Here is a 44,767-nt window from a genome sequence, read left to right on the forward strand (position 1 = left end):
CGACGCTCGCCGCCGCCGCCGCCTCGCCGGCTCGCTCGCCGCCGCGGCGCGGACGGCGACGTGCCACGGGGCGCCGGGCCGGGCGGCCCGGCGCAGGGCTCGCCGACGGACCGGTAGGGGTGGGCCGCCCGGCCGGTAGACTGGCGGCGGCCGCGACTGGCGAGGGTGGGAACGACCACCGGGGAGCGGCCGGACAACCTGCTGGTGCGTCGACCGCCTGGGCGCCTGGGTTCTGCCATCGGCACCGCGCTCGCGTCCTGCCCGGACCGCACGGTGCACCGACCGCGACCCGGAGGAGCCCCTCGACCATGAGCGCGACCGCACCCCACGTCCCCACCTCGCCCGACGTCCAGCTCGCCGACGACGCGCAGCGACCCGTCCGCCGCGCCCTGCTGAGCGTGTACGACAAGTCCGGGCTCGTCGAGCTCGCCACCGCGCTGCACGCCGAGGGCGTCGAGCTGGTGTCCACCGGCTCGACCGCCTCGACGATCTCGGCGGCCGGCGTCCCCGTGACCCGCGTCGAGGACCTCACCGGCTTCCCCGAGTGCCTCGAGGGCCGCGTCAAGACGCTGCACCCGCGGGTGCACGCCGGCATCCTGGCCGACTCGCGCAAGGCCGACCACCTCGACCAGCTCGCGCAGCTCGACATCGCGCCGTTCGAGCTCGTCGTCGTCAACCTCTACCCGTTCGCCGCGACCGTCGCGTCCGGCGCCGGCCCGGACGAGGTCGTCGAGCAGATCGACATCGGCGGGCCGTCGATGGTCCGTGCCGCGGCGAAGAACCACCCCAGCGTCGCCGTCGTCGTCGAGCCCGCCGGCTACGACGCCGTGATCGACGCCGTCCGCGCCGGCGGCTTCACCTACGCCCAGCGCAAGGCGCTCGCGGCGGCCGCGTTCGTGCACACGGCGACCTACGACGTCGCCGTCGCGTCGTGGATGGGCAGCGTCGTCGCGCCCACGGACGAGGTGGTGGCCGACGACGGCACGCCGCGGTCCACGGGCTTCCCGGCGTGGCTCGGGGGCACGTGGGAGCGCGCCGACGTGCTCCGCTACGGCGAGAACCCGCACCAGCGCGCCGCGCTCTACACGTCCGGCGACGGCGCGAGCGGCCTGGCGCAGGCGACGCAGCTCCACGGCAAGGCGATGAGCTACAACAACTACGTCGACGCCGACGCCGCGTGGCGAGCCGCGCACGACCACGCCGAGCCGGCCGTCGCGATCATCAAGCACGCCAACCCGTGCGGCATCGCCGTGGGCACGGACGTCGCCGACGCGCACGCCAAGGCGCACGCGACCGACCCCGTCTCGGCGTACGGCGGGGTCGTCGCGGCGAACCGCGTCGTCACGCGGGCCGCGGCCGAGCAGATCGCGCCCGTGTTCACCGAGGTGGTCGTCGCGCCCGGGTTCGAGCCGGACGCGCTCGAGGTCCTGCGGGCGAAGAAGAACCTGCGCCTGCTCGTCGTCGACGGCGCGCCGTCGGCCACCGTGGAGACCCGCCCGATCAGCGGTGGGCTGCTGGTGCAGAGCGTGGACCGGGTCGACGCGGTCGTCACGGACGCGGAGGGCGCCGTGACGGGCGGCGACGACCCGCAGCAGTGGTCGCTCGTGGCGGGCGACGCCGCCGACGAGGCCACCCTCGCCGACCTCGCGTTCGCGTGGCGCGCGGTGCGTGCGGCCAAGTCCAACGCGATCCTCCTCGCCGCGGACGGCGCCGCCGTCGGCGTGGGCATGGGGCAGGTGAACCGCGTCGACTCGTGCCGCCTCGCGGTCGAGCGGGCCAACACCCTCGCCGAGGGCGTCGAGCGCGCCCGCGCGCGGTGGCCGCCTCCGACGCGTTCTTCCCGTTCGCCGACGGCCTGCAGATCCTGCTCGACGCGGGCGTGCGCGCCGTCGTCGCACCGGGCGGGTCGATCCGGGACGCCGAGGTCGTCGACGCCGCGTCCGCCGCGGGCGTGACGATGTACTTCACCGGGACGCGCCACTTCGCGCACTGACCGCCGGGCTCCGCGGCGCGGTCACACGAGCGCGTCGCGGAGTCTCCGGCCGGGGTCGCGGGCCACGTCGAGATCGACGCGCAGCGCGCCGCGGTTCGCCGCGCGGCGGACCGCCCCGACGTCGCGAGCGGAGTCGACGAGCAGCACCGCGCGCACGCGCGCCGCGCCGTCGTCGGCGGCCGTCCCGGCGGTGCCCGGGTCGAGGTAGAACGCGGCCCAGCCGCCGGGCGTCCCCGGCTCGCCGCGGAGCACCACCTCGGCGCCCTGCGGCGGGACGCCGAAGAGCGCGAGGTCGTGCCCGAGCTGCTGCGAGAAGACGTACGGCGCGTGCGCGGGGGCGTCGGCGTCGGGGGCGAGCCCGAGCACCGCCCGCGCGGTCGGCTCCGGGTCGTGCAGCGCGGCGGACCAGTGCCCGCCCGGGACCCGGCCGAGGTGCGGGTGCTCACGGGTCGCGCAGTCCCCGACCGCCCACACGCCGGGCACGCCCTCCACCGCCCCCGTCGCGTCGACGGGGACCGCGCCGCGCGCGTCGAGCGGGACGGCGCCGTCCAGCCACGACGTCGCCGGGCGCGCCCCGATCGCCGCGAGCACGACGTCCGCCGGGACGTCGGTGCCGTCGGCGAGCAGGACGCCGTCGGGTCGGACCTCGACGACCGCCGCGCCGGTGACGAGCCGGACGCCCGCGGCCGCGTACCAGGGGGCGACGTGCGCCCCGACCACCGGACCGAACTGGCGCTCGAGCGGTGTCGCTCCCGCCTCGACCACCGTGACCTGCGCGCCCGCCGCGGCCGCGACCCCGGCGAGCTCCGCGCCGATCCAGCCCGCACCGACGACGGTGAGGCGCAGCCCCGGGCGGACCAGGGCGCGCAGCGCCGCGGCGTCCGCGGCGGAGTGCAGCACCCGTGCCGCCTCCCAGCCCGCCGGCCGCACCGGCGCGGACCCCACGGCGAGGACGACGGCGTCCGCCTCGAGACGCGCACCGGACCGCGTCGTGACGACGTGGGCGAGCCGCCCGTCCTCGACGGCGGGCAGGAGCCCGACGGCCGGGTCGTCCAGGCGGACGTCGTCGGCGAGGGCGACGACGTCGACGCCCAGCTCGGCCTCGAGCCACGCGGGCTCCGTGCGGGTCAGCAGCTCCTTCGACAACGGCGGGCGGTCGTAGGGCGCGACGCCCTCGGCACCGAGGAGCGTCAGCGTGCCCGTGAAGCCCTGCCGGCGCAGCTCGGCGACGGTCCGCGCGCGGCCAGCCCCGCTCCGACCACCAGGACGGACGAGGGCATGCGCGCGGCGGGTGGGGCGGAGTCAAAGGGCGCCGGCGGGCGCGCGGGAGTCGGCATGCACGTCACGCTAGGCCACGGCGGTAGGCTTCCGGACGTGGACGGGGGAGGAGCGTGAGCGACGTCACCGCGCGCGGCGCGGCCCGGCGGGCGACGCTCGTGCCGTCCTGGCACCACGTGCACGACGACGGCACGCCCGACCGCCCCGTCGTCCCGCCCGATCCCGACGGCACGCCGTCCGCGGCCAGGCCGCCCGAGCCGCGCGCGCGTCTCGCCGCGGGACGGCAGCCGGCGATGTGGCTCGCGCTCGCCGGCGTGGGGCTCACGACGGCGGTCGCCCTGCTCGTCGGTGCCCGCGCGGCCTGCCTCGTCCTGGCGGGCGTCCTCGCCGTCGCCGGGCTGTGCCGGGCCGTCCTGCCCGGCCCCGGGCCCGTCGGGATCACCGTCCGCTCGCGCGGCCTCGACACGTTCTTCTTCCTGGCGCCCGCCGTCGCGATCGCGTTCCTCGCGCTCAGCCTGAGCAACGACGTCTGACCGCACGACGGAGGGCGCGGTCCGTCACGACGGACCGGCGCCCTCCGGGCGTGCAGGCGACTCAGGCGCGGGGAGCCCGGGGGCCGCCGTCCTCGTCGTCGGCCGGGGCGGGGCGCTCGGGAGCCGGCGTGTCGACCGTCTCGGTCTCCTCGACCACCTCGGTGACCTCCACGACCTCGGTGTCGGCCGTGCCCGGCTCCTCGACGGCGGGCTCGTCCTCGCCGACGACGACCTGGTCCTCGCCGAGGAGGTCGTCGTGCGCCGGGGCGAAGGCGAACGCACGGTAGAAGAGGCCGGCGATGGCGGCGCCGAGCAGCGGGCCCCACAGGAACAGCTGCCAGAACTGCTCGAGCGCCCACGCTGCGCCAGGATCGCCGAGGCGAGCGAGCGGGCGGGGTTGAGCGAGCCGTTGGTCACCGGGGCCGCGACGAGCAGCAGCGCGGTGTAGGTGAGGCCGATCGCGAACGGCGCGACCCCCCTGGTGCTGGCGCGCTTGTCGGTGACGCCCAGGATGACGCCGACGAAGACCGCCGTGGCGATGACCTCGAGCAGCAGCGCCGACGCGAACGAGAACTCGAGGTTGCCCGCCGTCAGGCCGGAGATGGGGGAGTGCTCACCGAACCCGTTCGCGGTGCTCGAGAACACCGCGGCGCGCGTCGCCTCGGAGATGAGCTGGTTCTGGGCGAGCCAGTCGAGCTGCGCCTGCCCCTGCGGCGTCGTGGCGAGCAGGACCAGGGCGGCGAGCGCGCCGCCGACGAACTGGGCGAGCCAGTACGGGAGCACGTCGCGCCACGCCGTGCGTCCGCCGATCGCGGCACCGAGCGTCACGGCCGGGTTGAAGTGCCCGCCGGAGACGTGCCCGACCCCGGCGATCACACCGGCGAGCGCCACGCCGCCCGCGAACGCGACGGGCAGCACGATGCCCGCGTTCGTGAAGCGCAGGTACAGCGCCACGCCCACGATCGCGAGGACGAGGACGAACGTGCCGAAGACCTCGGCACCGAGACGCGCGAGGAGGCCGGGCTGGACGACGGCGACGGGCTCGGTCCGCGCCACGGCGACGTCGTCGGCGACGGGGCCGCCCGGCGCTCCGGGAGCGGTGGTGTCCTGGGACATGATGTTCCTGTCTGGATCGGATGGGCCCGTCCCCGCAGCGCGGAACGAGCCGCGCTGACGGGCGATCGGGACGACGGCACGACGCCGGGATACGGCATCTGTGCGCATCCTGCCACTGTTGCCTGGACGTTGCGTGGGAATCAGGCATACGGACGCTGGCCGCGGCCGTCGTCCCGCGTCCCGGGACGCGGGGTCCCGGGACCCGGACGCGCAGGCGCTCGTCCGCGGCGCGTGAACCCGAGGAAAAGTATCTTGACGTCGAGAAGTCGAGTACCCTGGACGGCGGTCAGCACCGCCCCCGGGCGCGGCGACGGACCGGCGCGAGGCGCCGGTCGACGTCCCGACGGGGGCACCAGTCCCCGACAGTTGGAGCGATCTGCGCATGGGCAAGATCAAGGTCGTCAACCCGGTCGTCGAGCTCGACGGCGACGAGATGACGCGCATCATCTGGCAGTTCATCAAGACCGCCTCATCCACCCGTACCTCGACGTCGACCTCAAGTACTACGACCTGTCGATCCAGAACCGCGACGCCACCGACGACCAGGTGACGGTCGACGCGGCGAACGCGATCAAGCAGTACAACGTCGGCGTCAAGTGCGCGACGATCACGCCCGACGAGGCGCGCGTCGAGGAGTTCGGCCTGAAGAAGATGTGGGTCTCCCCGAACGGGACCATCCGCAACATCCTCGGTGGCGTCGTCTTCCGCGAGCCGATCATCATCTCCAACATCCCGCGCCTCGTGCCGGGCTGGAACAAGCCGATCATCATCGGCCGCCACGCCCACGGCGACCAGTACAAGTCGACGAACTTCAAGGTCCCGGCCCGGGGAAGATCACGATGTCCTTCGAGCCGGCCGACGGCTCCGAGCCGCAGACGTTCGAGGTCGTGACGATGCCCGAGGAGGGCGGCGTCGCGATGGGCATGTACAACTTCAACGAGTCGATCCGCGACTTCGCGCGCGCCTCGTTCGCGTACGGCCTGCAGCGGAGCTACCCCGTCTACCTCTCCACGAAGAACACGATCCTCAAGGCCTACGACGGCCAGTTCAAGGACCTGTTCCAGGAGTCTTCGACGCCGAGTTCAAGGACCAGTTCGAGGCCGCCGGCCTCACCTACGAGCACCGTCTCATCGACGACATGGTCGCCTCGGCCATGAAGTGGGAGGGCGGCTACGTCTGGGCCTGCAAGAACTACGACGGCGACGTCCAGTCCGACACCGTCGCGCAGGGCTTCGGCTCGCTCGGCCTCATGACGTCCGTCCTCATGACGCCCGACGGCAGGACCGTCGAGGCCGAGGCGGCGCACGGCACGGTCACGCGCCACTACCGCCAGCACCAGCAGGGCAAGCCGACGTCGACCAACCCCATCGCGTCGATCTTCGCGTGGACCCGCGGCCTCATGCACCGCGGCAAGCTCGACGGCACGCCCGAGGTCACGCAGTTCGCCGAGACCCTCGAGGACGTCGTCGTCAAGACGGTCGAGTCCGGCAAGATGACGAAGGACCTCGCGCTCCTCATCGGCCCGGACCAGGGCTGGCTGACCACCGAGGAGTTCCTCGCCGCGCTGGACGAGAACCTCAAGGCGCGCCTGGGCTGAGCCCTCCGCTCCGTCCCGGACGGCGGCGCCCCCTCAGCGGGGGCGTCGCCGTTCGTCGTCCTCGGGGGAGGAGCGGTCGTGGCCGTCTCCGCGGGGCTCTCCGAGAGGGGGTGGGCGCTGCCCACCCGCCACGCGACAGTGGTGAGCCGACGTCGGACGGGGCGGGACGGGTGCGAAGGGCGTAGAGCCGCGCGCGGAAAGGCGGGAAGACGGGCCGAGGTGACGGCGCGGCAGCCCGAGCGCGCGTGCCGCCCCGTCCATCCAGGGCGACCACGACCGGCGACCATGGGCCGCGGTGACGTGCGGGCGCGCGGCAACGGTGCCGAGGACGGGCTCTGTGGGAGAGTGAGCCCATGACCACACCCGTGAACGTGACGGTGACCGGCGCCGCCGGTCAGATCGGCTATGCGCTGCTGTTCCGCATCGCGTCGGGGCAGATGCTCGGCGCCGACACGCCCGTGCGGCTGCGCCTGCTGGAGATCCCCCAGGGCGTCAAGGCGGCCGAGGGCACGGCGATGGAGCTCGACGACTGCGCGTTCCCGCTGCTGTCGGGGATCGACATCTTCGACGACCCGACCGCCGCGTTCGAGGGCACGAACGTCGCGCTGCTCGTGGGGGCCCGTCCGCGCGGGCCGGGCATGGAGCGCGGCGACCTGCTGGAGGCCAACGGCGGGATCTTCGCGCCGCAGGGCCGGGCCATCAACGCGGGCGCCGCGGACGACGTGCGCGTGCTCGTGGTCGGCAACCCGGCGAACACCAACGCGCTCATCGCGGCGTCGAACGCGCCCGACGTGCCGAAGGACCGGTTCACGGCGATGACGCGCCTCGACCACAACCGGGCGCTGACGCAGGTGGCGAAGCGCGCGGGCGTGCCCGTGGCCGAGGTGCGCAAGGTGACCATCTGGGGCAACCACTCGGCGACGCAGTACCCGGACCTGTTCCACGCCGACGTCGCGGGGCGCCCCGGCGCCGAGCTCGCCGAGGACCGCGCGTGGCTCGAGCAGGAGCTCATCCCGACCGTGGCCAAGCGCGGTGCCGCGATCATCGACGCGCGCGGGGCGTCGTCCGCGGCGTCGGCCGCCAACGCCGCGATCGACCACGTGCGCGACTGGGTGCACGGCACCCCGGAGGGCGACTGGACGAGCGCGGGCGTCGTCTCGGACGGGTCTTACGACGTGCCCGAGGGCCTCATCTCGTCGTTCCCCGTCGTCTCCCGCGGGGGAGCGTGGGAGGTCGTCCAGGGGCTGGAGGTGTCGGACTTCTCGCGACAGCGCATCGACGCCTCCGTGGCGGAGCTGCAGGAGGAGCGCCAGGCGGTGGAGCAGCTCGGCCTGGTCTGACCGCCGACCGCCGCGCACCCCCGTTCAGGCGTCGCGCAGCGTCGCGAGGACGGCGTCGAGCCGCTGCTCGACGGGCGCGCGGTCGTGGGGCGGCAGGCCCGAGCCGGGCATCACGTCGCGCCACGCCCGGACCTCCGCCCGCAGCCGCGCCCGTGGTCGCGGCCTGGCGTCGGCGTGCGCGAGGCGCTCGACGAGCTGCGCCGCCGACGCCAGGGCGACGGGGGAGGCGAGCGCGTACGTGCGCACGGCGAGCAGCACCGCGCCGACGTGCTCCTCGGGGCCGGGCCACGGCACGACCGCGCGCAGCGTCCCGTCCTCATCGGTGCGGCCCGGCGCCGCGGGGTCGCGCTCGACCAGCCGGACGAGCCCGTCGGCGAGCGCGTCGAACGCGTAGGCCGCCGTGTACGGGTCGTTGGTGCCCGGGGACAGCGCGCGCACGGCCATCTCCGTGAGCTGCTGCACCGCGAACGCGAGGTCCTGGTGCGGGGTGCGCTCGGTGCCGAGCACGATCGCGCGGCGTGCGTCCTGGGCCGGGTCGGGGTCCCATGCTGACCGCCCCCGCAGCCGCAGCACCGGTTCCCCCGCCACGACGTGGTCGCCGGGCCGGACGAGCGCCTCACCTACGCCGTGCGCGCGTCGCGCGGCGTCGACGAGCTCGTCGAGGTCGACCCACTGGACGTACCCCGTCGTGGGGGCGGCGACCTCGTCGAGCGCGGGCGGCAGCGCCGCCGGGTCGGTCGCCGGGCCGCCCGCCGTCCCGGCCGGCGGGCGCGCGGGGGCGAGGAGCTCGACGACGGCGTCGAGCTCTTCCCGCAGACGACGCTGCAGCGTCGAGACCTGCACGGAGTCGGCGATGTGGTGGATGAAGTAGACGAGCACGCCCACGCACAGGACGGCGAGGACCATCGCGACGTTGACGGCCACGGTCGGTACGAACGCGCTGCCGTCGTCGTCCTCGCTGCGCACGGACCGCAGCACGATGAGCGCGTAGAGGAACGACGCGGTGAACACGCCGAGCACGAGCTGGTTGCCGCGGTCGGTCATGAAGTTGCGGACGAGGCGCGGCCCGTAGGTCGACGTCGTCGTGGCGAGCACGGAGATGGTGATCGAGAACGTCGTGCCGGCGACGGTGAGCACGGAGGTCGCGATCGCGCCGAGGAGCGCACGGCTGCCGCTCACGCCGAGCGCGGAGAGCAGCCCCACGCCCTCGACCGTCGCGGGGGACAGGCGCCGGTCCACCACCACGAGCGCCTCCGCGAGCACGACCGCGGCGACGCACAGCACCGCGGGGTAGAACCAGAACGACTCGAGCGCGCGCCGCCACAGCACGCCTGCCCCGCCCGCGCTCTCCATGACGGCCGATCGTAGGCCGGGTGCGCCGGCCAGGCCCGGTGGGCACGGGTCGCGCGGCGGGACGGCCCCGGCCGAGAGGCGACGTTCCGTTCGGGTGTCGAAATCAACGATGCGAATTGACTTCGAGACCCGAACTCATGCATCCTCTCGCCGACGCGACCGCCGGTGGTCGCGGAGCGGCCGACGTGCCGCCGCGGGCCCACCCGGTCCGCGACTCGACGACGAGAAGGAGCGCGACGATGCGACGTGTGACCAAGGCCCGCTGGGGCGCGGCCGCCACGAGCTCGCTGCTGGTGCTGGCGCTCGCCGCCTGCGGCGGCGAGGGTGCGGGCAGTGGGGACGGCGGGGAGGCCGGCGACGGCGGCGAGGACGTCAAGATCGGCGTCGCGATGCCCACGGAGACCTCGGAGCGGTGGATCGCCGACGGCGACGCCGTCAAGAGCGGGCTCGAGGAGCTCGGGTACGAGGTCGACCTGCAGTTCGCGGGCGACGACATCCCGACCCAGACGCAGCAGATCGACTCGATGATCACGGGCGGTGTCGACGTCCTGGTGATCGCCTCGATCGACGGCACGGCGCTGACGAGCCAGCTCGACGCCGCGGCCGCGGCCAACATCCCGGTCATCTCCTACGACCGCCTCATCCGCGACAGCGAGAACGTCGACTTCTACGTCACGTTCGACAACTACGCCGTCGGCGTCGCGCAGGCCACGGCGCTGCTCGCCGGCCTGGGCATCACGGACCGCGAGGGCGAGCCCACGGGCGAGGCCGCGGGGCCGTACAACGTCGAGCTGTTCGCCGGCTCGCCGGACGACAACAACGCGGGCTTCTTCTTCCAGGGCGCGATGGACACGCTCGAGCCGTACATCGCGGACGGCACGATCACGGTCCCGTCGGGCCAGACGGAGTTCGACCAGGTCGCGACCCTGCGCTGGTCGCAGGAGGCGGCGCAGAAGCGCATGGAGGACCTGCTCACCTCCACCTACTCCGGCGGGACGGAGCTGCACGGCGTGCTCTCGCCGTTCGACGGCATCTCGCGCGGCATCATCACGGCGCTCCAGGGCGTGGGCATGGGCCCCACCCTCGAGGAGGGTCTCCCGGTCGTCACCGGCCAGGACGCCGAGATCGCCTCGGTCAAGCTCATCGCCGACGGCGTGCAGTCCTCGACCATCTTCAAGGACACGCGCAAGCTCGCCGACCAGGCCGTCGTCGCGGCCCAGGCGTACGTCGAGGGCGAGGAGCCCGAGGCCAACGACACCGAGACGTACGACAACGGCGTGAAGGTCGTCCCGTCGTACCTCCTGGAGGTCGACACGGTGTTCGCGGAGGACATCGCGCCGCTCCTCGTCGAGTCCGGCTACTACACCCAGGACGAGGTCGACGCGGGCGTCACCGACTGACCCACCGTCCTCCGACGGGCCCGGCGCCGCGCGCGCCGGGCCCGTCCCCGACCTGGAGTAAGGAACGTTCATGAGCGATCACATCCTCGAGATGCGGTCCATCACGAAGGAGTTCCCAGGCGTCAAGGCCCTCTCGGGGGTCGACCTGGTGATCCGGCGCGGTGAGATCCACGCCATCTGCGGCGAGAACGGCGCGGGCAAGTCGACGCTGATGAAGGTGCTGTCGGGCGTCTACCCGCACGGCTCCTACGACGGCGAGATCCGCTACGAGGGCGAGACGGTGCGGTTCGGGTCGATCAACGACTCCGAGGCCGTGGGCGTCGTCATCATCCACCAGGAGCTCGCGCTCGTCCCGTACCTGTCCGTCGCGGAGAACATCTTCCTCGGCAACGAGGCTCGGGGGTCGTTCGGGCTCATCGACTGGAACCGGGCCAACCACGAGGCGGGCGCCCTCCTCGAGCGCATCGGCCTGCACGAGAACCCGACGACGCCGATCGGCCAGCTGGGCGTGGGCAAGCAGCAGCTCGTGGAGATCGCCAAGGCGCTCTCCAAGGAGGTGAAGCTGCTCATCCTCGACGAGCCCACCGCGGCGCTCAACGACAACGACTCCGAGCACCTGCTCGACCTGCTGCGTCAGCTCCGGGCCGAGGGCATCACGTGCATCATCATCTCGCACAAGCTCAACGAGATCGCCGAGATCGCCGACCGCACGACGATCATCCGTGACGGGCGCACCGTCGAGACGATCGACATGGCCGACCCGGACTCGACCCAGGACCGCATCATCCGCGGCATGGTCGGTCGCGACCTCAGCAGCCGCTACCCGGAGCGCGAGTCGACGATCGGCGACGAGGTCCTGCGCGTCGAGGACTGGACGGTGCTGCACCCCACCCAGCCCGGGCGGCGCGTCATCGACGGCGCGTCCTTCTCGGTGCGCGCGGGGGAGGTCGTCGGCATCGCCGGGCTCATGGGCGCGGGCCGCACCGAGCTCGCGATGAGCGTGTTCGGGCAGACCTACGGGCGCAAGGCGTCCGGGCGGCTGTACCTGCACGGCAAGGAGATCCAGGCGCGCACCGTCGCCGAGGCCATCGACCACGGCCTGGCGTACGCGACCGAGGACCGCAAGACCTACGGGCTCAACCTCATCGACGCGTCCGGCACAACATCACCGCGGCGGGGCTGGGCAAGCTCGCACGGCGCGGCTGGGTCGACGCCAACGAGGAGCTCGAGGTCGCGGACGGGTACCGCCAGGACCTCAACATCAAGACGCCGACCGTCATGTCGGTCGTCGGTCAGCTGTCGGGCGGCAACCAGCAGAAGGTCGTGCTGTCCAAGTGGCTGTACACCGATCCCGAGGTGCTCATCCTCGACGAGCCGACGCGCGGCATCGACGTCGGCGCGAAGTACGAGATCTACGTGCTCATCAACCGCATGGTCGCCGCCGGCCGTGCCGTGGTCGTCATCTCCTCCGAGCTCCCTGAGCTGCTCGGGATCTGCGACCGCATCTACACGCTCTCCGCCGGCCGCATGACGGGCCAGCTGCCCGTCGCCGAGGCGACCCAGGAGAGCCTCATGGAACTCATGACCCTCGACCGGCCGGACGTGCTCGACGACGAGACCGTCGTCGACGGCGCCCCGGCGAACCACACAGCGAAGGAAGGCGTGGCATGACCGCCCTGGCCGGACTCCGGGAGATGGCGAGCAGGAACCTGCGGCAGAGCGGCATCGTCGTCGCGTTCGTCGCGATCGTCGTCCTGTTCGCGGTGCTGAACCAGAACTTCCTCAGCCCCGGGAACCTCACCAACATCATCCTGCAGTACTCCTACATCCTGATCCTGGCGATCGGGATGCTCATGATCATCGTCGCCGGTCACATCGACCTGTCCGTCGGCTCGGTCGTCGCCCTGACCGGCGCCGTCTCCGCGGTGCTCGTCATCCGCAACGGGCTCCCGTGGTGGGTCGGCGTGCTCGCCGCGCTCGGCGTCGGCCTCCTGGTCGGCGTGTGGCAGGGCTTCTGGGTCGCCTACGTCGGCATCCCGGGGTTCATCGTGACGCTCGCGGGCATGCTCCTCTTCCGCGGCCTGACGTACGAGGTCCTCAACAACGTCTCCCTGTCGCCGTTCGGCGGCGCGTACTACGACATCGCGAACGGGTTCCAGAACGGCCTGCTCGGCGGGTACGGGTACGACGTCTTCACGCTCGTGATCTTCGGGATCGCCGTCGTCGGCTACGCCGTCAGCCAGTGGCGCGCGCGCCGCGGCAAGATCGCGTACAAGCAGTCGGTCGAGAGCATGCCGCTGTTCGTGGTGAGATCGTCGCCATCGCCGCGATCGTCATGTGGTTCGGGTACCAGCTCGCCCAGAGCCGCGGCCTGCCGCACATCCTCATCCTGCTGGCCGTGCTCATCCTCGTGTACTCGCTCGTCATGCAGAAGACGGTCTTCGGGCGTCACATCTACGCGATCGGCGGCAACCTCAACGCCGCGCAGCTGTCGGGCGTCAAGGTCCGTCGCGTGAACTTCTGGGTCTTCGTCAACATGGGCGTGCTCGCGTCGGTCGCGGGCATCGTCTACTCCTCGCGCATGAACGGCGCCCAGCCGGGTGCCGGGAACATGTTCGAGCTCGACGCGATCGCCGCGTGCTTCATCGGTGGCGCGTCGACGACGGGCGGCGTCGGCCGCATCACGGGCGCCATGGTCGGTGGCCTGATCATGGCGGTCATGTCCAACGGCATGCAGCTCATGGGCGTGCCGCAGTCGACGCAGCAGGTCGTCAAGGGCCTCGTGCTCCTCCTGGCCGTCGCGTTCGACGTCTACAACAAGCGGCGCGCGTCCGCGCTGCGCTGAGCGGGGGACGGCTCGCGGGACGACCGTCCCACGAGCGTCCTGCTCACCCTTCCCGGCCGGTCCGCGCACCGCGCGGGCCCGGCCGGTCCGTCCGGATAGACTCCCCGCGTGAGAGGACGGCGTGCCATGTCCGGGTCGCAGTCCTCCCTGCGGGAGGCCAACCGCGCGGCGGTGCTCGACGCGGTCAAGCGCCACGGCGGTCTGACGCAGGTCGAGCTCACCGGGGCCACGGGCCTGTCCGCCGCCACGGTGTCGACGATCGTCAAGGAGCTCGTCGCGACGGAGCTGGTCGCGGTCCGCAGCACGACGCGGTCGGGCCGACGAGCTCAGCTCGTCACGCTCACCCACCGGCTCGGGCTCGCGGCCGGCGTGGAGATCGGCCACCGCCGGCTGCGCGTCGCGCTCGCGGACGCGTCGCACGACGTCCTCGCCGAGCAGGTGCTGCCGCTGCCGTCGGAGCACCGCGCCGACACGACGCTGGACCGCGTGGCGCTGCTCGTCGTCGAGCTGACGGAGCGGATCGGCCGCGAGCTCGACGAGGTCGTCGGGGTGGGGGTGGCGGTGCCCGCACCCGTCGACCCCGAGTCCGGCACGGTCACCGCACCCGGCGTGCTGCACGGCTGGGACGGCGTGGCCGTCGCGCAGGTGCTGGAGAAGCGCATCGCGCGGCCCGTGTTCGCCGACAACGACGCGAACCTCGGGGCCCTCGCGGAGAGCGCGGTCGGCGCGGCGAAGGACTGCTACGACGCGCTGTACGTCCGTGTCTCGCACGGCACCGGCGCGGGCATCGTCCTCGGCGGGCGCGTCCTGCACGGCGTGGCCGGGACGGCCGGCGAGATCGGCCACGTGCTCGTCGACCCCGGCGGCGCGATCTGCCGCTGCGGCAGCCGCGGGTGCCTCGACACGGTCGTCGGCGGCCCGGCGTTCCTCGAGCCGCTGCGCACGAGCCACGGGACCCTGACCCTGCGCGACGTCGTCACGCGTGCCGTCGCGGGGGACCCGGGGTGCGCGCGCGTGGTCGCGGACGCCGGCGCCGTCGTGGGGCGCGTGGTCGCCGACCTCGCGACCTCGGTGGCGCCGCAGCGCGTCGTCGTGGGCGGCGAGCTCGCCGAGACGGGCGATGTGCTCCTCGCCCCCCTGCGCGAGGCGCTGCGTCGACGGGCGCTGCTCGACGTGCCGCACCCCCTCGACGTCGTGCCCGCCGCGCTGGGCCCCCGCGCGGAGCTCGTCGGCGCGATCGTCCTCGCGCTGCAGTCGACGGACCTGCTCCCGTCGGCCGGTATCGTTCCGGTCGACCGTCCTCGTGCGGAGCACGAGGCCTCCGCGGGTGGAAGGACCTCATGAGCCGCGACCGGACCCCGCTCCTCGCGCTGCGCCAGGTCGTCAAGCGGTTCGGCGCGGTGGAGGCGCTCGTCGGCGTCGACCTCGAGGTCCGGGCCGGTGAGGTCGTCGCGCTCGTCGGCGACAACGGCGCCGGGAAGTCGACGGTCGCCAAGATCGTCGCGGGCGTGCTGACCCCCGACGCCGGCCTCGTCGAGATCGACGGCGAACCCGTGACGATCGGGTCGCCGGCGGCGGCGAACCGGCTGGGCGTCGCGACCGTGTTCCAGGACCTCGCGCTCTCGGAGAACCTCGACGTCACCCAGAACATCTTCCTCGGGCGCGAGCTGCGCACGCGGCAGGGCTTCCTGCGCGACCTCGAGATGGAGCGCGTGACGCGTCAGATCCTGCAGACGCTCACGGTGCGCGTGCCGTCGGTCCGCACGCCGCTGCGCACGCTGTCGGGCGGCCAGCGGCAGGCGGTCGCCATCGCGCGCACGCTCGTCGGCGAGCCGCGTGTCGTCGTCCTCGACGAGCCGACGGCCGCGCTGTCGGTCGCGCAGACCGCCGAGGTGCTCACCCACGTCCAGCGACTGCGCGACATGGGGCTGGGCGTGATCCTCATCAGCCACAACATGACCGACGTGCGCGCCGTCTCCGACCGCATCGAGGTGCTGCGGCACGGGCGCAACAACGGCTCGTTCGAGGCCACGGCCTCCCACGAGGCGATCCTCGCCGCCATCACCGGAGCCGCCTGAACCGGAGCCCGGCCGCAGCCGCGCCGCGCGGCAGGTGCCGCAGCGAAAATCGGTACGGGAACCCGCCGTTCCCGGCCTAGGGTCGACCCGCCATGATCGACGCCCCCACCGGCACCCAGGACCCCGCCGCCCCGCACACCCGGACGGCGGGGGCTCCGGCGCGGCCGGACGACGACCCGGCGCGCCGGCTCGACCTGCGCCGCCTGCGCGGTCCCCTGTCCGTGGTCGCCCTGCTGGCGCTGACCGTCGGTGCGGTCGGCACGGCCCTCGGGACGGTCGTCGCCGGGTGGCTCGCGGAGGACCCCACCGTCGCGACGCTGCAGCTGCTCGCGGCGCTCGTCGTCGGGGCGGCGCTGCTCGACACGGTCGGGCAGGTCGTGTGGGCAGGCGTCGTGGACCGCGCCGAGGGCCGGCTCCGCGGGGACCTGCTCACCGCGGCGCTGCACCAGCCGCTGGACACCCTCACCGAGCAGGCGGTCGGGGAGGTCCTCGACCGCGTCGACGACGACACGCACGCCGTCGGCACGCTCGTGCGGCGGCAGCTCTGGGGCGCCGGCCGCACGCTCGTCGGCGTGGTCCCGATGTGGGTCGTGGCCGGGCTGACGTGGTGGCCCGCGTGGGCGCTGTTCCCCGTCCTCGGGCTGGTCGCGTGGTTCCTCGTGCGCCCGATGCTGGGCGAGATCGCGCGGCGCAAGGTCGTCGAGGAGGTCGCGTGGACGGACCACGCCGCGGCGTTCGAGGAGGCCGTGGCCGCGCGCGACGACCTGCGCACGAGCCTCGGGCAGGAGTTCGCCGTCAGCCGCCTGGCGCGGCGCTCCGCGAGGTGCACCGGCGGTTCGCCGCGGTCGTCACGGTCGAGTCGCGCATGCTGCGGCGTGCCGGACTGGTGCTCGCGTCGCTCCTCGCGGGCGTCGCGCTGGCCGGTGCCGCGCTCGCCGCCGACGGCGACCTCCCCGTCGACCGGCTCGTGACCCTGTTCCTCGTCACGGCGCTGTTCGTCGGCCAGACGGACAACCTCGTCCACCACCTCCCCGACATCCAGGAGGGCCTGGGCGCGATCACGCGCATCCGGCAGCTGCTCGCCGTGGCGCCCGAGCCGGCCGGTGGCCGGGCCGTGCCCGACGGCCCGGTCGGGATCGAGCTGCGCGACGTGCGCTTCGCCTACGCCGAGGGCACGTTCGCGCTCGACGGCGTGAGCCTGCGCGATGCCGGCGGGGGAGACGCTCGCCCTCGTCGGACGCACCGGCTCCGGCAAGTCCACGCTCGCCTCGCTCCTGTCCCGCGCGGTCGAGCCCGAGCCCGGGCAGGTCCTCCTCGGCGGGGTCGACGTGCGCGACCTCGACCTCCAGGCGCTGCGGGGGGCCGTCGGCGTCGTGACCCAGCGGACGGAGATCCTCGCGGGCACGCTCGCCGAGAACGTCGCGCTGTTCGCGGACGTGCCGCGCGCGGACGTCGAGGCGGCCGTGCGCGAGCTGCGGCTCGACGGCTGGGTCGCCGGCCTGCCGGACGGCCTCGACACCCTCCTCGGCCCGGGCGGCACGACACTGTCCGCGGGCGAGGAACAGCTCGTCGCCTTCGCGCGCCTGCTCGTGCGCGACGTCCAGGTCGTGGTGCTCGACGAGGCCACCGCCCGGATGGACCCGCTCACGGAGTCGCGCGTCGTCGCCGCCGCGGAGCGTCTGCTCGCCGGGCGCACCGGCGTCCTCGTCGCCCACCGCCTGACCACGATCGAGCGCGCCGGGCTCGTCGCCGTCCTCGAGCGCGGACGGGTCGCCCAGCACGGCCCGCGGGCCGCGCTGGCCGAGGAGCCGGGACCGTACCGGAGCCTCGTCGAGGCGAGCGCCGCGCACGACGGCGCCCTCGACGACGCCGCGGTGCCGACGCCGTCCCGCGACGACGCCCCGTCCGCGCCCGAGGAGGAGGCGGCCGCCACCGTCGGCGGTCGCCGGCGCCGCGGCACCCCGCCCACGCTGCCCGACCACGGGGACGGACCGAGCCTCGCCCGCGGCGTCCTGCACGCGCTCGTCGTGCGGCCCGCCTGGGGGGTCGTGGGCGCCGGCCTGTTCCTCGTGGCGAGCCTGTTCTCCGCGCAGGGCGCCGTCACCGGGTTCCTCTGGGGCCGTGCCGTCGAGGACGTCGACGGCGGCTTCCCCGCCGCGGTGCTCGTCCCGCTCGCCGCCCTCCTCGTCGTCGCGCCGCTGTGCCTCGCGCGGGCGCTGTACGTGTACCCGCGGTGGTGGGTCGAGGTCCTCCTGCGCGTGCGAATGGCCGTCATGGCGGGCCAGACGCGCCAGCAGCGCCTCCCCGCCACCCCGCCGGGCGAGGTCGTGGCCCGCGCCATGGACGCCGACCGCTTCGTCCGGTACGCCGACCGGTGGGTCGACCTCGTCAACGGCCTCGTGATCGCCGGGGTCACCGCCCTCCTCAGCGGCTCGTGGCTCGCGGGCGCCGTCCTGCTCGCCGTCATGGTCGTCTCCGCCGCCGCGTCCGCCCTGGGGCGACCGATCGCCGGGCGCTCGGCGACGCGCTCGTCCGCGGCGCGGGCCCGGTTCGGCCGCGCCCTCGTCTCCGCGCTCGACGCCGCGCGCACCGTCAAGCTCGCCGCCCGCACCCCCCAGGTGCACGCGCACCTGCACGACGTCGACGCCGGCCGCGTGCGCGCCGCCATCTTCGAGCACCGCGTGCAGGCCGCGCTCGACGGCGTGCCGCTCGTCATGATCCAGCTCGGCGTCGTCGCCGCCTGGGCCGGCCTGCTCACCGGGACCTGGGACCTCGCCACCGCGCTGCTCGTCGCCAACGCCGTCAACGGCTTCGGGTGGTTCGGCGTCGTCGCCGGCGCCGTCGTCACCGAGGCCCCCGGGACGCGCTCGTGGCAGCGCGCGACGAGCCGGTTCGCCGCCGGCACCGACCTCATGGACGTGCCCGGCGGCGTCGACCTCGTCGCCGGTGCCGCTCCCGTCCCGTCGCCCGTCGCGCGGCAGCCGCTGGAGCGGCTCGACCTCGCCGGCGTCACCGCCGTGCACGACGACGGCACGATCGGCGTCCAGGGCGTCGACCTGTCCGTACGGCGGGGCGAGCTCGTGCTGCTCCTCGGCCAGGTGGGCTCCGGCAAGTCCAGCCTGCTCGCCGCGCTCGCCGGGCTCATGGAGCACACCGGCACCATCCGGTGGAACGGCACCGACGTCGTCGACGCGCAGGCGTTCCTGCGCCCCGGGCAGGTGTCGTACGTCGCCCAGGTGCCGCGCGTGCTCTCCGGGACCTTCGCAGACAACGTGCGCCTCGGCCACGACCGCGAGCTCGACGGCCCGGTCGCCGCCGCGCGCCTCGAGCGCGACGTCGTCGAGGCCGGCGGGCACGAAGCCCTCGTCGGCCACCGCGGCGTGCGACTCTCGGGCGGGCAGGTGCAGCGGCTCGCGCTCGCCCGCGCCCTCGCGACCGACGCCGAGCTCCTCCTCGCCGACGACGTCTCCAGCGCGCTCGACGCCGCGACCGAGATCGAGCTGTGGACCTCCCTGCGCGAGCGGGGGACCACCGTCATCGGCTCGACCTCCAAGCGCGCCGCGCTCGCCCGGGCCGACCGCGTCGTCGTGCTCGACGACGGGGTGGTCGCCGAGGTCGGGCCGTGGCGGGAGCTGTCGGCGCGGTGGAGGCACCTCGCGGGCTGAGGGCCGTCTTCGGTCGCGTCGCGCTGCGGTCTTGCCTCCGCACCGGGAGTGGCCCACCGGCGGTGCGGTCGTCGCCTCCGCGGAGGGAGGGGCAGGTCGCGGCGGGTCTACCATCCGCCGCTCGTCCCTCGCGGCTCCCGCCAGACCCGCCACGACCCGCCGCAACCTGCCCCACCCTCCGCTCAGCCTGCGGCTTCCGCCGTTCCCTTGACCGCCTGAAGTCTCCACTCGTCGTCGTGGCAGGTCACCTCGCTGCGTCCGGCACGCTCTCGGCATGTGCTCCCTCGGAGGCGCACGCCTCTTGTTGCAACTTCAGCAAGCAGTACAGTCGCGAACAGCCGCTCACGGAGAAGGTCACGGTCGACGTCGCCCGATGGTGGACGCGTCGCCGCGCACGTGCCGGCGGCCTCAGTTCCCACCCCTGGACGAGGGAGTCCGCATGATCTCCACGCCGCGACGGCGTCCGCCGTCGCCGACCGCGTCACCCACCGCCTCGCCGGCCCCCGCCCCGCGCTCGCGCGCTGCGCGGGCGACCGCGTCGGTCACCGCGCTCGCGGTCGCGAGCACCACGCTCGCCGGCCTCACGGTCGCCGCACTGGCCGCGCCCGCGACGGGCGCGACCGCACCGCCGCCCTCGTGGGCGACCTCCAGTCCGAGCTCGCTGCGCCGCCGACTGGGACCCCGCCTGCGCCGCGACCGAGCTCGCCCCGACGGAGACGGCCGGCGTCTGGTCGGCGGAGTTCGACGTCCCCGCCGGCACGTGGCAGTACAAGGTCGCGATGGACGACGCCTGGGACGAGGCCTACGGCCGCGACGGCGGGGCCGAGAACGCACCCCTCGTGCTCGGCGGGGACACGCGCGTGCGCGTGACCTTCGACGACGCGACGCATCGCATCGCGCTCACGCCCCTCGGCCTCGCCGGCGAGTACGACGACGCGCAGGACGCCGCGCTCGTCGTCCCGCCCGTGCGCCAGCCGGGGTCCGACGAGCGGTTCTACTTCGTCATGACCGACCGGTTCGCGAACGGCGACCCGTCGAACGACACCGCCGGCCTCGGCGACGACCCGCTCGTGTCCGGGTTCGACCCGACGAACAAGGGCTTCTACTCCGGCGGCGACATCGCAGGCCTGCGCGAGAGGCTCGACTACGTCGAGGGTCTCGGCACGACCGCGATCTGGCTGACGCCGTCGTTCAAGAACCAGCCCGTCCAGGGCACCGGCGCCGACGTGTCCGCCGGGTACCACGGCTACTGGATCACCGACTTCACGCAGATCGACCCGCACCTGGGCACCAACGCCGAGCTCGAGGCACTCATCGACGAGGCGCACGAGCGCGGGATCAAGGTCTACTTCGACATCATCACGAACCACACGGCCGACGTCGTCGACTACGAGGAGAAGCAGTACTCCTACGTCGACCAGGCGACGTCGCCGTACCGGGACGCGGCCGGGAACGTCTTCGACCCGGCCACCTACGCGGGCACCGACGACTTCCCGGAGCTCGACCCCGCGACGTCGTTCCCGTACACGCCCGTCGTCCCGGCGGGCAAGGAGGACCTCAAGGTCCCCGGGTGGCTCAACGACCCGACGCTCTACCACAACCGGGGCAACTCGACGTGGACGGGCGAGTCGGTCACCTACGGCGACTTCGACGGCCTCGACGACCTCATGACCGAGCACCCCACGGTCGTCGACGGGTTCGTCGACGTCTACCAGGACTGGGTGGACCTGGGCATCGACGGGTTCCGCATCGACACGGTCAAGCACGTGAACTTCGAGTTCTGGGAGCGCTGGACCACCGAGGTCCTCGACTACGCGCACGCGCAGGGCAAGGACGACTTCTTCATGTTCGGCGAGGTGTACGACGCCGACGCCGCGAAGCTCTCGCCGTACGTGCGCCGCACCGACATGAGCTCGACGCTCGACTTCACGTTCCAGTCGGCCGCGACGAGCTACGCGAGCGGCAACAGCGCGAAGGGCCTCGCGGCGCTGTTCGCGAGCGACGACATGTACACGACGCCCGACACGTCGGCGAGCGCGCTCCCGACCTTCCTCGGCAACCACGACATGGGACGCGTCGGCTACATGCTCGCGAGCACCGACGACCCGCTCGCGCGCGACGAGCTCGCGCACGAGCTCATGTACCTCACGCGCGGCCAGCCCGTCGTGTACTACGGCGACGAGCAGGGCTTCGCCGGCACGGGCGGCGACAAGGACGCGCGCCAGACGCTGTTCGCGACCCAGGTCGCCGAGTACGCCGACCAGCCGCTCGTCACCGGCGAGACGGCGGGCAGCGTCGACCGCTACGACACCGACGCGCCGCTCTACGCGCACATCGCGTCGCTCGCGGCGCTGCGCGACGCGCACCCCGCGCTCGCGACCGGTGCGCAGGTGGAGCGCCACGTCGAGAACGGGGCGGGCGTGTACGCGTTCAGCCGCGTCGACCGCGAGGAGAAGGTGGAGCACCTGGTCGCGCTGAACAACGCCGGCGAGGCGCGCGAGGCGACGTTCACGACCCTCACGCCCGGCGCCTCGTACGCCGTCCTGCACGGGGACGCCGAGCCCGCCACCGCCGACGCCGAGGGCACGGTGACGCTCACCGTCCCGGCGACGTCCGCCCTCGTGCTCGTGGCCGACCGCGAGGTCGGCGCGAACTCGACCGGCGAGATCGCCGTGACCGTCCCGGCGGCGGGCGCGGGCGTGACCGGCGTCGCGCCCGTCGCGGCGACGGTCGATGCCGACGCGTGGGCGGAGACGTCGTTCGCGTGGCGCACCGTGGGTGCTGCCGGGGCGTCGGCGTGGCACCACCTCGGCACCGCCGAGGACACGACGCCGCGTGTCTTCCACGACGTGACCGGCCTGCCCGAGGGGACGCTCGTCGAGTACCGCGCCGTGACGACCGACGCCGACGGCGACCGGGCCGCCGCCTCGACGTTCGCGAGCGTCGGGGTCGACGTCACCGGCACGGTCAGCGAGGAGCCCGAGCCCGAGATCGACCTCGTCACCGTGCCCGGCAGCCACAACGCGGCGATGGGCTGCGCGGGCGACTGGGCCCCCGGCTGCGAGGCCGCGAAGCTGACCCAGCGCCCCGACGGGGTGTACGCGGGCACGTTCGACGTCCCGGCCGGCACGTACGAGTACAAGGTCGCGATCAACGGCTCGTGGACCGTCAACTACGGCGTCGGCGGCGTGCCGGACGGCGGGAACGCCACCTACACGACCGACGGCGGACCCGTCACCTTCTACTGGGACCCGGTGAGCAAGGACTTCTCGAGCACGGCGCAGGGACCCCTCGTCACGCTCCCCGGCTCGTACCAGGACCAGGTCGGCTGCCCGGGCACGTGGCGCCCGACTGCCTCGCGACGTGGCTCAAGGACCCCGACGGCGACGGCATCTTCACGTGGTCGACGGACGACCTCGCCGCGGGCGCCTACGAGACGAAGGTCGCGCACGGCCTGGGCTGGGCCGAGAACTACGGCGTCGGCGGCGCGCCCGGCGGGGCGAACTACCAGTTCTCCGTCGGCGACGGCGAGACGGTCACCTTCACGTACGACGTCGCGACCCACGTGCTCGAGATCGCCGTCGGCCCGCCGGCGGACGACGAGCTCCCCGTCACGGTCGAGGCGCAGGCTCGCTGCCTCGCGGGCAAGGCCTACGTCGCCGTGCGTGCGACGAACGAGGGCCCGCTCCCGGTCCACGTGCGCCTGGAGACGCCGTTCGGCTCGCGTGCCGCCGGGACGGTGCAGCCCGGGAAGAACGCGTACCAGTCGTTCACGACGCGGGCGCGGTCGGTCGCGGCGGGCGAGGCCACGGTGACGGCGACGGCACGGGTCGACGGCGAGGAGGTCACCTCGACGTTCACCGCGCCCTACGAGGAGCTGACCTGCTCCTGAGGTCACCGGTACCGACGCGCGCGCGACGGCCGTCCTCCTCCCGGAGGGCGGCCGTCGCCGCGTCACGGGGCCACGACGTCCGTCTCTCTCCAGGTAGCGCCTCCGGTCGTCGACGACCGGACGCCGACGCGGGTCGAGGCCCGCACCGGCCGGCCCATCGACCCGGTGCCGCCGGCCCCGCCGTCGGACCCCTGCACGGAGCCGAGCATGACCACCGAGAACGCGCCGGACGCCACGAGCCCGGCCAAGCCCCCTGTCCACGTCGTCGACCGCCCCGACCTGCCGCCGCCGCGGCTCGGCCCGGAGACGATCGACGACTTCCTCGTCTGGGCCGCGTCGGTCCCCGTCGGGGAGGTCGACGCCGTCCGGCGGGCGATCGCCTCGGCAGCGGCGTCGCAGCGTGACGAGCTCGTCGACCTCCTGCACCGGGAGCTGTGGCGGCTCCCGGTCACCGACGTCTCCCGGCACCTCGTCCTGCTGTCCACCGTCGGTGAGCTGCGGGACCCGCGCTCGGCCCAGGGCCTGGCGGACCTCGTGTGGTTCGAGCCCCTCGTCGACGAACGGCCGGGCAGCACGCCGGGCTGCTCCTTCGAGGTCGACCCGACCCGGATGATCCAGGCGCGTGCCGTCGAGATGCTGTCGTACCTCGCGACGGAGGAGGCCGACCGTCTCACGGTGCGGGTCGCGCTCGAGCACCCCAGCCCCGCGGTCCGCGCCGCGGCGATCGACGCGCACCTGTACAACCACGGTGACTCCGCCGAGGAGGCGGACCGCCTGCGCGCGGTCGTCCGCTCCGAGGACGTCGTGCTCGTCGGCGTACCGCGCTTCACCCGCGACACCGACCCCGACGAGCTCGCCCGGTCGGTGCAGGAGTTCTACGACCGCCACCCGTCGGAGCGGGCGGACGACCCCCGGCACGGCGACGAGCCGCAGCCGCGGCACCGGGGGACCGGGACACCCGCCGAAGGGAGCGCGTGATGTGCCAGGACAACCGGAACCTCGAGGAGATCGTCGTCCACGGGCTCATCGGGACGATGGGGGTGAGCTACGACGCGTTCAACGCGTGGGCGAGGTGGTACTTCCAGATCACCAACGACTCGTGGGACCCGTGGGGGGCCGGTGACCCCAACGACAAGAGCAGGCCGTACGGCAAGACGCTCAACGCGCTGTTCCTCATCGGGTACGCGCTGAGCGACAACCACAACCTCCAGTGGCACTCGCTCGAGGACTACGAGTCGGTCGTCTCGGGCCAGGACAACCGCTTCCACGGCCACAACTACAAGCGCCGTCTCGTGCGGACGCAGCCCGAGGCGAGCGCGTCCTCCAACCGCATCGACATGTTCTGCCCGCTCTTCGCCCCGGGCTCGATCTCGAACTTCGCGAGCCACCGGGCCGGGGTGATGGTGCACGAGGGGTGGCACCTGTGGCAGCGCAAGCACGGGTTCGACAGCTCGCACCCGACCGGCGGCGCGAGCACGTGGTCGCAGGGCGACAAGTTCTACTTCCACGGCGTCGGCGCCTACGAGTTCGGGCACCTCCACGGGTACTCGACCACGCCGGGCGCGGTCCGGTTCCACTCGCCGTACCAGGTGGAGGCCGAGTTCTTCGCGGACCTCGCCGAGCTCGCCCGTCCGCAGGTGCCGTCCGTGGTGACCCAGACGGCCCGCAGCCACGGCAACATCCTCCTCGCGAACGCCTTCGTCAACGCGACGCCCTACCGGATCGGTCAGCCGCGGCCCTGGTGACGGCGTCGCTCAGCGGAAGACGACGGTGCGGTGGCCGTCGAGCAGCACGCGGTGCTCGGCGTGCCACCGGACCGCGCGGGCGAGCGTCTGACGCTCGACGTCCTCGCCGATCGCGACGAGGTCCTCGACGCGGCGCGAGTGGTCGACGCGCTCGACGTCCTGCTCGATGATCGGGCCCTCGTCGAGGTCGCCGGTGACGTAGTGCGACGTCGCGCCGATGAGCTTCACGCCCCGGTCGTGCGCCTGCGCGTAGGGGCGTGCTCCCTTGAAGCTCGGCAGGAACGAGTGGTGGATGTTGATGATCCGCCCGGGCATCTCCCGGCAGAGGTCGTCGGACAGGATCTGCATGTAGCGCGCGAGGACGACGAGCTCGACGTCGAGCTCGGCGACGAGCTCGCGCAGCCGCGCCTCGGCGGCCGGCTTCGTGTCCCGCGCGACCGGGACGTGGTGGAACGGCTTGCCGTAGAACTCCGCGATGTCGGCGAGGTCGGTGTGGTTCCCGACGACGCCCACGACGTCGATCGGCATCGCCTGGGACCGCTCGCGGTACAGCAGGTCGACGAGGCAGTGCGGAGCCCTGGACACCATGAGGAGCGTGCGCACGCGCCGCCCGACGACGTCGAGGTCCCAGCTCATCGAGAAGCGGGCCGCGACCGGCGCGAGGGCGCCGACGATCTCGTCGCGGGACGCGGCCGCCTCCACCTGGACGCGCATGAAGAACAGCCCCGAGAGCGGGTCGCCGAACTGCTGCGACTCGGTGATGTTGCCGCCGAGCCCGGCGAGCGCCCCGGCCACGGCGTGCACGATGCCCGGACCGTCCGGGCACGAGAGGGTCAGGACCCAGTGCTGCTGGGGACCGGCGGAGGGCTCCGGCGCGCCGCCGAGGGGGGCGTCCGGCGAGGTGGGAGGCACTGACGTGGGCACCCTCCGAGGGTAGCCGCGCGGCGGCGGGGCACGGCCCGGCGTCCTGTCCGCGGACATCACCCCGGGCACGCACCGTGCGGTGCGCGCTTCTCTGCGACGATGGAGCCATGAACGACGCGCAGATCACCACCCGCCTCGTCACGGACGCCGAGGCCGGCGAGCTCCTGACCCTGCGGCGGGCCGCGTTCGTCACGGAGGCCCAGCTGTACGGCGACCCGAACATCCCGCCGCTGACGCAGACCCTCCACGAGCTCCGGGACGACCTCGCGCGCGCGGGCGTCGTCACGATCGGGGCGTGGCTCGGCCCGCGCCTCGTCGGGTCCGTGCGGGTGGAGATCGAGGGGACGAAGGCGACGCTCGGCCGCCTCGCCGTCGCCCCCGACATGCAGGGCCGGGGCATCGGCACCCAGATGCTCTTCGAGGTGCTGCCGTACCTGCCCGAGCAGACGTCGGAGATCTGGGTCTTCACGGGCAAGGACTCGAAGCAGAACCTCGCGCTGTACACCCGGCACGGCTACGAGGAGCAGTACGACAAGGCGGCGGGCGACCTCACGTACACGTACCTGCGGCGCATCCTCGGCGAGGCCGAGGCGCGCAACCTCGCCGACCCGGCACCCGACGCGACGCGCTCGTCGACCGCGACTGACCTCCGGGCGCCGCAGAGTTCACGTCGGCGTAACGCCCGAGGGCTTGTGCCGTGACCCGGGCGCTCCCGACGATGGAGCATGCGGACGCGACTCCTCGTCGCGCTGATCGCCACGGTGGCCCTCACCGGGGCGCTCGCGGCGGTGCTGGGCGCGAGCACCACCTCCTCGGACGACCCCCCGACGTGGGCGGACGAGTTCGACGGTCCTGCCGGCACCCCTCCCGACCCGGGCCGGTGGCGGTACGACCTCGGCGGCGACGGCTGGGGCAACGGCGAGCTGCAGTACTACACGGACAGCACGCGCAACGCGGCGCACGACGGCGAGGGCCACCTCGTCATCACGGCGCGGCGTGAGAACCCGGGTGCCCGTTCGTGCCACTACGGACCGTGCGAGTACACGTCGGCGCGCCTGCTGACGGCCGGGCTCTTCGAGCAGCGGTACGGCACGTTCGCCGCGCGCATCAAGATCCCGCGCGGGCAGGGCGTGTGGCCGGCGTTCTGGATGCTCGGCCGCGGCGTCCACACCACCGACCCGTGGCCCTCGAGCGGCGAGATCGACGTCATGGAGAACGTCGGCAAGGAGCCGGGGACGGTGTGGGGCAGCCTGCACATGCCGGGCCGCTCGGGGGCGGACTCGGTGACCGCCGCGTCCGTCCTCCCCGACGGGCGCGCGTTCGCGGACGACTTCCACGTGTACTCCGTCGACTGGCGTCCGGGGGAGATCACCTGGTCGGTCGACGGAGAGACGTACGCACGCGTGACGCCCGACGACGCCGAGCGCGGCCGGTGGGTGTTCGACGACGCCCCGTTCTTCCTCGTCCTCAACGTCGCCGTGGGCGGTACGTGGCCCGGGCCGCCGGACGCCTCGACGCAGCTCCCGCAGCGGATGCTCGTCGACTGGGTCCGCGTCCACGCGGGCGAGGGGGACGGCGGAGGCGGCGGCGAGAGCGGCGGGGAGAGCGGCGGCGAGAGCGGCGGTGACCGGACGTCCGCGCCGGAGGAGGCGGCGGTCCCCGCGGCCCGACCGATCCAGGGTCACGCGGGCAAGTGCATCGGCGTGCCCGGCGGCGTCGCCGTCGACGGCACCGCGCTCGTGCTCGAGACGTGCGACGACGGGCCCGGCCAGCGGTGGACGTTCGACGCCGACGGGACGGTCCGCACGCTCGGGATGTGCATGGACGTCGCCGGCGGGTCGCGCGAGGACGGCGCGACGGTGCAGCTCGCGCCGTGCTCGGGCGTCCCGACGCAGCAGTTCGTGCTGGCGTCCGCCGGCGACCTCGTCAGCGTCCCGGCCGACCGGTGCGTCGACGTGCGGGACCGCTCCACGGCCGACGGTGCCCCGCTCCAGACCTGGACCTGTGCGGGGACCGCCAACCAGAAGTGGTGGCTCGGCTGATCAGCCGTCCCCGCACACGTCGACGTCCTCCGCGTACCGCAGCCAGGGGGGCAGGTCCGCGAGGAACGCGTCGCGCACCTCGGGCGAGCCCGCGGCCCGCCAGTCGACGTCGTCGTCGATCTCGATCTCGAACTTCGCCCACTCGAACCAGTTGATCATCTTCAGCTGCGGGTACTCCTCGTGGGTGCGCTCGGAGAACACCTGCCGCCACCACGCCCGCTTGACGGCGAGCTCGTCGGCGCCGTCCCGCGACGGGGTGTAGATCGCCGACGTCTCGGGGATGGCGACGGGGTGCCCGTGCTCGACGCCGTAGACCTGGTAGAAGTCCGGGATCGCGGCGTCGTCCCCCGCGGTGCCGACGTACGTGCCCGTCAGCATCGCGAGGAACTTCCCGTCCTCGGTCACGTCGTTGTCGCCCCACGGGCGCTGGTTGCCCCAGTGGTAGAGCGAGATGCCCACCCAGTCCACCGCGTCGTCCCCGGGGAAGTACGGGAGGTAGGTGTCGTCGGCCATCGTCACCGCGCCGTCGCCGTCGGTGTCGAGCGCGGCGTGGTCGGGCGTCCCCGGCAGCGCGGCGAACTGCCCGCCCGTGAACGGGTACCCGCCCCCGTAGTTCGGCGCCCACATCATGGAGGTGCCCGGGGCGCGCTCGTGGACCGCGGCGGCGACGCGGCGGAACGTCTCGACGTACTTCTGGGGCTGCTGGCCCCACGCGTACCAGGAGCCGTTCATCTCGTGGGCGAAGCGCAGGACGACGGGCACGCCGTCGGCGTTGAGGGCCCGCAGGTCCTCGGCGAGCCGGTCGACCACCTCGTCGCTCATCGTGTCGAGTCCGCCGTGCGGCTCGAGCGTGAGCAGCAGGACGCCGCCGTTCTCCTCGACCTGGCCCGCGGCACCGACCGTGTGCTCCCAGGTCGCGTCGTCGTACGGGACGTCGGAGAACTGGACGGCGACGGCGGGCGCGTGCGCGAGGTCGTCCCGGTGCTCGGCCAGCGTCTCGGCCTCCCAGTCGAGGTTGACCCCGAGGAGCGCACCCTGCTCGGGCACGACCGCGTCGCGTCCGCCATGCACGCCGCGCGCGAGCGCCCGGCATCGACGGGGTGACGCGCGTGAAGCCGTACCCCACGCGCTCACCCCGAGCGCCATCACGACCAGCGGGGCCACGAGCCCGATCCGGCGGCGCTGTGTGCGCCGGGGGTGCAGGACGAAGACGGGCCCGTCGCCGGGCGGCGGCTGCGGGGGGCGCCCGGATCACGGGGTCCCCGCCGTCGCGAGGGCGGCGGCGCGCTCGCCGTAGACGCGGGTGACCACGTCGAGTCGCAGCGCGGCGTGCGCGTGCGCGACGGCGCGGGACAGCCCGTGCAGGCGCAGGTCGCCGCCCGCGGCGCGGGCGACGCGTCCGAGGTCGAGGACGCCGGCCACCCCGGAGGGCGTGACGCGGTCGACCGCGGAGACGTCGAGGAGGACGAGGACGGGGCCGTCGACGACGGCCCCGGCGACCTGAGCGCGCAGCGCGAGCACCGCGCGGGCGCGAGAGGGCCGAGGACGGAGAGGTCGACGGTGCGCGGGTGCGCGACCGACGGCGCGACGGCAGAGGACGAGGGGGTGCTGACGATCATGGCCACGGTGAGCTCCTGGGACTAGTTCTCGAGGACGCGGACGGTGGCAGCGTCGTTGCTGTCCGCCGCCGAGCCCGCCGCCGGACCCGTGGACAGGGCGGCGGCGACCTCGGGCGGCGCGGGGTGGGGGTCGACGACGGCGTCGCCGGGCCCCTGGTAGCGGGCGGCGCCGACGACGACGCCGAGGAGGGCCAGGTCGACACCGACCCAGACGAGCGAGAGCAGGGTCGCGGCGTCGGACGCGTCGCCCGCGAGGGCGCGCTGGACCCCGACGGCCGCCGCGACGAGCAGGAGCGCCCCGGTGAGGAGCTGGACCCGCACGTGGCGGAACCCGCCGCCGGTGGACTGCTTGGTCTTGGACGTGACGGAGAAGGTGAGGTGCCGGCGCAGGAACACGGCGGCGGCGCCCGAGAGCGTCGCCGCGATCCACGTCGGGAACAGGGCGAACGACATCTGCTGCCCGCGCCACAGCCCGCGCGCCCCGTGCCCGGAGACCTGGAACAGCAGCTGGCAGGCCGCGAAGAACGGGACGAAGTGGAGGAAGAACAGGGCGGGGTCGGCGTGCAGCGGGAAGACGCCGGCGGTGAGGAAGAGGATCGGCGCGGCGAGGTAGGCGAGGGCGGCGAACCCGCTGAGGTAGCTCGTCATCGTGGCCAGGTACATGAGCCGCTGGGCGAGGGTGAGGCCGCTGACGGTGAGGGGGTTGTCGCTGAAGAACACCTGCATCGAGCCGGACGCCAGCGCAGGCGCTGGGAGAGCATCGTGCCCACGTCCTCCGGCGCGAGGCCGCGCACGAGGACCTCGTGGTGGTACACGCTCGTCCACCCCATCGCGTGCAGGTGCATGGCGGTCGCCATGTCCTCGGTGATGCTCGACGTGTCGAGAGGGTGGATGGTCAGCGCCTGGTCGGTCCGGGCGACGTCGACCGCCTCGAGGACGGCGTCCAGCTCGGGCACGACGTCGTCGGGCAGGTCGGGGTGCGCCACGACGGCGCGCGAGAAGTCCGCACGGAGCGCGTAGGTGATCTCGGAGAGCACCTCCCCGTGCCGGAACCCGTCCTCCGCCCGCCGGATCGCGGCCAGCGCCTCCTCGGCGACGGGCATCGCCGCCGGCTCGCGGACGGCGAGCTCGCCGAGCAGGTCCTGCACGCGCGAGCGGCCCGCGCGCAGCGCCTTGCGCATCCGGCCGTTCGCCGTGCGCGTGAAGCGCGTGAGGCCGAGGGCCATGAGCGCCTCGCGGCGCAGCACGGCGTTGGAGCCGCAGAAGAACGCGGCCCCCCAACCGTCCTTGCCCTGCTGGATCGGGCCGTAGAACAGCTCCGCGTTGCTGCCCAGCGGGTCCTGGCGCGTCACGTTCCAGAAGTGCTGCGGCGTCTGGACGAACGCGACCTCCTCGTCCGTGAAGTAGCCGAGCACCCGGTCGAGGAACCGCGGCTCCGGGACCTGGTCGGCGTCGAGGATCGCGACGAGCTCGCCCGTCGTGCGGAAGAGCGCGTTGTTGACGTTGCCGGCCTTCGCGTGGCGCGGCCGGCCCTCCCACTCGGGCCCTCGGGTGATGTACCCGACGCCGACCCGTGCGGCCGCGCGCTCGAGCTCCGGGCGGGCGCCGTCGTCGAGGATCCACGTCTCGTGCGGATAGGTCATGTCGCGGGCCGCGACCGCGGTCCGCAGGACGAGCTCGAGAGGCTCGTTGTACGTGGTGACGAAGACGTCGACGGTGAGCCCCTCGGGCGCCGGCGGCGCCGGGGGACGACGTCTCGCGTTCCACGTCGTCAGCGCGTAGAGGACGGTCTCCCCGAGGCTGTACGTCTCCGCGAGGACCAGCGGGACGGCGATCCACCACGCCTCCCACGCGACCGTGCCCGTCCAGCGCCACGTGATGTAGACCAGACCGAACGCCACCGCGACGACCGCGAGCACCCGGACCGTCATCAACCTGCTGCTTCCCATGCCCCGAACCCTTCGCCGTCCCGACCAACGACGAGCGCGTCGTGCGGACCCGCGAGGGGGACGCCCGGCGTGCTCCGGAGCGGCGGCGTCGGTGGCGTCGCGAGATGCGTGCTCAGCACCTCCACGTGCCGGTCGCGACCTCCCCCTCCCCGTCCCTGCCCCGCTCGCGCGGGACCCGGACGGAGGGCCGTGACGTGCCTCGAATGTAGACGAGCGGGTGAGGCCCGACCAGGCCTCCTGGGCCCGTCGCGGCGGAAATCCGCACGTCGGGCCAGAACCTGCACAGACCGGCAACGTCGCGGAAACCTCGCGCCCCCGGGGGCGGCCCGGCGTTCACCCGGTCGTCACACGGCGCCGCCGCGGCGCGGCCGTGGGGTAGCATCGACGCGTCGCGACTGGCGCGTCCCGGAGCTGCTTCGGCAGGCCGCGGGAGGGTGGAGAACCACCGGGGAGCGACGAGCTGTGCAGACGACGGGTCGTTCGCCTGGGCCCCGGGTCACCACCTGGTGGGTGCGTGCCCGGACGAGCCGCACCGGAAGCCGGACCGACGACACTGCCGCAGACCGCGAGGAGACGCCATGAGCGCCCAGCCCGTTGACCGCCCCGCCCCGAACGTCCTCGACGCCCCGCTCGCCGAGCTCGACCCGGAGATCGCCGCCGTCCTCGACGGGGAGCTCGCCCGCCAGCGCGACACGCTCGAGATGATCGCGTCGGAGAACTTCGTGCCGCGCGCGGTGCTGCAGGCGCAGGGGTCGGTCCTCACCAACAAGTACGCGGAGGGCTATCCGGGACGCCGGTACTACGGCGGTTGCGAGCAGGTCGACGTCGCGGAGAACCTCGCCATCGCGCGGGCGAAGGACCTGTTCGGCGCCGAGCACGCCAACGTCCAGCCGCACTCGGGCGCCACCGCGAACGCCGCCGTGCTGCACGCCCTGATCAACAAGGGCGACAAGATCCTCGGCCTCGAGCTGGCCCACGGCGGCCACCTCACGCACGGCATGAAGATCAACTTCTCCGGCAAGCTCTACGACGTCGCCGCGTACGGCGTGGACCCGCAGTCGTACCGCATCGAGATGGACGAGGTGCGCAAGCAGGCGCTCGAGACGCGCCCCGACGTCATCATCGCCGGCTGGTCCGCGTACCCGCGCCACCTCGACTTCGCGGCGTTCCGCGAGGTCGCGGACGAGGTCGGCGCGAAGCTCTGGGTCGACATGGCGCACTTCGCCGGGCTCGTCGCGGCCGGCCTGCACCCGTCGCCGGTGCCGTACGCCGACGTCGTGTCGTCCACGGTGCACAAGACCATCGGCGGCCCCCGCTCCGGCTTCATCCTCAGCAAGGAGGAGTACGCCAAGAAGATCGACTCCGCCGTGTTCCCGGGCCAGCAGGGCGGCCCGCTCATGCACGTCGTCGCGGCGAAGGCCGTGTCGTTCAAGATCGCCGGCTCGGCGGACTTCAAGGACCGTCAGGAGCGCACGCTGCGCGGCGCGAGCATCATCGCGGACCGCCTCGCGCAGGCCGACGTCGCCGAGGCGGGCGTCTCCGTCCTCACGGGCGGCACCGACGTCCACCTCGTGCTCGTGGACCTGCGGCACAGCGCGCTCGACGGCCAGCAGGCCGAGGACCTCCTGCACGAGGTCGGCATCACCGTGAACCGCAACGCGGTGCCGTTCGACCCGCGCCCGCCGCGCGTCACGTCCGGCCTGCGGATCGGCACGCCCGCGCTCGCGACCCGCGGCTTCGGCGACGCCGAGTTCACGGAGGTCGCGGAGGTCATCGCGACCGCGCTGCGCGAGGGCGCCGCGGCGGACGTCGAGGCGCTCCGCGGACGCGTCGCGACGCTCACGGCGGACTTCCCGCTCTACCCGGACCTCCAGCAGTGACGGCCCAGGTCCTCGACGGCAAGGCCACCGCGGCCGCGATCAAGGCGGAGCTCCGCGACCGGGTGACCGCGCTGCGCGAGCGCGGCGTCGTGCCCGGGCTGGGCACCGTCCTCGTGGGGGAGGACCCGGGCTCGATGTCCTACGTCGCGGGCAAGCACCGCGACTGCGCCGAGGTCGGGATCGCCTCCCTCCGGGAGGACCTGCCCGCGGACGCGACGCAGGCCGACGTCGAGGCGGCGATCGACCGTCTCAACGCCGACCCGGCGTGCACCGGCTACATCGTGCAGCTCCCGCTGCCGGCGGGCGTCGACACGAACGCCGTGCTCGAGCGCATCGACCCGGCCAAGGACGCCGACGGCCTGCACCCGACCAACCTCGGGCGTCTCGTGCTGCGCGTCAACGAGCCGATCACCTCGCCGCTCCCGTGCACGCCGGCCGGGATCGTCGAGCTCGTGCAGCGGCACGGCATCGACCTCGCGGGCAAGGACGTCGTGGTCGTCGGGCGCGGCACGACCGTGGGCCGCTCCATCGGCCTGCTCCTCACGCGCCGCGACATCAACGCGACCGTCACGCTGACCCACACCGGCACGCGCGACGTCGCCCAGCACCTGCGCGGGGCCGACGTGATCGTCGCCGCGGCGGGCGTCGCGGGCTTCGTCCAGCCGGAGCACGTCAAGCCCGGCGCCGTCGTGCTCGACGTCGGCGTGAGCCGCGTCGTCGAGCCCGAGACCGGGAAGGCGCGTCTGCGCGGCGACGTCGACCCCGGCGTCGCCGAGGTCGCGGGCTGGCTGTCGCCCAACCCTGGCGGGGTCGGCCCGATGACGCGCGCCATGCTGCTCGCGAACGTCGTCGACACCGCGGAGCGGGCGCTCGCCTGACGGCGCGGTCGGCAACGGACGGGCGTCGTGCGTGGCACGGCGCCCGTTCCGCCGTCCGAGCGCTACTCTGCGCGCGTGAGCGACGCCGAGCCGGTGGTCCCGGCCACGCCCGTGGCCCTCGAGGCCACGACCGCCCAGCACCTGCGCCGGACCCGGTCCGCGGTCACCGCGGCGTACGCCGTGCAGGGGGCGGGCTTCGCCGTCGTCCTCACGAGCATCCCCGGGTACGAGGACCGTCTGGGCATCGGCGACGACGTCGTCACGCTCGTCGTGCTCGGCGTGTGCGTGTGCGCGGGGCTCGGCAGCGCGCTGTCCGGCGCCGTCTCGGCACGCCGGGGATCGCGCGCCGTCGTCGTCGGCGGGCTGCTGCTCGCCGCGCTGGGGATCGCCGGTGCGGGAGCCGCCCCGACGTGGCCGCCGTTCTTCGTCGCGCTCGCGGCGTACGGCGTCGCGCTCGGCAGCGTGGACGCCGCCATGAACATGCAGGGCATCGAGGTGGAACGGGCGTACGGCCGGAGCCTGCTCGCGTCGTTCTACGCCGGCAACGCCGCGGGCGGCGTCGTGGGCGCGCTCGTCGTCTCCGGCGCCGTGCTCGTGGGGCTGTCCCAGCCGCTCGCCCTGCCGGCCGTCGGGCTCCTCGTGGCCGGGGCGGCCGTCCCGCTGGCGCCGCGGCTCGTCGCGTCGCGAGGCCCGGTGCCCGACGGCGCACGGTCGGCCGCCGCCGGCGCCTCCGCGGTGCCCGGCCACGGCGTCCGGGTCGCGGCCGGCACGGTCGCGGTGCTCGGGCTCGCGATGGTCGCGTTCCCCGTCGCCGACTCCGCGATCTCCAGCTGGAGCGCGGTCTTCCTGCGCGACGTCCTGCTGACGAGCCCCGCGGTCGCCCCGCTCGGCTACGCCGCCTACCAGGCCGCGCTCATCGTCTCGCGGCTCACGGGCGACCGGCTGGTCGAGCGGCTCGGCCGGGTCCGCGTCGTGCGCGTCGGTGGCGCCCTCGGGGCGCTCGGCTTCCTCGCCGTCGCGGCGGCACCGGCGTGGCCGGTCGCCGTGCTCGGTCTCGCCGCCACCGGGCTCGGCCTCGGTGTCGTCGCACCGCTCGCGTTCTCCGCCGCAGGAGACCGCGCACGCGAGGCCGTGGCCGCCCGGACGGACGGCCGCGCCGCCGCACCAGGGATGGTCGAGGACGTGACCGACCGCGCGGTCGCCCGGCTCAACGTCTTCACCTACGCCGGGGCGGTGCTCGGCGGCGTGCTGACGGGCGTGTTCGCGACGGCGGACCAGCTGCGCGCCGGGTTCGTCGTCCTCGCGGTCCTCGCCACCGTCTCCGCCGTCCTCGCGGGCCGGTTCCGGGAGCACCGTCCGGCGGCGTGAGCGGCGCCACCACGCCGCCCCGTCCTCGGACGCCCGCGGCGCCGGCGGACCGTGATGGGATGTCCCGGTGCTGACGATCGCCACCGCCAACGTGAACGGGATCCGCGCCGCTGTCCGCCGGGGCATGGACGCGTGGATCGCCTCCCGCACCCCCGACGTGCTGCTGCTCCAGGAGGTGCGCGCCCGACTCCGTGGTGCACGACCTCCTCGGCGGGTGGCACATCGCCCACCAGGCGTGCGACATCAAGGGCCGCGCCGGCGTCGCCGTCGCGTCGCGCCTCCCGGTGCACGCGGTGCGCGTCGGGCTGGGTGCGGGTGAGCCCGAGCCGCCCGTCGACACCGGGCGCTGGGTCGAGGCCGACGTCGAGCTCGCCGACGGGACGACGCTCACCGTCGTGTCCGCCTACATCCACTCCGGCACCGTGTCCCAGCCCGAGACGATGGTGCAGAAGTACGCGTACCTGGAGAAGGTCACCGCGCGCCTGCGCGAGCTCACCGCCGACGGCCGCCTCGCCGTGCTCGCGGGCGACCTCAACATCGCGCACCGCAACGCCGACATCAAGAACTGGAAGGGCAACCTCAAGAGCGCCGGCTTCCTGCCCGAGGAGCGCGCCTACGTCGACAGGTGGCTCGACGACGTCGGCCTCGTCGACCTCGGCCGCGTGCACGGCGGCGAGGGCCCCGGCCCGTTCACGTGGTGGTCGTGGCGCGGCCGCGCGTTCGACAACGACTCCGGCTGGCGCATCGACTACCAGCTCGCGACGCCCGCCCTCGCCGAGCGCGCGGTCAAGGTCGAGGTCGACCGGGCGCCGTCGCACGCCGAGCGCTGGAGCGACCACGCGCCGCTCGTCGTCACCTACGACGTCTGACCACGAACGAGACAGCCGCCCCTCCGGTCGCGACCGGAGGGGCGGCTTTCGTCTGCCTCAGGCGACGACGGCGGCCGGCGCCGAGGGCACGGCGAGGAGGAAGCCGGGGGCGCCGAAGCCCTCGCGCTCGAAGGCCGCGCGGACGGCGTCGGCCACGGCCTCCGCGCGGTCGGCCGCGACGAGCGCGATCGCCGAGCCACCGAACCCGCCGCCCGTCATGCGGGCGCCCAGGGCACCGGCGACGCGCGCGGCCTCGACGGCGACGTCGAGCTCGACGCTCGACACCTCGTAGTCGTCGCGCAGCGACGCGTGGGAGGCGTTCATCGCGGGGCCGATCTCGTCGACGCGGCCGTCGCGCAGCAGGGCGACGAGCTCACGGACCCGGCCGATCTCGGTGACGACGTGGCGCACGCGGCGGCGCGCGACGTCGTCGGGCAGCTTGTCGAGCGCGACCTCGAGCGTGCCGGCCGGGTCGTCGGAGGACTCGACCGCGTCGGCCAGCTCGCGCAGCGACGACAGCCCGAGCGTCTGCGCCGCGGCCTCGCACGTGTCGCGACGCTGCGCGTACTGCCGTCGACGAGCTGGTGCTCGGCGCGCGTGTCCATGACGAGCACGGCCAGGCCCGCGGCCTCGAGGTCGAACGGCACCTGCTCGACGGCCTCCGTCGGGTCGAGGTCCGGGCGGCAGTCGAGCAGCAGCGCGTGACCGGCCTGCGCCCGCAGCGACGCCGACTGGTCCATGCCGCCCGTGGGCGCACCGGCGATCTCGTTCTCCGCCCGGATGCACGCCGCCGCGAGGGCGGCACGGCCCGGGTCCGAGGCGCCGAGGCCGAGGTCCGCGACGTCGTCCAGCGCGACGGCGACGGCGCACTCGAGCGCCGCGGACGACGACAGGCCCGCGCCGAACGGCACGCACGAGTCGACCGCCGCGTCGAAGCCGGTGATGCCGGCGGCCCGGTCGCCGAGCTGCTCGCGCAGCGCCCAGGCCACCCCGGCGACGTACGTGCCCCAGCCGGACACGGCACCCGGCGCGACCTCGTCGAGGCCGGCCTCCCACACCTCGCCGGGGGCCTGCGCCGAGGCGAGACGCACGCGCCCGTCCGTACGCGGGCGCAGCGCGACGTAGGTGCGGTGGGGGAGCGCGATGGGCAGGCACAGCCCCGCGTTGTAGTCGGTGTGCTCACCGATGAGGTTGACGCGGCCCGGCGCGCTCCACACGAGCACCGGGGAGTCGGTGCCCGCGCCGGCGTCGGTGGCCCCGTCACTGCCGTCCGCCTCCGCGGCCACCCCGCCGAACGCGTCGGCGAACACGGCGCGGGCGCGGGTGGCGCCGGCGTCCGTCGACCACGCGCTCACCCAGCCGCGCGCGGCGCCGGTGGGTGCGAGCTCCTGGAGGCGCGCGGCGATGCGCTCGGGAGTGGTGTCGCTGATCCACGCGCCCATGCCGGACTCGGACCCGGCGAGGTACTTGAGCTTCCCCGGCGCGCGCAGCACCGAGAAGACCTGCAGGTGCAGGCGCGCGAGCGTGACGTCGTCCGTGCCGCCGTCCGCGACCGAGCGGCCCTCGTGCGCGGGGGCCTGGTGCCACGCCGCGATGTACGGCAGGGGGATCGGTCGCCGTCCGCGTCCTCGAAGAAGTGGTCGAGGCGGCGCAACAGCTCGAGGTACGTCTCCGCGAGGTCGTCGCGCTCGGCGTCGGTCAGCGCGGGCAGGTCGGGCACGTCGCGGCGCGGCGCGAGGTGGACCTCGACGGGCCAGCGCGCCGCGTACGGCACGTAGGCCACCCAGTGCTCGGTCTCGAGCACGACGCGGCGCCCGTCCGCGAGCTCGGAGTCGAGGACGTCGCGCAGCAGGTTGCGCCCGGTGCGCTCGTGGTGCGCGCGTGCCTGCGTGAGCATCGCGCGCGTGCGCGGCGTGACGTACGGGTAGCCGTAGATCTGCCCGTGCGGGTGGTGCAGCGTGACGCCGATCTCCTGGCCGCGGTTCTCGAAGCAGAACACCTGCTCGACGCCGGGCGTCGCGCCGAGCGCGGCCGTGCGGTCCGCCCAGGCGTCGACGATCGTGCGCACGCGCTGCGGGGGGAGCGCGCCGAACGAGGAGTGGTGGTCGCTCGAGAAGACCACGACCTCGCAGCGGCCGGCCGCCGGGCCGTGGACCTGCAGCGGGGCGTCGAGCACGCGCTCGTCGGGCACGCCGGGGACGCGCTGGAGGGACGGGAAGCGGTTCTCGAAGACGACGACGTCGTAGTCGGTGTCGGGCACCTCGCCGTCGGAGTAGGCGGCGCCGGGGCGTGCGGGGCACAGCGGGCACGAGTCCGCGGCCGGCAGGAACGTGCGGTTCATGCGGTGCGCGGCCATGGGGACCCAGTCGCCCGTCAGCGGGTCGAGGCGCATCTCCGGACCGGCGTACGGGCGCTCCACGCCGTCGGGCCCGGGCACCGGGGCGAACCGGTCCGGGAGGGGACGAGGGTCGTCGAGGCGGCGCGTGCGCTCGCCCGAGACGTACTCGGGGGAGTCGTCGAAGTAGACGAGCTCGCGGCCGTCGGCGAGGTGCGTCGGGGTGCGACGCAGGTGCTGGTTCATGCGGGGGTGGGGTCCGTTCGGGAGGGGCGGGGGTCAGGCGATGACGAGCTGTTCGACGAGGTCGCGCACGCGGTCCCGCTCGTCGAGGGGCAGGGCGGCGTCGGTGACGAGCACGTCGACGTCGGCGAACGTCGCGAACACGCGCAGCCCGGTCGTGTGCCACTTCGTGTGGTCGGCGAGCACGACGGTGCGGCCCGCGGCGTCGATGAGCGCGCGGTTCGTCGCCGCCTCGTCGACGTTCGGGGTGGTGAGGCCGACCTCGGGGTCGAGGCCGTGCGCCCCGAGGAACGTCTGGTCGACGCGCAGGCCGGCGAGCGACGCCTCGGCGAGCGGGCCGACCAGCGCGTCCGAGGGCGTGCGCGAGCCGCCGGTGAGGATCGTCTCGAGGCGCGGGTCGTTCGTGCGGTGCAGGCAGTCGGCGACGGGGAGCGAGTTCGTGACGACCGTGAGCGGGCGCAGCGCCGGCGACGCGGCGATCTCGGCCGCCAGCAGGTGCGTCGTCGTGCCGGCGCTGAGGGCGACCGACGAGCTCGGGGCGATGAGGCGCGCCGCGGCCACGGCGATGGCGCGCTTCTCGCCCGCCTCGCGCGAGCTCTTGGCGGCGAACCCCGGCTCGTGCACGGTCGTGTGGGGGGCGACGGCGCCGCCGTGGACCTTGCGCACCAGGCCCTGCTCCGCGAGCTCGAGGAGGTCGCGGCGGACCGTCATGTCGGAGACGCCGAGGTCGCGCGTCAGGTCGCCGATGCGGACCGCGCCGGTCTCACGGATCTGGGCGAGGATCCGCTCCTGGCGCTGCGTTGCGAGCATGGCGACAGTATCGTGCAGGCGCCCCGGAAAATCCAACACGATCGAACACGACTGAACACATCACCCGCTGCGGCCGCGCGGTCCCGCGTCCCGCGGCTCCTCAGACCACGGTCACGCCGAGCGACCGACCGGCGAGACCGCGGGGACGGCGGGCCAGCCCGCGTGCCACGTCACGCAGCGCGACGGCGGCCGGCGACGCGGGGTCGGTGAGCACCACCGGGGTGCCGCCGTCGCCCGCCTCGCGCAGCGACACGTCGAGCGGCACCTGACCGAGCAGCGGGACGTCGGTGCCGACGGCCCGCGACAGGTTCGTCGCCACGCGCTCGCCGCCGCCGGCGCCGAACAGCTCGAGGCGCGAGCCGTCGGGCTGCTCGAGCCACGACATGTTCTCCACCACCCCGACCACGCCCTGCTGCGTCTGCGTCGCGACCGAGCCCGCGCGCTCCGCGACCTCGGCGGCGGCGACCTGCGGCGTCGTGACGACGACGATCTCGCTGCCGGGCAGGAGCTGCGCCACCGAGATGGCGATGTCGCCCGTGCCGGGCGGCAGGTCGAGCAGCAGGACGTCGAGGTCGCCCCAGTACACGTCGGCGAGGAACTGCTGGAGCGCGCGGTGCAGCATCGGGCCCCGCCAGACGACCGGCTGCCCGGGCGGCACGAACATCCCGATCGACACCACCTTCACGTCGTGGGCGACGGGCGGCAGGAGCATGTTGTCGACGCGCGTCGGCTGGCGGTCCACGCCGAGCATCCGGGGGATCGAGAAGCCGTAGATGTCGGCGTCGACGACCCCGACCGACAACCCGTCCGCGGCGAGCGCGACGGCGAGGTTCGCCGTCACCGAGGACTTGCCGACGCCGCCCTTGCCGGACGCGACCGCGTACACGCGCGTCAGCGAGTCCGGCCTGGCGAACGGGATCTCGGGCTCGCCGGCGCCGCCGCGCAGCATGGTGCGCAGCTCGGCCCGCTGCTCGGCGCTCATCACGCCGAGGTCCACCTCGACGCCGGCCACGCCCTCGACCTCGCGCACCGCGACCGTGACGTCGCGCACGAGCGTGTCGCGCAGCGGGCACGTGGCGACGGTGAGGTCGAGCCCGACGGTGACGTGCGCGTCGGCGGCGCCGTCGGCTGCCACGGCGACCGAGCGCACCATCCCCAGCTCCGTGACGGGTCGCCGGATCTCCGGGTCGAGGACGGTGGACAGCGCCGCGCGGACGGCCTGCTCGAGCGGGTCGGTGGAGGCGTCGGGCATGGCTCCATCGTAGGTGCGCGGTGCAGCCGGTCCACGGGGCAGGCGTCACGGGCGCGTACTACCGTGCACGCATGGACGCCCTGGAGTCCCTCGAGCGCGACAGCGAGCTGTTCGCCGACGCGGCCCGCAGCGCCCCGCCGGACGCGCGCGTGCCGTCGTGCCCCGAGTGGACCGGTGCCGACCTGGTCTACCACCTGGCGGAGGTCCAGGACTTCTGGGCCCGCGTCGTCGGGCCCGCGCCGGGCGAGGGGCTCGCGGGCGACGACGTCGTCTCCCTGCCGCGCCCCGCCTCCGACGCGGAGCTCCCCGCGCTGCTCCAGCGCTCGACGAGCCGCCTGGTCGGGGCGCTGCGCGGACGCGACCCGCAGGAGCCCTGCTGGTCCTGGCACGACGACGGCGGTCGCGTCGGCTGGGTGCTGCGGCGCCAGGCGCACGAGGCGCTCGTGCACCGCGCGGACGCCGAGCTGACGGCGGGCCGCGACGTCACGGCGGCGGACCCCGACGTCGCGGCCGACGGCGTGGACGAGGTCCTGTCGGTCATGGTCGACGGCGTCCCCGGCTGGGGCGTCTTCACGCCCGACGGCGCGACGATCACCGTCGCCGTCGACGGCCCGGGGGAGACGCCCCGCAGCTGGTCGCTCGCGTTCGGCCGCTTCACCGGGACCGGGCCGGAGTCGGGGACCGCCTACGACCTCGACGCCGCGCAGCTCGTCGACCTCCCCGGCTCCACGTCGGCCCAGGTGGCCGGACCGGCCTGGGCCCTGGACCTGTGGCTGTGGGGGCGCGGCGGTGCCGACGGTCTCACGGTCGAGGGGGACGCGGCGCTCGTCGAGCGGCTGCGTCGGGTCACCGCCGAGGGCACGCGGTAGGACGCGGTCCGCCGAGCGACGGCGCGCGTCCGGCGGTGGTCAGTCGCGGGCGGCGGTCTCGTCCTCGACGGCGGGACGCGCCGACTTCTCCTCGAGCTCCTCGAGCAGGTTGCGGATCTCCGACCGGACGAAGTCGCGCGTCGCGACCTCGTTCAGCGCGAGACGCAGCGCGGCCATCTCCCGCGCCAGGTACTCGGTGTCGGCGAGGTTGCGCTCGGCGCGCTGCCGGTCCTGCTCCGCGGTGACGCGGTCGCGGTCGTCCTGCCGGTTCTGCGCGAGGAGGATGAGCGGCGCCGCGTAGGACGCCTGGAGCGAGAGCATGAGCGTCAGCGCGGTGAACCCGAGCGCGGCGGAGTCGAACTGCAGGGACTCGGGCCCCCAGGTGTTCCACAGGATCCACGCGGCGCAGAAGACCGTCAGGTAGACGAGGAACCGCGGCGTGCCGAGGAAGCGCGCGATGCCCTCGGTCGCACGGCCCACCGCGTCCTGGTCGACGCGGTAGCGGGGCAGGAGCGAGCGCCGCGCCGCGCGAGGCGTGTCGAGCCGGTCAGCCACGGGTCACCTCCGTCCGCGCCGGCGCGCCCGTGCGCGGGTCCTCGGGCCGTCGTTCCACCTCGACCTCGTCGGTCTCGCGCCAGTCCTCGGGGAGCATGTGGTCGAGCACGTCGTCGACGCTGATCGCCCCGAGCAGACGCCGCTCGGCGTCGAGCACGGGGACGCACAGCAGGTCGTACGTCGCGAGGATGCGCGTCACGCGACCCAGGGGCACGTCCGGCGGCACGCCCTCCACGTCGGTGTCCAGCACGGAGCCGACGGCCGCGTGCGGGGGCTCGCGCAGCAGACGCTGGAAGTGCGCGACGCCGAGGAACCGTCCCGTCGGCGTCTCGAGCGGGGGCCGCGCGACGAACACCATGGACGCGAGCGCGGGCGCGAGGTCCTTGCGCCGGATCTGCGCCAGCGCCGCCGCGATCGGCGTCTCGGGCCCGAGCACGACCGGCTCGGTCGTCATGAGGCCACCGGCCGTGTCCTCGTCGTAGGCGAGCAGCCGGCGCACGTCGCGCGCGCCTCGGGCTCCATGAGCTCGAGGAGCTGTGCGGCCTGCGCCTCGGGCAGCTCGTGCAGGAGGTCGGCCGCGTCGTCGGGCTGCATCGCGCCGAGCACGTCGGCCGCGCGGTCCGTGTCGAGGCCCGACAGGATCGCGACCTGGTCGTCCTCCGGCAGCTCCTCCAGCACGTCGGCGAGGCGCTCGTTGTCGAGCGCGCCGGCCACCTCGAGGCGCCGGGTCTCGCCGAGGTCGTGGATCACGTCGGCGAGGTCGGCCGGCTTGAGCTCGTCGTAGGCCGCGAGCAGCATCGCGGCGCCCTGCGCCTGCGAGGCGCCCGCGAGGCCGGTGACGGCGTCGACGTCCACGACCAGGGCGTCGCCGCGACGTCGCAGCCGCAGCGTGCCCTTCTGCGCCCCGCTGCGGCGGACGTACAGCTTCGTCACGAGCCAGTCGCCCGTGCGCTGGCGCTCGATCGCGAGGTCCTCGACCGTCCCGGACCCGCTGCCGTCGACGAACTCGACCCGGCGCTCGAGGAGCTCGCTCACGGCGAGCGACTCGAGCGCGCGCTGCTCGAAGCGGCGCATGTTCACCAGGCCGGTGGAGATGACCTGGCCGGCGTCGATGGCCGTCACGCGCGTCAGGGGCAGGAACACCCGGCGGCGGCCCGGCACCTCGACCACGAGACCCACGGCTCGGGGCGCGCCCTTCGGGCGCAGGAGCACGACGACGTCCCGCACCCGCCCGACCTGGTCCCCGATCGGGTCGAACACGGCGGTGCCCGCGAGCCGAGCGACGAAGACGGTGGTGGCAGCACTCACGCGGGCCAGCCTACGCACCCCGGAGCGGCGGCGCGCTGCCGCGCCGGCGCGTGCCGGGACCGCGCGCGGGGGCCGCGGTGGCCTCCGTGGCGCCCCGGCGCGGAGTAGGACAGACTGGGCGAATGAGCCTGACGCGTCCCAACGCCGCTCCCCGTGTGCCGACGCCGCCGCGCGGCGACGCGATCGCGTCCTACGCGACGTACCTCGAGGCCCAGCGGGCCGTCGACTACCTGTCGGACAACAAGTTCGCCGTCGAGGTCGTGACGATCGTCGGCACCGACCTGCGCATGGTCGAGCGGGTCACGGGCCGGCTCACCTACGGCCGGGTCGCGCTCGCGGGCGCGGCGTCGGGCGCGTGGTTCGGCCTCTTCGTCGGCCTGCTGCTCTACATGTTCTCCGGGCAGGGCGGGTACGTGCTCACCGGCCTCGGTATCGGCGCCGGCTTCGGCCTGCTGTTCTCCGTGCTGTCGTACGCGCTCACCCAGGGGCGTCGCGACTTCACGTCGCAGAGCCAGATCGTCGCCTCCGCGTACGCCATCCTGTGCGCGCCCGAGCGCGCGGGCGAGGCGCGCCAGATGCTCTCGCGCATGCCCGAGGCCGCGGGCGGGGTCCGCGCGCCCGCGGCACCGGCGAACCCCACGTGGGGGACGCCGCAGCCGCCCCCCGCGCAGGGTGCCCCGCAGGCCGGTGCGGCGGGCCCCGGCACCGAGCGCGAGCAGGCCCCGGCGCCCGCGCGGACGCCCGACCCGCGCTGGACCACGCCCTCGGGCGAGCCGCGCTACGGGGCGATGCGCCCGACGCCGGACCCGCAGGACGGTCCCGCGGCGCCGCAGACGCCCCCGGTGCCGCAGGACGCGTCCGCTCCGCGCCCCCGGCCCCGGAGGACCCGCAGCGCCCGACGCCGCCCCCCGCCTGACCGGCGCCGGCCGCGCGACGACGGCCGCGCAGCGAGGCCATCCACGCCTCGACGCCTCCGGACGCCGGGGCAGCGCCGCGGACAGGTTGGGGCAGCGCCGCGGACAGGTTCCTCG

General features: G+C 74.3%; 25 protein-coding genes, 10 pseudogenes and 2 riboswitches. Of the genes and pseudogenes, 22 read left to right on the plus strand and 13 right to left on the minus strand.

Translation table 11 applies throughout. The annotated features are described in order from the left end of the window. Positions 1-142 precede the first annotated feature (142 nt). A riboswitch (ZMP/ZTP riboswitch) is annotated at positions 143-230 on the plus strand. A gap of 78 nt (positions 231-308) precedes the next feature. Next, positions 309-1,993, plus strand: a pseudogene (gene purH, locus BJF88_RS09375) (bifunctional phosphoribosylaminoimidazolecarboxamide formyltransferase/IMP cyclohydrolase). A gap of 21 nt (positions 1,994-2,014) precedes the next feature. Here purH and BJF88_RS09380 read toward each other — a convergent pair. Then, positions 2,015-3,214 (minus strand): FAD-dependent oxidoreductase, encoded by a 1,200-nt coding sequence (locus BJF88_RS09380; RefSeq protein ID WP_369824548.1) that lies wholly within the window; start codon positions 3,212-3,214, stop codon positions 2,015-2,017. A gap of 170 nt (positions 3,215-3,384) precedes the next feature. On the opposite strand from BJF88_RS09380, the gene BJF88_RS09385 reads away from it, so the two are divergent. Beyond that, entirely contained in the window at positions 3,385-3,804 is a 420-nt protein-coding gene (locus BJF88_RS09385) for a DUF3017 domain-containing protein (RefSeq protein ID WP_083649015.1), read from the plus strand. Between the two features lie 24 nt (positions 3,805-3,828). Here BJF88_RS09385 and BJF88_RS09390 read toward each other — a convergent pair whose 3' ends face one another. Beyond that, on the minus strand, positions 3,829-4,920 hold the full coding sequence (locus BJF88_RS09390) for an MIP/aquaporin family protein (protein WP_075828602.1): 1,092 nt from the start codon (positions 4,918-4,920) through the stop codon (positions 3,829-3,831). Between the two features lie 382 nt (positions 4,921-5,302). Between BJF88_RS09390 and BJF88_RS09395 the strand changes: the two are divergent. Further along, positions 5,303-6,517 (plus strand): annotated as a pseudogene (locus BJF88_RS09395) (NADP-dependent isocitrate dehydrogenase). Between the two features lie 353 nt (positions 6,518-6,870). After that, positions 6,871-7,857, plus strand: coding sequence for a malate dehydrogenase (locus BJF88_RS09400; RefSeq protein WP_075828603.1), 987 nt, complete (start codon positions 6,871-6,873; stop codon positions 7,855-7,857). Positions 7,858-7,881: 24 nt separating this feature from the next. Here the strand turns inward: BJF88_RS09400 and BJF88_RS09405 are convergent, their stop codons facing one another. Next, positions 7,882-9,210 carry a DUF2254 domain-containing protein gene (locus tag BJF88_RS09405; RefSeq protein ID WP_075828604.1) on the minus strand — a complete coding sequence of 443 codons (1,329 nt, stop codon included), beginning with the start codon at positions 9,208-9,210 and terminating at the stop codon, positions 7,882-7,884. Between the two features lie 239 nt (positions 9,211-9,449). On the opposite strand from BJF88_RS09405, the gene chvE reads away from it, so the two are divergent. From chvE to BJF88_RS09450, 10 genes and pseudogenes are all read left to right on the plus strand, one after another. Next, a complete protein-coding gene (gene chvE / locus BJF88_RS09410) occupies positions 9,450-10,610 on the plus strand; it encodes a multiple monosaccharide ABC transporter substrate-binding protein (protein ID WP_075828620.1) in 1,161 nt (386 codons plus the stop codon). Between the two features lie 70 nt (positions 10,611-10,680). Continuing rightward, positions 10,681-12,281, plus strand: a pseudogene (mmsA, locus tag BJF88_RS09415) (multiple monosaccharide ABC transporter ATP-binding protein). Continuing rightward, a pseudogene (gene mmsB / locus BJF88_RS09420) lies at positions 12,278-13,455 on the plus strand (multiple monosaccharide ABC transporter permease). The pseudogenes mmsA and mmsB overlap by 4 nt, the downstream one beginning before the upstream one ends. Positions 13,456-13,581: 126 nt before the next feature. Continuing rightward, positions 13,582-14,799: an ROK family transcriptional regulator gene (locus BJF88_RS09425; RefSeq protein WP_075828605.1), complete on the plus strand. Its 1,218-nt coding sequence runs from the start codon at positions 13,582-13,584 to the stop codon at positions 14,797-14,799. After that, a complete protein-coding gene (locus BJF88_RS09430) occupies positions 14,796-15,533 on the plus strand; it encodes an ATP-binding cassette domain-containing protein (RefSeq protein WP_075828606.1) in 738 nt (245 codons plus the stop codon). The genes BJF88_RS09425 and BJF88_RS09430 overlap by 4 nt, the downstream gene beginning before the upstream one ends. A 92-nt stretch (positions 15,534-15,625) precedes the next feature. Beyond that, positions 15,626-16,504 (plus strand): hypothetical protein, encoded by an 879-nt coding sequence (locus tag BJF88_RS23440; RefSeq protein ID WP_369824546.1) that lies wholly within the window; start codon positions 15,626-15,628, stop codon positions 16,502-16,504. 234 nt (positions 16,505-16,738) lie between these two features. Further along, positions 16,739-19,198: an ATP-binding cassette domain-containing protein gene (locus BJF88_RS09435; RefSeq protein ID WP_369824547.1), complete on the plus strand. Its 2,460-nt coding sequence runs from the start codon at positions 16,739-16,741 to the stop codon at positions 19,196-19,198. 439 nt (positions 19,199-19,637) lie between these two features. Further along, positions 19,638-22,790, plus strand: a pseudogene (locus BJF88_RS09440) (alpha-amylase family glycosyl hydrolase); the annotation flags it as partial. A 507-nt stretch (positions 22,791-23,297) separates the two neighbouring features. Next, on the plus strand, positions 23,298-24,068 hold the full coding sequence (locus BJF88_RS09445; protein ID WP_075828607.1) for a HEAT repeat domain-containing protein: 771 nt from the start codon (positions 23,298-23,300) through the stop codon (positions 24,066-24,068). Further along, positions 24,068-24,835, plus strand: a complete 768-nt coding sequence (locus BJF88_RS09450; RefSeq protein WP_075828608.1) for a hypothetical protein — start codon at positions 24,068-24,070, stop codon at positions 24,833-24,835. The genes BJF88_RS09445 and BJF88_RS09450 overlap by 1 nt, the downstream gene beginning before the upstream one ends. Before the next feature lie 9 nt (positions 24,836-24,844). On the opposite strand, the gene purU is transcribed toward BJF88_RS09450, so the two are convergent. Further along, positions 24,845-25,759: a formyltetrahydrofolate deformylase gene (purU, locus tag BJF88_RS09455; protein ID WP_255371916.1), complete on the minus strand. Its 915-nt coding sequence runs from the start codon at positions 25,757-25,759 to the stop codon at positions 24,845-24,847. 107 nt (positions 25,760-25,866) lie between these two features. Here purU and BJF88_RS09460 point away from each other — a divergent pair, with 107 nt between their 5' ends. Both BJF88_RS09460 and BJF88_RS09465 read left to right on the plus strand, forming a co-directional pair. Continuing rightward, positions 25,867-26,460 carry a GNAT family N-acetyltransferase gene (locus BJF88_RS09460; RefSeq protein ID WP_083649016.1) on the plus strand — a complete coding sequence of 198 codons (594 nt, stop codon included), beginning with the start codon at positions 25,867-25,869 and terminating at the stop codon, positions 26,458-26,460. 24 nt (positions 26,461-26,484) lie between these two features. Further along, the gene (locus BJF88_RS09465) at positions 26,485-27,801 is read left to right on the plus strand and encodes a family 16 glycosylhydrolase (protein ID WP_075828609.1); all 1,317 of its coding nucleotides are present in this window, start codon (positions 26,485-26,487) and stop codon (positions 27,799-27,801) included. Here the strand turns inward: BJF88_RS09465 and BJF88_RS09470 are convergent, their stop codons facing one another. From BJF88_RS09470 to BJF88_RS09480, 3 genes and pseudogenes are all read right to left on the minus strand, one after another. Then, entirely contained in the window at positions 27,802-28,848 is a 1,047-nt protein-coding gene (locus BJF88_RS09470; protein WP_255371917.1) for a glycoside hydrolase family 26 protein, read from the minus strand. A 204-nt stretch (positions 28,849-29,052) separates the two neighbouring features. Further along, positions 29,053-29,322, minus strand: coding sequence for an STAS domain-containing protein (locus tag BJF88_RS09475; protein ID WP_075828611.1), 270 nt, complete (start codon positions 29,320-29,322; stop codon positions 29,053-29,055). A 119-nt stretch (positions 29,323-29,441) separates the two neighbouring features. After that, positions 29,442-31,351, minus strand: a pseudogene (locus tag BJF88_RS09480) (glycosyltransferase). Positions 31,352-31,750: 399 nt separating this feature from the next. Further along, positions 31,751-31,866: riboswitch (ZMP/ZTP riboswitch) on the plus strand. A gap of 81 nt (positions 31,867-31,947) precedes the next feature. On the opposite strand from BJF88_RS09480, the gene glyA reads away from it, so the two are divergent. From glyA to BJF88_RS09500, 4 genes and pseudogenes are all read left to right on the plus strand, one after another. Continuing rightward, complete coding sequence (gene glyA / locus BJF88_RS09485; protein WP_075828612.1) at positions 31,948-33,249, plus strand: serine hydroxymethyltransferase; 1,302 nt, start codon at positions 31,948-31,950, stop codon at positions 33,247-33,249. After that, positions 33,246-34,127, plus strand: a complete 882-nt coding sequence (locus BJF88_RS09490) for a bifunctional methylenetetrahydrofolate dehydrogenase/methenyltetrahydrofolate cyclohydrolase (RefSeq protein ID WP_075828613.1) — start codon at positions 33,246-33,248, stop codon at positions 34,125-34,127. Before glyA ends, BJF88_RS09490 begins: the two co-directional genes overlap by 4 nt. A gap of 75 nt (positions 34,128-34,202) precedes the next feature. Then, positions 34,203-35,495: an MFS transporter gene (locus tag BJF88_RS09495; protein ID WP_158068914.1), complete on the plus strand. Its 1,293-nt coding sequence runs from the start codon at positions 34,203-34,205 to the stop codon at positions 35,493-35,495. Positions 35,496-35,562: 67 nt separating this feature from the next. Further along, a pseudogene (locus BJF88_RS09500) lies at positions 35,563-36,364 on the plus strand (exodeoxyribonuclease III). 57 nt (positions 36,365-36,421) lie between these two features. Here the strand turns inward: BJF88_RS09500 and galK are convergent. The 4 genes and pseudogenes from galK to BJF88_RS09520 form a co-directional block, all read right to left on the minus strand. Next, positions 36,422-37,770 (minus strand): annotated as a pseudogene (gene galK, locus BJF88_RS20405) (galactokinase). Then, positions 37,744-38,945 (minus strand): annotated as a pseudogene (gene galT, locus BJF88_RS20410) (galactose-1-phosphate uridylyltransferase); the annotation flags it as partial. The pseudogenes galK and galT, both read right to left, overlap by 27 nt. 33 nt (positions 38,946-38,978) lie before the next feature. Then, positions 38,979-39,752, minus strand: coding sequence for a DeoR/GlpR family DNA-binding transcription regulator (locus tag BJF88_RS09515; protein ID WP_075828614.1), 774 nt, complete (start codon positions 39,750-39,752; stop codon positions 38,979-38,981). A gap of 100 nt (positions 39,753-39,852) precedes the next feature. After that, positions 39,853-41,004 (minus strand): Mrp/NBP35 family ATP-binding protein, encoded by a 1,152-nt coding sequence (locus tag BJF88_RS09520; RefSeq protein ID WP_075828615.1) that lies wholly within the window; start codon positions 41,002-41,004, stop codon positions 39,853-39,855. Positions 41,005-41,075: 71 nt separating this feature from the next. Between BJF88_RS09520 and BJF88_RS09525 the strand changes: the two genes are divergently transcribed. Beyond that, on the plus strand, positions 41,076-41,873 hold the full coding sequence (locus BJF88_RS09525) for a maleylpyruvate isomerase N-terminal domain-containing protein (protein ID WP_139315991.1): 798 nt from the start codon (positions 41,076-41,078) through the stop codon (positions 41,871-41,873). A 39-nt stretch (positions 41,874-41,912) separates the two neighbouring features. Here the strand turns inward: BJF88_RS09525 and BJF88_RS09530 are convergent, their stop codons facing one another. After that, positions 41,913-42,428, minus strand: a complete 516-nt coding sequence (locus BJF88_RS09530) for a DUF1003 domain-containing protein (RefSeq protein ID WP_075828617.1) — start codon at positions 42,426-42,428, stop codon at positions 41,913-41,915. After that, positions 42,421-43,736 (minus strand): annotated as a pseudogene (locus BJF88_RS09535) (magnesium transporter MgtE N-terminal domain-containing protein). The gene BJF88_RS09530 and the pseudogene BJF88_RS09535 overlap by 8 nt, the downstream one beginning before the upstream one ends. Before the next feature lie 122 nt (positions 43,737-43,858). Here BJF88_RS09535 and BJF88_RS09540 point away from each other — a divergent pair. Then, positions 43,859-44,767, plus strand: a 909-nt coding sequence (locus BJF88_RS09540) for a general stress protein (protein ID WP_255371918.1), incomplete at its 3' end; no start/stop codon positions are given.

The organism is Cellulosimicrobium sp. CUA-896 (assembly GCF_001942335.1).
Taxonomy (GTDB): domain Bacteria; phylum Actinomycetota; class Actinomycetes; order Actinomycetales; family Cellulomonadaceae; genus Cellulosimicrobium.

Excerpts from the sequence above, each read along its gene's own strand:
- BJF88_RS09390 (WP_075828602.1), bottom strand. The coding sequence starts at position 4,920 with ATGTCCCAGGACACCACCGCTCCCGGAGCGCCGGGCGGCCCCGTCGCC.
- BJF88_RS09400 (WP_075828603.1), top strand. The coding sequence starts at position 6,871 with ATGACCACACCCGTGAACGTGACGGTGACCGGCGCCGCCGGTCAGATC.
- BJF88_RS09405 (WP_075828604.1), bottom strand. The coding sequence starts at position 9,210 with ATGGAGAGCGCGGGCGGGGCAGGCGTGCTGTGGCGGCGCGCGCTCGAG.
- chvE (WP_075828620.1), top strand. The coding sequence starts at position 9,450 with ATGCGACGTGTGACCAAGGCCCGCTGGGGCGCGGCCGCCACGAGCTCG.
- BJF88_RS09425 (WP_075828605.1), top strand. The coding sequence starts at position 13,582 with ATGTCCGGGTCGCAGTCCTCCCTGCGGGAGGCCAACCGCGCGGCGGTG.
- BJF88_RS09430 (WP_075828606.1), top strand. The coding sequence starts at position 14,796 with ATGAGCCGCGACCGGACCCCGCTCCTCGCGCTGCGCCAGGTCGTCAAG.
- BJF88_RS23440 (WP_369824546.1), top strand. The coding sequence starts at position 15,626 with ATGATCGACGCCCCCACCGGCACCCAGGACCCCGCCGCCCCGCACACC.
- BJF88_RS09435 (WP_369824547.1), top strand. The coding sequence starts at position 16,739 with ATGCCGGCGGGGGAGACGCTCGCCCTCGTCGGACGCACCGGCTCCGGC.
- BJF88_RS09445 (WP_075828607.1), top strand. The coding sequence starts at position 23,298 with ATGACCACCGAGAACGCGCCGGACGCCACGAGCCCGGCCAAGCCCCCT.
- BJF88_RS09450 (WP_075828608.1), top strand. The coding sequence starts at position 24,068 with ATGTGCCAGGACAACCGGAACCTCGAGGAGATCGTCGTCCACGGGCTC.
- BJF88_RS09460 (WP_083649016.1), top strand. The coding sequence starts at position 25,867 with ATGAACGACGCGCAGATCACCACCCGCCTCGTCACGGACGCCGAGGCC.
- BJF88_RS09465 (WP_075828609.1), top strand. The coding sequence starts at position 26,485 with ATGCGGACGCGACTCCTCGTCGCGCTGATCGCCACGGTGGCCCTCACC.
- glyA (WP_075828612.1), top strand. The coding sequence starts at position 31,948 with ATGAGCGCCCAGCCCGTTGACCGCCCCGCCCCGAACGTCCTCGACGCC.
- BJF88_RS09515 (WP_075828614.1), bottom strand. The coding sequence starts at position 39,752 with ATGCTCGCAACGCAGCGCCAGGAGCGGATCCTCGCCCAGATCCGTGAG.
- BJF88_RS09520 (WP_075828615.1), bottom strand. The coding sequence starts at position 41,004 with ATGCCCGACGCCTCCACCGACCCGCTCGAGCAGGCCGTCCGCGCGGCG.
- BJF88_RS09525 (WP_139315991.1), top strand. The coding sequence starts at position 41,076 with ATGGACGCCCTGGAGTCCCTCGAGCGCGACAGCGAGCTGTTCGCCGAC.